Genomic DNA, 52,822 nt, shown 5'->3' on the forward strand with positions numbered 1-52,822 from the left:
GCTGCGAAAAGGGCGCACCCTCGCGTATTGAGATACGCGTCGGCCGCGCCCTTTTCTTGCGCCTTGCGCTTGCCCACGCCTACTGCTTCAGGGTCTCGCGCGGGCGCGCGGCGGGGAGGAAGAGAAGAAAAAGAGGGGCGCACCCTCGCGTATTGAGATACGCGTCGGCCGCGCCCTTTTCTTGCGCCTTGCGCTTGCCCACGCCTACAGCTTCAGGGTCTCGCGCGGGCGCGCGGCGGGGAGGAAGAGAAGAAAAAGAGGGGCGCACCCTCGCGTATTGAGATACGCGTCGGCCGCGCCCTTTTCTCGGGCCTTGCGCTTGCCCACGCCTACTGCTTCAGGGTCTCGCGCGGGCGCGCGGCGGGGAGGAAGAGAAGAAAAAGAGGGGCGCACCCTCGCCTATCGGGATACGCGTCGGCCGCGCCCTTTTCTTGCGCCTTGCGCTTGCCCGCGCCTACTGCTTCAGGGGCTCGCGCGGGCGCGCGGCGGGGAGGAAGAGAAGAAAAAGAGGGGCGCACCCTCGCGTATTGAGATACGCGTCGGCCGCGCCCTTTTCTTGCGCCTTGCGCTTGCCCACGCCTACTGCTTCAGGGTCTCGCGCGGGCGCGCGGCGGGGAGGAAGAGAAGAAAAAGAGGGGCGCACCCTCGCGTATTGAGATACGCGTCGGCCGCGCCCTTTTCTTGCGCCTTGCGCTTGCCCGCGCCTACTGCTTCAGGGTCTCGCGCGGGCGCGCGGCGGGGAGGAAGAGAAGGAAAAGAGGGGCGCACCCTCGCCTATCGGGATACGCGTCGGCCGCGCCCTTTTCTCGCGCCTTGCGCTTGCCTTTGCCGGGCCACGGCCCTTTCGCAGCCACCAGGAAATCGGCTCCGCCCGCCCGAATGGGCGCAACGGGAATGTGCAGGGACTCGCCCCGGCGCTGGGAAGGCCCTGACCGCCCTTATCCGTCGCCTAGCTGACGATGTAGCAGGTGGGGAACGCCCGCTTGAGGCGCTGCTGGACGCGCTCGGCCTTGTCGCGGCTCGGGAAGCTGCCCGCCACCACGATGTGCAGGGTCAGGCCGTCCCGGTTCTCGATGAGGATGGTCGCGCCGGTGTAGCCGTCCGAGACCAGGCGGCGCTGGGTGCGCTCCGCGTTGGCGCGCACGGAGAAGGCCCCCACGCGCACGGAATAGAGCTTGCCCGAGGGCTCCGCCCTGGGCACGGACCGGGAGGCCGAGGCCGTCATGGTGTCGGGCGCGACCGTGGCGCCGATGGCCGAGATGCGCACCTTGGCCACGCCCTCGTCGAGCATGCCGAGCTGCCGGGCCGCGCCATAGGAAAGGTCGAGAATCCGGCCGGACACGAACGGGCCGCGATCATTGACCACCAGGACCACGCTGCGGTTGCTGCCCAGATGGGTCACCCGGACGCGGGTGCCCAGGGGCAGGGTCTTGTGCGCGGCCGAGACGCCGTACATGTCGTAGGTCTGGCCGTTGGCCGTTGGCTTGCCGTGAAAGTCGCTGCCGTACCAGGAGGCCATGCCCACCTCGTCGTAGCCCGCGGCGGTCTGGAGGGGATAGTAGGTCCGGCCGAGCACGGTGTAGGGCCTGGTCTTGGCGTCCGCGCTGCCGGTGTAGCGCGACGGGGCGTCGCGGGTGGAGGAGCCGCTCGGCGGCGTGGAATAGACATGGCTGCGGAGCGGGTTCATGGACCCGCATCCGGCAAGCATCAGGATGGCCAGCCCGGCCAGCAGCGCGATCAGTCGGCGCATGACGCTCCTCGGGGTTGCGGCGAAGCCTTGTCGACTATCTCAAGAAAACCTAGTGAAAGTCACGACAAATGGCAAGGGGCAACCCGCGATTCCGACAAATATCGCGCGGCCGGACTGTGCGGGCGAGCTCGGCGGGCCCCTTTCCCGGCCCATTCCCTTCCGGGGACGGCCGTGTTATGTTCTCCCGTGAGGAGAACCGCCGTGCACACCATCCGCAATATCTCGATTTCGTTTCTGATCCCGCTGCTGGCCGCCGTGGCCTGCCTGCTCCCCGCAACGCCCGTCCGGGCCGGGAACGGGACCGTGGTCCTGACCGTCCCGCCCGAGGGGTGGGCCCCCTTCGTCATCCCCGCGCCGAAGCAGGCCGGGCGAGACGGCATCCTGCTGGAGGTCTTCCGCACCGCGGCCAAGGCGGCCGGGTACGACTGCCGGGTGGAGCCCCGCGCCGAGCGCGAGGGGCTGATGCTCGTGCGCCAGGGCCGGGCCGACGCCGCGCCCAAGGCGAAGGAATGGGTCTCCGGCCCGGAGCGCTACCTCTGGACCGACCCGGTCTTCCTGTCCACGGACGTCGTGGCCTCGCCCAAGGGCGCGCCCGTGGCCTATCGCGCCCCTGCGGACCTGAAGGGCCGGACCGTCGGGCTGGTGCGGGGCTTCAAGTATCCGAAGCTCGCCGAACTCGTGGACGCCGGAGCGTTCACCGCGGTCCGGGCGGCGAGTGTGGAGGAGCTGCTCCTCCTGCTCATGCGCGGCACGATAGAATGCGCCGTGGTCAACCCCACGGTGGCCAAGTGGGTCCTGCGCAACCGGGACGACATCGCGCCCGGGGACGTGGTCCTGGACCGCAACCCCGTGGACGGCGCGCCCTGCCGCTTCGCCTTCACCGGCGGCGACAAGTGGGCGTCCTTCGTGGCCCGGTTCAACGAGGAGCTGGCCGCAATGAAAAAGGATGGCAGACTGGCCGCCATCCTCAATCATTACCAATAAGCCGGATTTTCCGGATCACTTGCGGCAGATGTACCTCGGCCGGACCATGTTCTCCGGCTTGAGGATGTCGTCGAGCTCCTCGCGGGTCAGGTAGCCCTTCTCCAGCACGATGGCGTAGACGGACCCTCCGGTCCTCAGCGCCTCCTTGGCGATCTCGGCGGCCCGGTCGTAGCCGATGTGCGGATTGAGCGCCGTGACCAGGCCGATGGAGTGCTCCACCAGCTCGCGGCAGCGCTCGCGGTTGGCCGTGATGCCGGACACGCACTTGTCAGCCAGGGTCAGGCACCCCCGGCGCAGCATGTTGATGGACTGGAACAGGGAATATCCCACCACCGGCTCCATGACGTTGAGCTCCAACTGCCCGGCCTCGCAGGCCATGGACACCGTGACGTCGTGGCCGATGACGGCGAAGGCCACCTGGTTGACCACCTCGGGAATGACCGGGTTGACCTTGCCCGGCATGATGGACGAGCCCGGTTGCATGGGCGGCAGGTTGATCTCGTTCAATCCGCAGCGAGGACCGCTGGAGAGCAGCCGCAGATCGTTGCAGATCTTGGAGAGCTTCACGGCCACGCGCTTGAGCACGCCCGAGAGCTGGACGTAGGCCCCGGTGTCCTGTGTGGCCTCCACCAGGTCCGGCGAGGTCTTGAGGTTCAGGGTGGTCAGGGCCACCAGCTTTTCGGTGACCGTGCGGGTGTAGTCAGGATGGCAGTTGAGCCCGGTGCCGATGGCCGTGGCGCCCATGTTGATCTCGTAGACCAGGTCCTCGGCCTCGTCCACGCGCTGGACGTCCTCGCCGATGGTCACGGACCAGGCCGTGAACTCCTGCCCCAGCGTCATGGGCACGGCGTCCTGGAGCTGGGTCCGGCCCATCTTGAGCACGTCCGCGAACTCCTCTCCCTTCCTGGCGAAGGACTTCTGCAGGTGGCGCATGGCGTCCATCAGCTCCCTCAGCTCCAGGATCAGGGCGATGCGCAGGGAGGACGGGTACACGTCGTTGGTGGACTGGGACATGTTGACGTCGTTCAGGGGATGCAGGTGCCGGTATTCCCCCCGTCCGTGGCCCATGAGCTCCAAGGCGCGGTTGCAGATGACCTCGTTGGCGTTCATGTTGGCCGAAGTTCCCGCCCCGCCCTGGATGACGTCCACCACGAACTGGTCGTGCAGCCGCCCGGCCAGCAGGTCCTCGCAGGCCCGGCAGATGGCCCGGCACTTGCCCTCCTCCAGCAGCCCCAGGGAAGCGTTGGCCTCGGCCGCGGCCTGCTTGACGTAGGCCAAGGCCTCGATGAGCCTCGGGTAGTGGGCCATGGGGATGCCGGTGATGTGGAAGTTGTCCCGGGCGCGCTGGGTCTGGACGCCGTAATAGGCGTCCGCCGGGACCTGCACGTCGCCCAGGCTGTCGTGTTCGATGCGATATTCCATGAATTACTCCACGAAGTTGTAGGAATGATGGGACCAGTACTCCACGTCCGGGCTGATCTTCAGCATGCCCAGCTCCTGTCCGCACTCCACCAGCAGGACCACCGTGAAGAAGGCCACGATGAGCCAGCCCAGGAAACGCCTGCGCGACCCCGGCGCGCCCTGCTTGATGAGCAGGACTCCCGGCAGGATGCCGAACAGGGTGCCGATGCCAAGGCCGCCCACCACGTTCAGGGCGCCAAGGAAGCCGTTGGGATAGAGCACGCCCACGAGGAGCGGCGGCATGAAGGAGAGCAGCCAGACGGCGCAGCGGCTGCGCAGCCGCTCGCCGGACACGTCGCGGATGAAGCTCATCAGCCCCGCGCCCGTGCCCATGTAGGATGTGGACATGGCCACCACCGAAAAGGCGATGGACACGTTGACGAAGACCCTGGAGTGGATGAGCCGGTTGAGCGGCACGGTTGCGGGCAACCCGGCGTTGAAGGCGTGGATGATGTCCACGCCCGAGGAAGACTCCACGGGCAGGGTCAGAAGAACGGCGATGGTCCAGCTCACGGTCATGAGGAACCCGATGCCCGAGCCGAGCCAGATGGCCTTGTTGATGGCCGCCCGGTCGTTGTTCAGGCTGTGGCAGAGCGTGGGCACCACGTTGTGGAAGTTGAAGGCGACCACCAGGATGGGCAGGCCGGAGGTGAAGAAAGACATATCCATCCCCCCCGGGTCCACGCCCTCGAAATGGGGCACGACAAGCACCAGCAGGAGGGCGAAGAGCACCCACATGGCGACCATGAGGATGGCGTTGCCCCGCCTGAGAACCGCGTCACCCAGGCTGGTCAGCAGCGTGATGACGCAGAAATAGATTATCAACACGCCCCACTCGGGCAGCGGGACGTGGAAGGACTGCACGGCCACGGTGGAGACTCCGGCCAGGTAGGCCGTGAGCAGGCCGTAGAGGATGAGCAGGTTGGCCGCCACGCTGAACCATTTCCCGGCCTTGCCCAGCACGGATTCGAAGAGCGAGGGCATGTCCGCGTTCTCGTTCTGGACAAGAAAGGGCTGGCGGGAGATGATAAGCCCCGTGCAGGTCATGACGAACCAGACGGCCACGGCCCCGCACAGGGCCGGGATGAAGCCGGACGGTCCGAGATTGACGGGCAGGGCCAGGATGCCCGCCCCAACCATGTAGCCGGTGAGAACCAGGGCGGTGGACACGATCTTTGAGGCGGGAGGCGTATCGGCGGACATGAGGTGACTCCATTGTTGCAGCGGTCGCGCGTCGGTGAGAACGTCCTAGCCCAAAAATCGACGAATTTGAATCGGGATTTGCGACGTCACGCATTCTCCGCTTGCGTCCCGGCACACTTTCGGTTACCCCCACTCCCTGCGCAACCGCGCCCATTACATTATCTACGGGGAAAACCATGAGCAACAAAGTCATCAACGAGAAGCTCCGCAATATAGCCATTATAGCCCACGTTGACCACGGCAAGACCACCCTGGTGGACGGCATGTTCAGGCAGTCCGGCACCTTCCGCGAAGGCCAGGAAGTGAACGACCGGGTCATGGACTCCATGGACCTGGAGCGCGAGCGCGGCATCACCATCGCCGCCAAGAACTGCTCGGTCACCTGGAAGGGCGTCAAGATCAACATCATCGACACCCCCGGCCACGCCGACTTCGGCGGCGAGGTCGAGCGGTCCCTGTCCATGGCCGACGGAGCCATCCTGCTGGTGGACGCGTCCGAAGGCCCCCTGCCCCAGACCCGTTTCGTCCTCAAGAAGGCCCTGGAGCGCGGCCTGGCCCTGATGGTGGTCATCAACAAGGTCGACCGCCAGGACGCCCGCCCGGCCGAGGTCCTCAACGAAATCTACGACCTGTTCATCGACCTGGACGCCAGCGAGGAGCAGCTCGACTTCCCCCTGCTCTACGCCATCGGCCGCGACGGCATCGCCATGAAGACCGCCGAGGAGCGCGGCGAGAACCTGCACATCCTCCTCGACATGATCCTCGACAAGGTGCCCGGCCCGGCCCACGACACCGATGAGCCCTTCCAGATGCTCGTCTCCGACCTCTCCTACTCCGACTACCTGGGCCGCCTGGCCATCGGCAAGGTGCACCACGGCACGGCCCAGTCCAACGACCAGCTCGTCTGCCTGGCCGCCGAAGGCCGCGACGTGCCGCTCAAGGTCACCAAGCTCCAGACCTACGACGGCCTCAAGGTGGTGCCCACCGAGACCTGCGAGCCCGGCGACATCATCGTCATCGCGGGCATCGAGGACGTGCACATCGGCGACACCATCTGCACCAAGGACGCCCCGAGCCGCCTGCCGCGCATCACCGTGGACGAGCCCACCGTGTCCATGCGCTTCGGCATCAACACCTCCCCGCTGGCGGGCCAGGAGGGCAAGCTGGTCCAGTCCAACAAGATCCGCGAGCGCCTCCAGAAGGAAATCCTGCTCAACGTGTCCATCCAGGTGGAACAGACCGAGAGCCGCGACGCCTTCCTGGTCAAGGGACGCGGCGAGTTCCAGATGGCCATCCTGGTGGAGCAGATGCGCCGCGAGGGCTTCGAGCTTTCCGTTGGCCGCCCGGAGGTCATCATGAAGGTGCAGGACGGCCAGAAGATGGAGCCCATCGAGCACCTCTTCATCGACTGCGACGAGGCCTACATGGGCGTCGTCACCGAGAAGATCCAGATCCGCAAGGGCCGCATGACCAACATGGTCAACCACGGCACCGGCCGCGTCCGCCTGGAGTTCTCCGTGCCGTCCCGCTCGCTCATCGGCTACCGCGACGAGTTCCTGACCGACACCAAGGGCACCGGCATCATGAACTCCTACCTGGAGGGCTACGGCGAATACCGGGGCGACTTCGTCTCCCGCCACACCGGCTCCCTGGTGGCCGACCGCTCGGGCAAGGGCGTGGCCTACGGCATCTTCAACCTGGAGCCGCGCGGCCGCATGTTCATCGTGCCCGGCGACCCCATCTATGAAGGCATGATCGTCGGCGAGCACAACCGGGAGAACGACATCAACATCAACCCGGCCAAGGAAAAGAAGCTGACCAACATGCGCGCCTCGGGCAAGGACGAGGCCGTGACCCTGACCCCGGTCAAGCCCATGACCCTGGAATACGCCATCAACTTCATCAAGGACGACGAGGAGGTGGAAGTCACCCCCCTGTCCATCCGCCTGCGCAAGTCCGAGCTCTCCTCGCTGGTCCGCCACCGGCTGGAAGGCAAGAAGAAAAAGGTCGACTAGCCGGCCCTGTCATCAATATCCCCGGGGGATGCGCTGCGGCGCATCCCTTTTTTTTCGTCCCCCCCCCGCCCCGGCCTCGGGCTCTGCCCCGCGCAGGAGGACCGGACCCGTTGAATTAGTTCACTATTCATATGTACACTCGTTCACATTGGCGTTTTCAATGTAAAATCAGTGAGCTATTGACGAAACGTGCTCCGTTGAACATAATTCCACACTGCAACCTTTCGCATGTCCATGCCATGAAGGAGGAATCAAATGGCACACATCCGCACCCTTCTCCGCGTCCTTGCGCTGACGCTGACCCTGACCCTGGCGGCGTCCGTCGCCCTGGCCGAACCGTCCGGGAAACTGATCGTCTTCCACGCCGGAAGCCTGTCCGTTCCCTTTGCCCAGATCGAAAAGGATTTTGAAAAAATGTACCCCAAGGTGGACGTCCTGCGCGAAGCGGGCGGCTCCACCAAGATGGCCCGGCTGATCTCGGAGGTGGGGAAGCCCGCCGACATCATGGCCTCGGCCGACTACGTGGTCATCGACAAGAATCTCATCCCGCAATTCGCATCCTTCAACGTCCGCTTCGCCTCCAACCAGATGGTCCTGTGCTACACGGAAAAGTCCAGGTACGCCGACAAGATCAACGCGGACAACTGGTATGAGATCCTTCAGAAGAAGGACGTGGTCTGGGGCCATTCCGATCCCAACCTCGACCCCTGCGGCTACCGCTCGCTCATGGTCCTGCAACTGGCCGAGAAGTTCTACGGCAAGCCCGGCCTGAACGCCGCCCTGCTGGCCAACCGGCCCGAGAAGAACGTCCGGCCCAAGTCCGTGGAGCTCATCTCCCTGCTCCAGGCCGGGCACATGGACTACGCCTGGGAATACCTGTCCGTGGCCGTGCAGCACGGCCTCAAGTACGTGGTCCTCGACAAGCACATCAACCTGAGCGACCTCTCCCTGGAGCCCTACTACGCGTCCGCCAAGGTGCAGGTCACCGGCAAGGAGCCCGGCAGCTTCATCGAGCGCGTGGGCAAGTCCATCACCTACGGCGTGACCATGATCGACAAGGCCCCGAACCCCGAGGCGGCCAAGGCGTTCCTGCAGTATCTCTTCAACCCCGAGGGCGGCCTCAAGACCCTGAAGGACATGGGCCAGCCCCCCTTCGTGCCGGTGGAGACCACCGCGGCGGGCATGGAGAAGCTGCCCCCCTGCCTGAAGCCCCTGGCGACCGTGAAGTAGGCGCGTGAACCGTTCGACGACAAAACCGGGAGGCCCCGCCCTGCCGCGGGGCCTCCCCGGCCGCATCTTTCACGCCTGGATGGCCCTGTCCGCGCTGCTGGTCCTGGTGTTCATCGCCCTGCCGCTGGCCACCATGCTCACGGCCCCCACCTGGGAGGTCCTGCGGAAAACCCTGGCGGACAAGGAAGTCCTCGACTCGGTATGGCTCTCCATGACCACGGCGGCCACGGCGGCGGGCATCGCCTTCCTCTTCGGAACCCCGCTGGCCTACATCCTGGCGCGCAACGCCTTTCCCGGCAAGAAGCTGGTGGAGAGCCTGGTGGACCTGCCGATCATGATTCCCCACCCGGTGGTGGGCATCGCCCTGCTCAGCCTGACCAGCCCGCGAATCTGGTTCGGCCAGGCGCTCCAGTCCATGGGCATCGAGTTCATGGGCACCCGGACCGGCATCGTCACCGTGCTCGTCTTCGTGGGCATGCCCTTCTACATCAACGCGGCCAAGTCCGGCATCGAGTCCATCCCGACGAGACTGGAGAAGGTCTCCCGCTCCCTGGGGGCCGGGGCCGGGGCCACCTTTTTCCGCATCACCCTGCCGCTGTGCTGGCGCTACATGCTGGTGGGGATGATAATGTGCATGGCGAGGGCCATCAGCGAATTCGGGGCCATCATCATCGTGGCCTACCACCCCATGATCGCGCCGGTGCTGATGTACGAGCGGTTCACCGCCTACGGCCTCAAGTTCTCCCAGCCCGTGGCCGTGATCCTGATCCTGGTCTCCATGCTCTTCTTCCTGCTCCTGCGCACCCTCTCGCTGCCCAAGGAGAAGGAATGATCCGCCTGACCGACCTGTACATGGACCTGCCCGGCTTCACCCTGGACCATGTCAGCCTGCACGTCCGCCCCGGCGAGTTCTTCGCGCTCATGGGGGCCACCGGCTCGGGCAAGACCCTGGTCCTGGAGACCGTGGCGGGGCTGACCCGCCTGGACGGCGGCCGGGTGGATATCGGCGGCCGGGACGTCACCGGGCTCCCGCCCGAGCAGCGCAACGTCAGCCTGGTCTACCAGGACCACGCCCTGTTCCCGCACCTGACCGTGTTGCAAAACGTCATGTACGGCCAACGCTACCACGGCATCCCGGCCGACGAGGGGAAACGGGAGGCACTCGCCCTGCTCGACCTGCTGGGCCTCGGCTCCCAGGAGAAGCGCCGCCCCGCCCGGCTGAGCGGCGGCGAGAAGCAGCGCGTGGCCCTGGCCCGCGCCCTGGCCTGCCGTCCGGACGTCATCCTCCTGGACGAGCCCCTCTCCTCCCTGGACCCGCAGTTCCGGGGCGAGCTCCGGCGCACCTTGAAGGAAGCGCACGCCAACACCGGGGCCACCTTCCTCATGGTCACCCACGACTTCGTGGACGCCCTGACCCTGGCCGAGCGGGCCGCTGTCATCAAGGGCGGCGTCCTCCAGCAGGAGGACTCCGTGACCAACATCTTCCGCCGCCCGGCCACGCCCTTCGTGGCAGCCTTCACCGGCATGACCAACATCCTCCCGGCCACCTACGAGGGCGCGGGCTGCGCCTTTGCCGGATGCCGGTTCGACGGCCTGCCGGACCTGCCGCACTGGGCCAGGGGCTATGCCGCCGTGCGGCCCGAGGACGTCATCGTGGGCGCGGAATCGGATTTCCCGGCCGACTGGTGCGTGCTGCGAGGGCGCGTGGAGCGGCTGGAGCGCGAGGGGTTCACCTGGACCGCGTCGGTGCTGTGCGCAGGGGAACCGATCACCGCCACGGTGGACCACCACCTGGTCCTGGGCGGCCGGCTTGCGCCGGGCACGGAGGTCACCCTCGGCTTCGCCAGGGCCCACCTCCACCACATGCCCGAGACGGCGTAGCCGCCCCGGGCCTCCCGCCGCCACGCGACGGGCCCGGCCCCGATTCCGGACCGCTGGGACCGCATATTTTCCCTTGCCAAGCCGCGCGAATGGCGGCAAAAGCCACGGCGGAAACCACCATGCGACAGATCGACTTCAATTCCACAAAATCCCACATCCGGCACGGCGTCAAGACCGGCCTGGCCTCCGTGCTGGCCTACGTCATCGCCGAATGGCTGCATTTTCCCTTCGCCTACTGGGCCTCCCTGTCGGCGGTCATCGTCATGCAGATGTCCGTGGCCGACTCCATCCGGATGTGCTGGTACCGGTTCTCGGGAACGGCCGTGGGCGCGGCCATCGCGGCCATCGCCATCCTGGTCTTCCCGGACAACCAGCCCATGACCCTGGTGGCCCAGTTCCTGTCCATCGCCTTTTGCGCCTACATGACCCGGTACAACGCCCGCTACAAGATGGCGGCCATCACCACCACCATCGTGTTCCTGGCCAGCCTGGGCGAGCCCGGCAGGCTTATGTACGGGATGGAGCGGGTCCAGGAGATCGCCCTGGGCGTGACCTGCGCCTTCCTGGTCAGCGTCACCCTGTGGCCCCAGCGCGCGGGCCAGGCCCTGCGCCTGAGCCTGCAACGCCAGTTCTCGGCCATGGCCGTCATCTACGGGGAACTGATCGAGGGCTTCCTCAATCTCCAGTCGTCCGTGCCGCCGGACCTGCTCGACCAGGTCGAAAAGGACATGGCCGCCAACCGGGACCTCTACCGGGGCGTCCTCCACCACGAGCGGCTGATCTACCGCGACGACACCAGCTCCCTCGATTTCCAGATGCACATCCTGGAGAGCTGCATGCCGCACCTGCGCTCCATGCTCCACTCCCTGAACGATCCCCAGGAAGAACACTACGAGATCATCATGGGGGCGGAGCTGCGCGCGCTGACCTCGGCCCTCCAAAACGCGCTGGAGGCCATCGGCAAGGGCGAGGTCCCGGACGGAAGCCGGCTCTCCCTGGCCCTGGACGAGGCCAACGGGAAGCTGGAGGCGCTGCGGCGGCAGGGCGTGATGCGGCGGTTCACCCTGCAGATGATGATGAAGTTCTTTTCGTTCTACTACTCGCAGCGGTTCATGGCCCAGGTACTGCTGGACCACATGCCGCAGGAGCCCGCCGCCGGGGAGTGAAGGCGGCCCGCCTGGCCCTTTTCCGACGCCCCCTTTGACCACCGCGCCCGTCAGCCGCGCGTCTGCATCCGCACGTAGAGCATCAGCCCGAGCATGGTCAGGGCCATGCCGGTCCAGCCCAGCGGGCCGGGCAGGACGTGGCCGAGCAGGATCGCCTCCCCGGCCAGGGAGAAGACCACCTCCATGGACTGGGTGCAGTCCGCGGCGGCCAGCTCGGCCGAGGTCCGCGCCCGGTGACGGGCGTGGAGGAAGAGCGAGGTGGCGATGACGCCGGAGCAGGCGGCCACGATGGCGGTCTGCGCCAGTTGCCCGGCCGGGGGCGGCGGCGGTTGGACGGCGAGGATGAGCACGATCCAGAGCGGCAGCGACCCCAGGGTCAGAAGCAGGACCCGGCAGAAGGCGTCGTCCATGGCAGGATGGTCGATGCGCGGGATGAGCCGGTGCTCGCCCTGGCGCGCCTCCCAGACCATCTGGTTGCCCAGGGGATAGGCGAAGGCCGCCACCAGCACGGGCAGCGCGCCCCGGAGCGTGGTCGCCAGATCGCCCGCCGACGCCTGCTCCACGTTGACCAGCACCACTCCGACGAAGATGACCAGGGTCAGGGCTATGGCCCTGAGCGGCACCCGCCGCCCGAACCCGAGAAGGACCAGCGGCGCGGCCAGGATGGTCAACTGCCAGGTGGCCGCCACCACCCAGCCGGGCGTGTAGTCCGAGGCGAAGGTCAGCAGGGCGTAGAACACGCCGAACCCGATGCTCCCGGCCACGGTCCAAAACCAGATGTGGCGGCGGAACAGGCGCAGCGTGTCGGCCAGGAGCCGTCCCTTGCCCGTGGCCGCCAGCCACAGGAGCAGGAAGGCGAGCATCCAGAAATAGCGCAGACTGGCCGACCACACCCAGTGGCCGCCCGTCAGGCTCATGGCCCGGTTGAGGACGAAAGTGGAGCTGAAAAACAGGCTGGCGAGAGCGCCGTAGAGGATGATCTTGAACATGGCCTTCCCTTGATCGACCCTCGCGAAATGCCACGGGGTGAATCGAAAGTCCATTGACTTTCCGCCGCCGCCCGGTACATTTTTATGCAGGAGACGAACCGAAACCCGCCACCGCCATGAAGCTTCCCTTCGTCAAGCAATCCACCGCCGACTATTACCGGGTCTGCCGCGCGCGCGGCATGTCGCTCCTCCAGTTCCTCCACGGCTACGTCTACGGCCGCTGGTGCTACCACTACATCGGCCTGGCCGGGGACAAGGACCCATGGTGGCGCTGGCTTTTCGCCCCGCTGGTGGTCCTGGTCAACCATGTGACCCCGTTCAAGTCCACGCCCGAAAACCGGCTGGGCGACCCGGATCAGAAGAAGCCGGTCTGGGGCGACACCTACCACGGCAAACCCCTGCCGCTGTCCGAGGCCGCCAAGCTGGTCAAGATCGGCCGGGCGGTGAACACCGAGGTCTCCGAGCAGGTCCTGCCCTTCACCCGCGCCCGGGAGATCGTGCTGGCCAACCCGGCCCGCATCGTGGTCATCGACTGTCCCTGCCGCTCGGGCATGAAGAACCCGTGCCGGCCGCTGGACGTCTGCCTGATCATCGGCGACCCCATCGCCTCGTTCATGCTGGAGCACCACCCGGACAAGTCGCGCGAGATCGGCCCGGACGAGGCCGTGCGCATCCTGAAGGCGGAGAACGCGCGCGGCCATGTGGCCCACGCCTTCTTCAAGGACGTCATGCTCGGCCGGTTCTACGCCATCTGCAACTGCTGCTCCTGCTGCTGCGGGGCCATGCGGGCCCAGCGCATGGGCGCGACCATGCTCTGCTCCTCCGGCTACCTGGCCGTGGTGGACGAGGAAAAGTGCACCTCCTGCGGCGTCTGCGCCCAGAAGTGCCAGTTCAAGGCCATCGGTTTCCGCGACCGGCACGCCGTGATCCGCGAGAAGCGGTGCATGGGCTGCGGCGTCTGCGTCGAGGCCTGCTCCAAGGACGCCCTCTCCCTGCGCCTGGCCCCGGAGAAGGGCGCCCCCCTGCGCGTGGACGCGCTCTGATCCCGCCCCCGTTCCCGCTCCCTTTCGGCCCCCGGCGGTGGACGGAATCCGCCGCCTCGGGTACCGTGCGCCCATGACGCAGACCCAGAACACCCGCTCCGTGGCCATCTTCCTCGGCCTGACCTTCGCCGCCACCTTCGGCCTGGAGGCCGTACTCATCGCGGGCGGCCTGCGCTTCGACGACCCCGTGCTGCGCACCGGCCCGACACTGTGGCTGCTGGCCGAGATGTGGATTCCCGGCCTGGCCGCCCTGGTCGCGGTCAAATTCGTGGAAAAGCGGTCCTGGCGCGAGCTGCGCGAGGACCTGTTGCTGCGCTTCGGCTCGGCCGGCCCCTGGGTGCTGATGCTCCCGCTCGCCCCGCTGCTCTTCGCGGCCATGTACGGCCTGACCTGGCTCCTGGGCCTGGGCGCGCCGGACCCGACCCTCGCCACCCTGACCACGGCCACCGGCGCGCAGGGCCTGACCTCGGACGACGTCTTCAAGGTCATGCTGCCCATGTCCGCCCTGGTGGGGCCGCTGGTCAACTTCGGCTTCGGCCTGGGCGAGGAGCTGGGCTGGCGCGGCTTCCTGCTGCCCCGTCTGCTCCACCTGGGCAAGGGCAGGGCCTACCTGCTCCTGGGCGTGCTCTGGGGGCTGTGGCACGCCCCGCTCATCCTGGCCGGGTTCGACTATCCCGGCCATCCAGTGGCGGGCGTGGCCATGATGTGCGTGCTGTGCACGGCCTTCGGCGTCTTCCTGGGGGAAATGACGCTCCACTTCCGCTCCGTGCTGCTGGCCGGGTTCATCCACGGCGCGGTCAACGCCCAGGGCTACGGCATCTGGCCCTGGCTCTTTCCGAGCGTGAACCCGGTCCTGGGCGGCGGCTCGGGCCTGACCGGCGCGGCCGTCTGGCTGGCGGCCGGACTGACGGCCTGGTGGTGGTGCGAACGCCGGCGCGAGCGGGACCGGGAGACCGCATACTCCGGCCTGTAACGCCGCGCCCGCCTCCCCTGCATGAGAAAAGCCCCCGTCGCCGGGGGCTTTCCGTTTCGGCCGGTCCGGCCTAGATTTTCTCGAAGTATTCCTTTTCCGCGCCGCACTTGGGGCAGACCCAGTCGTCGGGCAGGTCCTCGAAGGGCGTTCCCACCGGAATGTTGTTGTCCGGGTCGCCTTCCGCCGGGTCGTACACGTAGCCGCAGGGGCATTCCCACTTGTCCATGGAGTTCCTCCGTATTGCGAATTTCCGCCAGCCTAGCAAGCCATCGGAAAAAGGAAAAGGGCATACTGTTCAAAAAAACGGCGGATGCAAGACGCCCCAAAAAGTTCAACCCCGAAGCGTACTCCCGTGCGTGCGGGCTCGAACTATTCGCAGCAACGCCGCAGATCGCCGCTTCCCGGGAGCCTGCTAAAACCCGCAAGCGGCCGCCCCTTCCCCTGGCCGGGCAAACAAGGTAGGCTCGGGCCAACCCATCCCGCCGGAGGATACCATGCCCAAGAAAATCTCCCTGGCCCTGCTCCCGGTCCTGCTCCTGGCCCTGCTCCTCGCCGCCGACGCCGTGGCCCGCGAGGGCACCCACCTCCTCTTCGGCACCGTCAGTTGCGACGGCCAGCCCGTGGTCGGCGCGCAGGTCACGGTCACCGGGCTGTCCAGCTACGCCTCCCGCTCCGTGCTCACGGACAGCCGGGGCATCTACATGGCGGGAAAACTGCCCACGGACGAATACCTGATCCAGGTCGTGGGCCCGGAACTGGGAGTGTTTCTCCCGGCCAGGAGCAACATTTTCGTGCGCAAGGACCGCAACGAACTGAATTTCAAGCTGAAACGGCGCTAGAGCAGCGGAAGCCGGTCGTCTTCCATCCGAAGCTTGAGGTGCTGGTACGCCTTGGCCGTGGCCACGCGGCCGCGCGGCGTGCGCTTCAGGAACCCGCACTGGATGAGGTACGGCTCGTAGATGTCCTCGATGGTCCGGACCTCCTCGGCGCAGGCCGCGGCGATGGTCTTGAGCCCCACCGGCCCGCCGCCGAAGGTCTCCACCACCAGGGAGAGAATCTTGCGGTCCATGTTGTCCAGCCCGTGGCGATCCACGTCGAGCCGCTCCAGGGAGGACTCGGCGATCTCGCGGGTCACGGTGCCGTCGCCGTGGACCAGGGCGTAGTCGCGCACGCGCCGCAGCAGCCGGTTGGCGATGCGCGGAGTGCCGCGCGCCCTGCGGCCGATGACCAGGGCCCCCTCGGGCTCCACCCTGACGCCCAGGATGGCCGCCGAGCGCTCCACGATCAGGCCCAGTTCCTCGGGCGAATAGAATTCGATGCGGAAGATGCAGCCGAACCGGTCGCGCAGGGGCGAGGTCAGCAGCCCGAGCCGCGTGGTGGCCCCCACCAGGGTGAAGGGCTCCAGGTCGAGCTTCACCGTCCGCGCGCCGGGGCCGGAGCCGATGACCAGGTCTATCTGGAAGTCCTCCATGGCCGGGTACAGGACCTCCTCGACGGTGGCGGGCATCCGGTGGATCTCGTCGATGAACAGGATGTCGCCGCGCTCCAGGTTGGTCAGGATGGCGGCCAGGTCGCCGGACCGCTCCATGACCGGGCCGGAGGTGGATACCATGTTCACCCCGAGCTCGCTGGCCATGATCCGGGCCAGCGTGGTCTTGCCCAGGCCGGGGTTGCCGTAGAAAAGGGTGTGGTCCAGGGGCCGGGCCCGCTCGTTGGCCGCGCGGATGAAGACGTCCAGGTTGGCGCGCAAATCGTCCTGGCCGATGAAGTCGGCAAGCCGCCGGGGGCGGACGTTTTCCTCGGGAAGTGTGCAGTTGCTCATGAGCGCATCGCGTTGATTTTCTTGAGCACCGCCCGGATGGCTCCGGCGGCGTCGAGGTCGGGCTCCGCGTCGAAAACGTCGAGGATCAGGGGCCGGACCTCTTCCTCAGCGTATCCCAGCCCCTTGAGGCCCGCAAGGGCGTCCAGGTACTCGGAATGCGGGCCCTGGGGCGCGTCGGCCGCCTGGCCCGACGGCATGGCCGCCCCCAGCTTGTTCACCATGTCCTTGAGATGCCAGAGAATCTGCTTGGCCGACTTGGGCCCGATGCCCGGCACGCGGGCGAGCATGTCCGCATCCTCGCGAAAGACGATCTCGCGCAGGTGGCCAGCGTCGTAGAGCGAGAGGATGGCCAGGGCCTTCTTGGGCCCGAGCTTGTCGATGGAGATGAGGGTCCGGAACAGGGCCAAATCGTCGCTATCCAAAAAGCCGAACAGGTCGATGGACTTCTCGGCCACCTGGGTGTGGACGTGAAGCGCCACCTCCCCGCCCTTGCCGGGCAGGCGGGCCAGGACCGAGGTGGGCGCGGACACGGCGTAGCCCACGCCGCCGGGCGTGAGCAGCACGAGCCGCTTGTCGTCGGCCGAAACGAGCGTGCCTCGCAGGTATTCGATCATGAGTGCAACGTCCTTTTGCTGGTTCGCCTGTAAGTAGCCTACTTCGCCCGCAATGACAAAAGTTTGTTTGCGCCCCCGCCCCCCGGTCCGGCCGCCCGGCCTTGCCCCGGCGGGCGCATTGGGCTACACTTTTGCCCGCGCCGCAGCGCGCCGAAATCCCGAACCCGCAGGAGCCGACCCATGGAGCCCACCGCCATCCGCACCCACATATTCTCCGTCATCATGCAAAAGATCGAGGCCCAGGACGAGGCCAAGCGCCGGGAGGCCCTGGCCGAATTCATGTCCGTCACCGGCACGGCGGGCAACGCGGGCGAGCGCGTGGCCGAGCTCATCCCGCCGATCATGGGCGAGCTCTACGAAAAGTGGGTGACCATGTTCGTGGACCGGCTCATGGAGACCGTGGACGCGAAAAACATCGAGCTGCTCTGCGACGGCGCGGACGAGAACAACGCCGCCCTGGTCCTGGCCTACATAATGTTCCTGGAGTCCGCGCGCATGGAAAAACAGATCGACGAGGACCTGCGCGCCCAGGGACTGCGCGCTCCGGGCGACGACATGGGCGACCTGGCCGCCAACTACCTGCGCGCCCAGATGGCCAAGATCGCCCAGAAGACCAACCAGGACAAGCCCAAGGGCAACGCCTAGCTCCCGGCCGGCCGGGCCGCCGATCCCATGACGGAATTCCTCACCCTGGGCATGGTCCTCGGCCTGTCCGCCGGGCTCTCGCCCGGCCCGCTGCTGGCCCTGGTCATCTCCGAGACCCTGCGCCACGGCGTTGGCGGCGGCGTCCGCGTGGCCCTGTCCCCGCTCTTCACCGACCTGCCCATCATCGCGGTCACCCTGTTCCTGCTGACCCGCCTGGCCGACCACCAGCCCGTGCTCGGGGCCGTGGCCCTGCTCGGCGGCGCGTTCATCCTGTCCATGGGGCTCGGCTCGCTCTTTCCCAGGCCGGCGGAGGCGCAGGTCCAGGCCCAGGCCCCCAGGTCCCTGCGCAAGGGCATCCTGGTCAACCTCCTGAGCCCCCACCCCTATCTCTTCTGGATGACCGTGGGCAGTTCGCTCATGAACCGGGCCCTGAGCCAAGGCACCGCCGCCCTGGTCCTGTTCCTGGCCGCCTTCTACGTGGCCCTGGTGGGCGCGAAGATCGCCACCGCCCTGCTGGTCGGCCGCTCGCGCGCCTTCCTGGGCGGCCCGGTCCACCGCACGGTCACCCGGCTCCTCGGCCTGGCCCTGTGCGTCCTGGCCCTGCTCCTGTTCCGCGACGGCCTGCAACTGCTCGGCGTCCTCTAGCCGACGCCCCTTCCGCCCCTCTCCCGCCCTACCGCGCGGGCGCGTATTCGGCCACGGTGATCCGTCGCTCATGGAACGGCATGAGCGACGAACGGTGCCCCACACTGATGACGGCCGTGTCCGGCAGCCGCTCCCGCAACAGGGCGTAGAGCTCGGCCTCGCCCGCCTCGTCCAGGGCGGAGGTGGACTCGTCCATGAACAGCCAGTCCGGCTTTTGCAGAAGCATCCGGGCGAAGGCCAGCCGCTGCTGCTCGCCGGGCGAGAGCCGCTGGGCCCAGTAGCTGGCGTCGTCCAGCCGGTCGGCCAGGCGGGCCAGGCCGCAGTCTGCCAGGGCCGCGCGCAGTTCGTCGTCGGAGAAGCCGCCGGGGGGCGCGGGGTAGCCGAGCACGGTGCGCAGGTCGCCCACCGGCAGGTACGGCTTCTGGGGCAGGAAGAGAGTCCGCCCGCCGGACGGCAGGAGGATCGAGCCGCCGCCGTAGGGCCAGAGCCCGGCGATGGCCCGGAAGAGCGTGCTCTTGCCCGCGCCCGAGGGGCCGCTGACCAGCAGCCGCTCGCCCGGCCGCAGGTCCAGGTTCACCCCGCGCAGCAGGGGCGCGCCGTCGGGCAGGTCCAGGGAGAGGTTCTCGACGCGCAGGGCGTTGTCGCCGTTCTCGCCGCGCGCGGGCCCCTCGCCCGCCCGGACGCGGTGGGCGGCCTCGATGTCGCGGGTGAAGCCGGTCAGCCGTTCCACGGTGGCCCGCCAGGAGGCGAGTTCGGTGTAGGCGTCCACGAACCAGCTCAGCGCGCCCTGGACCTGGCCGAAGGCCGAGGCGGTCTGCATCAGCCCGCCCAGTTGCATGGCCCCGGAGAAATAGCGCGGCGCGGCGGCCAGGATGGGGAAGATGATGGCCACCTGGGCATAGCCGTTGGTCAGCCAGGCCAGCCGCTTCCGGCGCTTCATGATGGCCCACCAGTTGTCCACCACGTGGGCGAAGCGGCTGCCGAATATCTTGGCCTCGTCCTTCTCGCCGCCGTACAGGGCCACGCCCTCCACGTTCTCGCGGAAGCGGACCAGGCTGAAGCGGAAGTCCGCCTCGTAGCGCTGCTGGGCGAAGTTCAGGCCGATGAGCGGGCGGCCCACCCGCATGGTCAGCCAACTGCCCACGGCGGCGTAGACGAGGGCGATCCAGACCATGTAGCCGGGCACGGTCACTCCCACCCCGGCCAGGGAGAAGGAGATGGCGCCGGACAGCCCCCAGAGGATGCCGACAAAGGAGACCAGGGTGACGGCGGACTCCAGGAAGCCCAGTGTCAACGACAGGGTCTGGCTCACGAAGCCGTCGATGTCGTCGGCGATGCGCTGGTCCGGGTTGTCGGTCTCGCCGCCGTGCATCTGGAGCATGTAATAGGCCCGGCCGCCCAGCCAGCGCTCCAGGTAGCGCTCGGTCAGCCAGCGCCGCCAGCGGATTTGGAGCATCTGCTGGAGGTAGAGCTGGTACACGGCCACGGCGATGTAGACGAAGGCCAGGATGCAGAACACGCCCAGTTGGTGGACGAAACCCGGCCAGTCGCGATTCTGCAGGGTGTCGTAGAAGGCGTTGTTCCACTTGTTGAGCAGGACGTTGATGTAGACCAGTCCCAGGCTCATGGAGACGATGACGAAAAGGAGGCCCCGGCCGCGCCAGCGGTCCTCGGAGAACCAGTAGGGCTTGGCCAGGCGCCAGGTGTCGCGGAGAAAGTGTTTGGTGCTGTTCATGGATGGCGCGCCCCGGGCCGGGGTGGCCGACCGGGCGGCCGACGGCGGGGCGGTACGGATGGAGTTGCGGGTCGGGGCGGCCGGCCCGGACGAATCGCCCGGACCGCCGCCGCGGGTCTAGTTTTCTTGCCGTTCAAAGGCCAGGGGCTTGCTCAGGATGCCGTGGACGGGGCAGCCCTTCAGCGCGGCCAGCAATCGCTTTTCCACCTGGGAGTCCAGCCCCTCGGGCAGCTTGACCCGGTATTGAAAGAGGTGGCCCTCCCCGTCCGGGACCAGGGTCACGGAGGTCTCCACGTCGCCAAGGGCGATGCCGTGGTTCTTGGCGTAGACGCGCAGGGTCATGTTAAGGCAGGCGGCCAGGGAGGCCTCCAGCAGGGAATAGGGGGTGAACCCGGCGTCCCCGCCGCCCAGTCGGGACGGGGCGTCGCACACGCCCGTGTGCGAGCCGTCGGTGAATTCTGTCAGGTAGTCGGCCGGGTTGCTCTTGGCGGTAATCATGATGCGCACCTCGATGTCGGTTGCGGTTGAACGTCCGGCCGCATTGCCGGAAGAAAGAAGATAGGACCGGAAGGCGCGAAAGGCAACGCGCCGGGCCCGTCGTCAGCGTGACAGGTCGGCGACGCGCTCGAAGTACAGCTCGCGGCAGCGGTTCTCGAAGCCGAGCAGGCGGGAAAACGGCTCGTTGAAGTCCCGGCGGCCCGAGGCGAAGACGCCGTGCCCGTGGACCACGGCGACGCCCGAGGCGGCCACGGCGGGCGGCAGGGTGTTGCACAATCCGGTGGGGCCGGTGCCCACCTCGCCCGGCACCACGGGCACGCCCTCCACGGTCCGGCACTCGGCGCAGGCCACGTGGCAGCGCCCCCGGTTCGGGCAGTCCGCCCGCGCGCAGTCCATGGACAGGATCACGGAAAACCTGGGGTGGCCGTGCAGAATGCAGGCGACGTCCGCGCTGCGGTACACGCCCTCGTGGGCCGAGAGCTCGGACGAGGCGGTCAGGCCGTGGGTGGTGGACCCGTCCAGCGGGCAGGGGTCGATGCACCCCTCCAACTCGTCCAGGGAGCTGCCGGTCTGGCTGATGTGGACCACGTCGCCCGCCCGGCAGGAGATGTTGCCGAAAAAGGAGTCCACCAGCCCGTAGCCGACCACGGCCCGCCCGGCCTCGGCCATGGCCGCCACCACCGCGTCCTCGTCCGCGAAGGGCCCGTCGGCCAGGTCGGGCGGCTCGGTGCGCAGGGACGGCAACCCGGCCGCGACCCGTTCGAAGACCCGACGGAATTCGTCGTCCACCGCGCCCCGCCGGAGCGCGGCCAGGTAGTCGGAAAAAAAGAGGACGAAGCAGGAGAAGAGCGTGGACGAAAAAAAGACGAACCCCTGCTCCGGGCTGACCGTGCCGGGCGCGATGACGCCGTGGCCGGGGATGATGACGGACTTGCGCCGGGCCAGGGGACCGGCCAGGGCCTCGGCCGAGAACTCGCGGCAGACCGGGATGTCGTGCAGGAAGGTGCGGGTCTCGGTGTCCTCGGGCCGGATGGCCTCGGGATTGCGGGCGGCCAGGAAGTCGATGATCGAGGTGTAAGGCTCGGCGGGCCGGGCGAAGACCAGGGAGTTGATGGAGAGGCGGTCGAAGAGCCGGGCCAGCTCGGCCGTGCGCGGGTCCTCGCGGTTCCAGACCAGGACGTCGTCCAGCCCGCCCACCAGGGGCTCGCCGGGCGCGCACACTCCCTGCTCCTCCAGCTTGCGGGCGTATTTGGCGCAGAGGTCCTTCACGGTTCCAACTCCAGGTCCAGCCGTCCGGCCGTTTCCGGCGTGGGCCGACCCGATTCGTCCAGGCCGCGCACCCGGTAATAGCGGGCCCGGGCGGCCAGGAAGGCCTCGCGGTCCAGGGGCGGCATCTCGACGCCGCCGCCCGAGGCGCCGGGCTCGGAGAAGAAACGCGGGGGCAGGTCGTCCTCGCAGTCGCCGAACCCGTTGAGGGAATTCATGATCCGCTCCTGGTAGCAGATGCGCTCGCCCAGGGCTTGGAGCTCCCCGCCCGAGGCCTCCAGGCCGGTCACGGCCGTGTAGGCGCGGGCGTACTCCTCCAGCCCGGCGGCCAGGAAAATCAGGCGGCAGACGCCCAGGGAGTCGGCGGCCGCGTTCTGGTCCTCGGCGATCTTGAGGATGCGGGCCTTGCCGCTGAAGGTGAACCGGTCCGTGGCCACGGGCTTGCGCAGAACCTCGTGGCTCAGGGGGTTGGCGTGCTGGTGGCAGCCGCCCCGCGTGTTCACGGCGAAGGCCAGCGCCATGCCGTAGGCCCCGCGCGGGTCGTAGGCGGGCAGGTCCAGTCCCTTGACCGACATGGACAGCTCCGGCCGGTCGCAGGACTCGGCGAAGTCCAGGGAACCGCCGGAGAGCGGGCCGCCGTGCGCCATGTCGTGCAGGGCCAGCGGCACGGTGCGGCCGTCGCACGGCTCGCCGGTCAGCTCGCGGCGGCAGGCCATGGCCGAGGCCGCCGATATCGGGTCCAGCCCGAGGCGGCCGCAGAGCGCCGTGGCGCTCATGACCAGCTCCGGGTCGTCGTTGCCGATGAGCGCGCTGAAATGGGCCATGGCGTCGTAGTCCGGGATGGCCCGGCCGTCCGCCGCGCGCAGCTTGCAGCGGATGTGGCACCCCTCGCAGCCGAAGGGCTCGGGCCGGTACGCCCGGCGGTAGGCCTCGGCGTTGAGCCGGGGCGCGGCCGAAAATCTGGTGGCGCGAAAATTGTCCGTAGGCATCATGCGCCGCGAATCCATCAGGTCGTAGAGCGCGCCCGTGCCCCGGCTGGCGAAGCCGTGCCGCCCCATGAGCACGGGCGAGGCGGCCGCGAGCCGCCGGATGGCCTCGCAGGCGGCCGCGAGCGCCCCCTCGTCGCGCACGCGGACCGCGCCGGTCCCGCGCACCGAAACATACTTGAGCCGCCGGGCCGCCCAGGCCAGGCCGGGGCCGCCGCGCAGGGCGGCGTGAAAGCGGTCCACCACCACGCTGGCCAGGGGGGAGCCGTTCTCCGCCGCCGGACCCACGGCCGCCACCGAGGTCCCGGGCCCGGACAGCCGGTCGAAGACCGCGTCCGTGGTCTCGCCCCACAGACCGGTCTCCACCACCCGGACGTCGTCGTCCGCTATCTCGATGCCGCAGGGAACGTCGCTCTTGCCGGTGACGATCAGGCCGTCCCAGCCCGCACGCTTGAGCCGGACGGCCAGGCCGCCGCCCACGGAGCAGTCGCTGACCGCCGAGGTCAGCGGCGAACGGGTCAGCAGGACGCCCCGGCTGGACGCGGGAGCGGCCGTGCCGGTCAGCGGCCCGGTGAAGAAGCAGAGGGGCAGGTCGGGATCGTCCCAGTCCAGGGTGCAGTGGGCGCGCAGGTAGTGCCCCGCCACCCCCCGGCCGCCGAGGAGACGGGCGTAGACCCTTGGAGAGGGATGGAACACGGCAGCTTCGCCCGTGGAAAGGTCGACATGCAGGACCCTGCCGGTCCAGCCGCAAAGGGGACTCGCCATGGGGGCACAGTCCCATGAACTCCCTGAAAAGGCAATAAGTTGACCCGGACGGGAAAACAGGTATCCTTGCGCCCCGGAGGATCGCATGGCCAAGAAGGAAATCGACAAGTCCCGCCGCAACTTCCTGTTCGGCGCGGTGCGCCGCATTCGGAACGAAAACCCGGACGGCCCGGTGGCAGCCACGGCCTCCACCGTGGACGCCATGAAGGCGGCCAACGCCCTGTACGTCGACGAGGAGTGGGACGCGGCCCGCGGAAAATACATGGAGTGCATGGAGGCGGACAAGAACGACGCCGACCTGCGCTACCGGCTCGGCGTCTGCCTCTACCGGCTCGGCAAGCACCTCCAGGCCAAGCTCGAATTCGAACGCGCCCTGCGCATCCGGCGCGACTACCGCGACGCCCTGCTCTACCTCGGCCTGACCCTGGTCCGCCTGGACCGGGCGGAAAAAGCCGTGGCCCTGTGGAAGCAGTACTTCAACCCCCTGGCCGTGCCCGTCCAGCGCGAGCTGAACCTCCAGATCGGGATGCTGGAGGAAGGCATGGCCGACCCGCCCGACGCCATCGCCGAGGCCGTGGAAAAGGCCATCGCCGCCTCGACGGGACAGGTGGGCTGAGCCTCTCGCTCCCCCGTCCGGGGAAGCGGTTTCCATGTTTTTTGGAAGCGTTACCAACCCATTGGCAAAATCCAAAACACAGACTGCCTAAAAATGGCGAGATGCTAGGCGCAAAAAAAGTTCAAGGCCGAAGCGTACTTCCTGCACGCGAGGGTTTGAACTTTTTTGCAGCATAACCGGGTCATAAGATCTTGTACGGCTCGAAGACTCGCCTACAATTCACTTAACGACGCAGATCGCCGTTTTTAAACAGTCTGTTACGCCAGTTCGATGACGAGCGGAATGGCGTGGGTGGTGCGGTTCACCTCATGCGTGGCCCCGACGGACCAGGAACCGGCCGCGCGGCCGACCACGGCCGCTAGCCTCTCGGCCAGACCGGCCAGGTCGATGATCGGATGGCGGGAAAACACCGTGGGCAGCCCGTAGGTCAGGTTGCAGGCCAGACACCGGCCCGGCCGCTGGATCAGCTCCAGCTCGAAGTCGATGGCCTCGCCGTCGTCGTCGCGGTAGCGCAGGGCGATGTCGTAGCTGCCCTCCTCGGCGTCGCCGAAGAGCGCCTCGAAGAACTGGTCCGTGCGCTCGGCCGGGAACAGGGCGGCCAGGGTTTCCTCGGTGAATTTCTCTGCGTACTTGGCCATTCGCGTCTCCTCGGGGTGCAAATACCTACCGTTCCGGAAGGAATTAATTCCCATACAAAAAACCGCGCCGGGCCGCAAGCGGTCCGTCACGGCTGCGCGCAAAATCCGCGCCCTTAGCGCAGGAAGAGAAAGATTCCCACGCCGGCGGCCAGGCAGATCAGGCAGGGGGCGACCACCTTGCGCCAGGTCGGGGCCAGGTCGCACCCGAAATACTGGCAGGTCAGGATGAAACAGATGTGGATGGGCGAAATCATGACCCCGATGAAGCCGCAGAACTGGGCCAGCACCAGGTAGGGAACGACCTGGTCCTGCATGCCCAGGTTGTGCAGCACGCCGAGCATGAGCGGGAAGGTCGCACCCACGAAGGCCACGTTGATGCCCGCCACCATGCCCACCAGGAACGGCAGGAAGGTGGCCGACGCGATGAGCGCCGCGTCGCCGCCCGCCGCGCGGGACATCGCCTCCACCACGTTCGCTGCCTGCATGACGTCCTTGAAGACGAAGATGGCCACGATGACGAAGACCATGGCCCACAGGCTCCTCTTGGAGAGCACGGCCCGCAGGAACGGCAGCCCGAGCGAGGTGTTCTGGGCCATGACGCAGACCACGCTGAGCAGCAGGGCCGCGATAACGCCCCACTCGAAATCCAGGCCGGGCAGGAAGGCGGCGATGGTCGTCTCCAGGCCGATGGCCCCGGCGATGGCGATGAGCAGCGGCAGCCCCTCGCGCAGGACCACCCTCGGGTTGCGCGGCGCGGGCGGGATGTCGAGGGCCAGGTCGCCCGCGCTCAGCACGCCGGGGCGCAGGAAGAAGAACCAGCCCGTGAGCAGCATGATCGGCGTGGCGGGCCAGGTGCGCGAGATCAGGTCGATGATCTGGATGTCGGCCAGGGCCACGGTCAGGATGATGCCGGGATAGAGCGGCCAGCACAGCTCCCAGACATGGCGGAACCAGTAGTTGAGCACGGCCCGGTCCGCATTGGTGATGCGCATGTCCGCGGACACGGACTTGACCATGGGCGCGGAGAAAACGGCCCCGCCCGGCATGGGCAGGAGCCCGATCAGGGCCGGGAAGAAGACCAGGCGCAGCCGGGGGCTGGTCAGGTAGCCGGACAGCCCGTCCATGAGCCGACGCGACTGGCCGGACCGCTCCATGGCGTCGGACAGGATCAGGATGAGCCCCACGATGGCCACGAGGTAGAGAAACTTCTCCTGGGTCACGGCCAGAGCCCCGGTCCTGACGAATTCCATGGGGCCGAGGCCGAAGAGCAGGGCCATGAGCAGGCCGCCAGCCAGGATGGACAGGCCAAGCCCGGCGCGCAGCCGCATCCCGACCAGCATGAGCCCGAAGGAGAGCAGGACCTTGGCGAAGGGGAGGGACTTGAGGAACAGGGATTCCACGGGGAGGGCCTCGTGCCTAGGAGGCGCCGGTGAGCTTGCGCATACGCCGCTCGTTCAGGTGGCAGATGGCCACGGCCAGGGCGTCTGAGGCGTCCTCGGCCCAGGAGGGTTTCTTGATGCCCAGGCAGTGGGCGACCATGAAGGCGACCTGGTCCTTGGGCGCGCTGCCCACGCCGACCAGGTTCTTCTTCACCTTGGATGGTTCGTATTCGGCCACGGGCAGTCCGCGCACGGCGCAGGCGGCCATGGCCGCCCCCCTCGCCTGCCCCAGCTTGAGGGCGGACGAGGGGTTGCGCGAGACGAAGACGTTCTCGATGGCGGCCTCCACCGGTCCATGGGCCTCGATGAGCTCGGTGAGCCGCTCGAAGATGACGCCCATGCGGGCGGCCATGGACCGGTTGAGAGGAGTGCGGATGGTGCCCGTGTCCACCAGCTCGGCGCGGCCCGAAAGCTCGCGAACAACGCCGTAGCCCGTGACCCGCGAGCCGGGGTCCAGCCCCAGGACCACCAGGCAGCCGTCCGCCACGGCCCTACTCGTCCTCGAAGGCTTCGTCCGGGAAGTCGGCGTTCAGGTAGACCTTCTGCACGTCGTCGTTGTCTTCCAGGGCGTCGAAAAGATTCATGACCTTTTTCGCCGTGGCCACGTCGACCGGGACCAGGGTCGCCGCCACCTGGCCGAACTCGGCGGACTCGAACTCCATGCCCGCGTCGGTAAAGGCCTGCTGCACGGTCATGAAGTCGCCGGGCTCGGTGTGCACGGTGAAGGTGTCGTCGTCGTCCACGATGTCTTCGGCGCCCGCCTCCAGGCCCACTTCCATGAGCTGGTCCTCGGTGTACTTCGTCTTGTCGAAGGTGATGACGCCCTTCTTGGCGAAGAGGTAGGACACGGAGCCGTTCTCGGCCAGGTTGCCGCCATGCTTGGAGAAGGCGTGGCGGATTTCGGCCACAACGCGGTTCTTGTTGTCGGTGGCCACGTCAACGAGCATGGCCACGCCGCCCGGACCGTATCCTTCGTAGAGGATCTCCAGGATGTCGCCGCCCGCCAACTCGCCGGTGCCCTTCTTGATGGCGTTGTCGATCCTGTCCTTGGGCAGGTTGACGGCCTTGGCCTTCTGGATGGCCAGGCGCAGGCCCGCGTTGTCCTCGGGGTTGCCGCCGCCCGCCTTGGCGGCCAGGATGATGTCCTTGGCGGCCTTGGTGAAGAACTTCGCCTTCTTGGCGTCCTGGCGCCCCTTGCGGTGCTGGATGTTGGCCCATTTGCTATGTCCGGACATATTGCCTCCTCAAATACGCTCTTTTGTTCCGTTAAATAATGGGTTGAGTAGTCTACCCGTCAATCCCCGCAAAGCCAAGCGCGACGATGAAGATCTCCTTGCTTTCGGATCGGGAACTGTAGGGTTTGAAATTCTTCACTTTGTCGAAACAAGGGCGCAGACTTTCGCGATACTCTTTTGTCTCGCCGCCCTCGAAAATCTTGACCACGAAGTGGCCGCCCTTCTTGAGGCGCTTGCGCGCCACCTCGAAGGCGCGTTCGCACAGCTCAAGGGAGTTGGCCTGGTCCGCGAACTTGATCCCGGTTGTCTTGGGGGCCATGTCGCTGATAACCAGGTCGAAGGGCGCGAGCGGCTCCATGGCAGCCAGCAGCTCCGGCGAATCGGAGAAGACATCGGCCTGCAAAAAGGTTATGTTTTCCGCGAAGGTATGCCGGGTCTCCTGGATGTCCACCCCGAGCACGCGGCCCGACGGGCCCACGCGCTCCCCCGCGAACTGGGTCCAGGAGCCGGGGGCCGCGCCCAGGTCGAGCACGGTCTGGCCGGGCGCAAACAGGGAAAACCGCTGGTCCATCTCCTTGAGCTTGTAGACGGAGCGCGCGGCGTAGTTTTCCTTTTTGGCCCTTTTGAAGTATTTGTCCTGATATTGTTTCATCTGGCGAACGCTCCCTGATCGGCGTGGAGCGATTCCTAGCCGAATCCGCCGAAAAAGCCAAGCACAGCCGTGAACCGACCGCGCCACGCCACCATAACCGACGAACTGGGCCTGTCAAAGTCCATGCCCGCCGATCCCGCCCGGTTCGAGTGGGTCGGCCGCCCGCGCGCGGCCGGGACGCCAACGGTCTTCCTGGGTCTCGGCCCGGAGCCGGAGAACCTGCCGGAATGGTTTGACCTTTCGCCGACGGACGAAGTCCGATTCGTCGAGTGCCCGGCCTTCGCCGCCCAGGTGGACGGCTGGGCGGACCGGGTGCCTTCCCGCTTCTCCCGGCTCGACCCGGAGGCGGTCTCGGGCTCCCTCGCGGCCTCGGCCAGCGTGGCCCGCTACCTCCCGGCCCAGCGGGCCTTCCCCTCCTTTTTCGCGCCCCTCACGGCCCGACTGGCGGTCGGCGGCCGACGCAAGCCGCTTGGCCGCACCGTCTGGCTGCCCTCGGGAAAGGCGGACCTCCTTGGCCGCGAGCTGGCACTGGCCTTCCGGGCCGAGGGCTGGACCGTCCGCTTCCAGGACCACGAATCCCTGGGCAAACACCCCGGCGAGGCCCTGCCCCGGCTGCTCCGGGACGGCGCGCCGGACCTCTTCCTCTCCGTGAACCTCAAGGGGCTCGACCCCTTCGGCCTGGGCTTCGCCCTGCTGCGCGAGGCCGGGACCAGGGTGGCGGCCTGGCTGGTGGACAACCCGTTCAACCTGCTGCCCTCGGTCAAGTCCGCCTACTGGCGCGAGCTGCCGCTGTTCGTCACGGACCACACCTTCCTCGGCCCGCTCCGGGAAAACGGCGCGGCCCACGCCCATCACCTGCCCCTGGCCGCCTGCCCGGAACTCTTCGCGGACGGCACTTTGCCCGAACACGGTCACGGCCTGGAGGACCGGCTGGTCTTCGTTGGCCGCTCAGCCTTCCCGGACCGCGAGAAATTCTTCGCTGGCCTGGCCCTGGCCGATGACGCCGCCCCGGCCGGGACCACCGTCCGGCGCGATTATTTCTGGTGGCGCGACCGGCTGGGCATCGCCCCGCTCTGGCCCGGCAACGAGGTGCGGCGGATCGCGGCGGGCGCGGAGTCCAGCGGGTTGGCCTGGAAGCGCGCCTGCCTCGCTGCGGCCGGGCCGCTGACCATCTTCGGCGACGACGGCTGGCGGGACATCGAAAACGCGGACCTGCGCCCGGTGGTGGACTACTACGCCCACCTGCCCGCCATCTACCGCCGAGCCTCGGCCGTGCTCAACGTCACGGGCATGCAGCTCCCCGGCGGCCTGACCCAGCGCCACTTCGACGTCTGGTGCGCGGGCGGCTTCCTGCTCACGGACGCCCACGCGGGCCTCGACATTTTTCCGCGGGAGCTGACCGACCCCATCGCCTTCGCCCGGCCGGACGACATCCGCCCGCTCTTCGAACGCTATCGCGCGGAATCGCCCGAAAAACGCGAGCTGCGCAGCCTCTGGCGCGAGCTGATCCTGCGCGAGCACACCTACGCCACCCGAGTGGCGGCGCTGCTGACCGCCCTGGCTCTGCCCTGATCGCACGGATTGCACCCGAGGGTGCTGAAAACACTTGTCGAAGGAAGCAAAAAGGGCTATCTCCCTCTTCACCCACGGGGACGTAGCTCAGCTGGGAGAGCACTGCCTTCGCAAGGCAGGGGTCGAGAGTTCAAATCTCTTCGTCTCCACCAGGAAAAAACAGGGACTTCGGCATTATGCCCGAGTCCCTTTTTCTTGACCGCCGGGGGCTGGGAACTCGCCGGGAGCCACCGCCCCCTCCGCCATCATCCGAAAAGCAGAAGGCCCCGGACGCCGTGTCCGGGGGCACTCCCGGCGAAACCGGCGCGCCGCCAGCCTAGCGCATACCCCGGCCCCGCAAGTAATCCCCCAGCAGTCGGTCCTCGCCCAGGATATGGGCCGCCAGCCAGTCGGAAAGGAACCGGAAAAGGTCCTCCCGCCAGGGGGCTCCGGCGTCAGCGGACAACGCCGCGCGCTTGGTCCTGACCTTTATCAGGAAAAATTCATGCTGACGGCGATGGACTTCCCTGCCGGGATGCTCGAACGCCTCCATGAGCCTCTCCTCGGTGGCGAAGTGCGTGGCGGCATAGGCCGCCATGCCGTCGAGCAGGGACAGGCCCGCTTCCGTCGAAGCGCCCCGCTCGATGACCGCGTACGCCTCGTTGAGCAGGTCCACCAGACGCTCGTGCTCTCGGTCCAGCTCCTCGATCCCTATGGATAGCGCTTCGCTCCATTGCATGTAGGCCATTGCTGTTCTCCCGGTGTCACAGGATGGGGGAATGACTGGGTGGAGTCAATGAGAACCGACCGGCCGGAACCAAAAAACAAGGCGGCCGCCGGAAGATCCGGCGGCCGCCCATTTTTACGATAATGCTCCGGGGAGCTACTTGGCGTGGCACTGGCCGCAGGCCACCGGGCCCGCGCCCTTGGCCTCGTGGCAGGTGATGCACTGACGGTGGTAGGCCCGCATCAGCGGGGTGGCCCCGTCGGTGGGCTTCACCGCGTGGCAGGAGGAGCAGGGATCGCCCTCGGAGGAGTTTTCCTTGTCCATCTTGCCGTCCTCGGTCTTGCCATGGTGGCAGACCACGCATTCCTCGATGCCGGCCTTCTCGTTGTGCGCGTCGTGGGCGAATGCCACCCGGGGGCGCTCAAGGGTGCCGAAGGCGTCGGCGGGGACCTGGGTCATGTCGTCCTGCGACATGGCGACCGGAACCATGTAAAAGGCGACCAACGCGAGGATGGTCAGCATGGAGGCCGCGAGCTTGACGATGTTCTTCCTGTGCATGGCGTCCTCCTCCTAGAGTTCCGGTTTTTCCATCAGCTCGTAAATGATGTCGCCGATGAACTTTCCGTGCATCCCGAGATCATAGTAGCCGATGATGTCTTCCAGGCCGCCGTGGCAGTTGTGACACGGGATGACCACGTCGTGCACGCCGGTGGCCTTGAGCTGTTCGGCCTTGATCCGGTTGCCTTCCATGCGGGTGTTCTTGAACGGCGGCCCGCAGTTGATGACGCCGCCGCCCGCGCAGCAGCAGTAGTTGTGTTCGCGGTTGGGGATCATTTCCACCACTTCCTCGCACAGGAAGTGGACGACCTCGCGCAGCTTGTCCATGAGACCGCGCCCGCGCATGACGTTGCACGGGTCCTGGATGGTGACCGGCTTCTCGTACTTGTGCGTGATCTTGATCTTGCCCTGCTGGATCAGCTCCCAGTAGAACTCGATGGCGTGGACGATGGGCACCGGGCTGTTCTTGTAGCCGAGCCAGCGGTTGCCCATGTCGTAGACCGAACGGAAGGCGTGGCCGCACTCGCCCATGACGATGCGCTTGACCCTGAGCTTCTGCGCGGACTCGAAGTGGGCGCGCTTGAGGCGGCCCATGTTTTCGTAGTCACCCACGAACATGCACATGTCCGAGTTGTCCCAGCCGGGCTCGGAGGGCATGGTGTAGTCCACGCCCGCCGCGTGCATGATGGCCGCGGCCTGGTAGATGAGCTGGGTCCGGAACTTGGGTTCCGGGGCGATGACCGAGTAGTAGACGTCGGCCCCTTCCTTGTCGAGGGGGATGCGCAGGTCGGGGAACTCGTCCCGGGCCTCGTCCTCCTGCCACTGGAGGGAGTCGATCCACTCGTCGTCCTTGACCCACATCTGGTTCATGGTCGAGGCGTGGGAGTGGGAGGTGTCGCGAATGTACTGCGGGACGACGTCCAGCATGTAGCAGATGCGGCGCACCATGGACATGATGTACCCGGTGTCGATGCCGATGGGACAGTAGTGGGCGCACCGCTTGCAGAGGTTGCATTCGGTGAAGGCCATCTGCGCCATCAGATAAATCTGATCGGGAGTGACCTTTCCCTTCTTGTTCATCAGCTCGTACATGGTCTCCGTGGCCTTGTTGACCGGAGAGTAACTGGGGTCGAAATCATGGGACATGTAGAAGTGACAGCCCTGCGAACAGAGGCCGCAACGCATGCACGTCTCCTGATATACTTTGAGCTTGGCCCCGGTCTCACCCTTGAGAACCTGGTTGACCACCTTCTCGATCTTCTCGGGAGTAAGGCTGGCCACCCCGTTCGCAAGGCCGGGATCAGCAACTTTTCTGTCAGCTATCCGACTCATTATTCTTATCCTCGCTTTCTGTTTTAGATGGGGCTACCAGTCCTTGGCGTGACGCACCGCGCCGAATTCCGAACCCATGTAGGACCTGGTGAGCAGGGCGAACAGCGCGTGGCTGAGCCGGGTGAACGGAATCAGGGCGAGCAGGAGTTCTCCCGCCAGTACGTGCAGCGTGGTCATCAGCAGGACAGGGCCCACCTGATGGTAGGCGAGCACGCCGGTGACGAACGGCAGGGCCACCAGGATCAGGGAGAACCAGTCCTTGGGACGGGTGACGCCCTTGACGTGGGGCAGCGCAAGGCGGCGGTAGGCGAAGACCGCGCAGGCGGCGATGACCACGAAGCTCACGGCGTCGCCGAACCCGCCGGGCAGGCTCGGGATGGAAATCCCGAACGCGGTGTCCCAAAGCACCGCGTGGGCGCCGAGGAACACGGCCACCAGCAGGAAGCCGATGTGGAAGAGGAAGGTCGCGACCGTCATCAGCGGGTCGGACTTCCACCCCATGGTGTTGAAGGGAATGAGCCAGTTGAGGATGGAGCGCAGGCTGTAGGGCAGGCTCATGTACGCGAGCGACGAACCGTCCTTGGCCTTGGCCAGGGCGTACATGGACACCAGCCGGTAGATGGAGCCGATGATGAAGAAACCCCAGGCGATCCAGGCCAGGGGGCCGCTGACGAAAACGTAGAATTCAGTCATGGCGCGACCTCCTAGAACCGGGCCACGTCGGCGACGATGCGGACGTAGCTGTTGTTTTCGATGGCCCGGATGAGCACCTTGGCGCCGTCCTCGCTGAAGATCGGGGGCCAGGCCATGTCGAAGGAACGCTCGAAGGGCTTGCCGTTGACCAGGATGATCCGCTTGCCGTCCTTCTCGACCATGGCGGCGACGTTCTTGCCGCCGGGACAGAAGGTGGCGGGCCAGGCCATGTCGTAGACGCCGTCCCAGGCCTTGCCGTCGACCACGATCCGGAAGTTGGTGTTGTCCTCGTTGCCGATGGCGGCGGCCCGGGTGCCGTCGGGGCTGACCACCAGGTCGGTGACGACCGGGAAGGTCACGTCCCAGGCCGCGTTGTCGCAGGCCACGGTGAACTCGCCGTAGGAGGGAGCGACCACGGCCCAAAGCTTGTTGCCCGGCTTGCCGTACTGCAGGTAGAGGCACTGGGCGTAGCGCGGTTCCCAGAGGATGTTGCCGTCCTTGGCCACGCCCCACTTGCCCGCCACGCGGACCGGGGCGACCACGGAGCCGTCCTTGGGATGGAAGATGGGCTCCCAGACCTGGCCGTAGGTGGCGGCCCAGGGCTTGTCGTCCACGGCGATGGTGTAGGCGTGCACGGAGGGGCGCACCTGGGCTGCCACGTGCTCGCCGGTGGCGTCGAAGGCCGGCCCCCAGACGTTGAGGTATTTGTTCGGCCACCGCACGCCGTCAACGACCACGGTGTAGATGCCCTTCTTGAATCCTTCGATGTCCGCCTGGCCCAGGCTCTGCACCTGCGCCACGCCCGCGGCGTGCGCGCCGTCGGCGGAGAGGGTGTACTGGTTGACGTTCTCGAAGAGTTCTTCCCACGGTTCGCCGTCGACGCAGACGCCGTATCGCTCCATGCCCTTGTACATGGTGGCGATGACGGAGCCGTCCTCGCTGAACTTGGTTTCCCAGATGTAGTCGGTGGTCTCGCCCATCGGCTCGCCGTCCACGACCAGCACCCACTCCATGTCCTGCTGACAGATAGCGGTCAGCCGGCCGTCAGGCGAAAATTTGAGTCCCCAGATCTTGTCGAAGGTGTTTTCCCAGACCGTGTCGTTGGTCCGTACGGAAAACACGCCTTCATCAACCTGGACGATAGCGGCCACGGTTTCGCCGTCGGGCGAAACGTACGGCTCCTCCTGCCATCCATGTCCTTCGATCGGGGAGAGGGATTCAACGACCGTTTTCTGGCCGGTCTCCCAATCCCATTTCGATATTCCCATAGCACCCCCTGTTGTTTTGACGCCGCGAAGACCGCGGTCCATGCACCCGCTGGCGCGGGCCGTCTGCCGAACGGCTTCCGTTCCATGAACAACGGCTTCCGTTCCCGTTTTCTGAATCATCTGGGAGCGAACACGCACCCCCCTGGTCGTCATCCGACAGGGAGGCGCTCCTTTCCTACCAGCGTTCGTGGCCTCAATTCCGCATTGTTTTCAGCCAGTTGCCCGTCGGTTTCCCGGGCCGTGGTCGAGATCTCTCACGCGTTCTCCACCCCGAAGCCCGGACAGGCTCGCAGCCAAACAATACGATCTGTTGTGCACAGTCCACACAAATAAAGTCAAGCCCAATCATCAACTATACCAACAAAAAATGCCTGCCGAAGCCGGTCAGGCACCCCCGGAACGGACGTATACCGTCCGAAAAAGTGCTCCAGAACACGGTTTTACTATTTCATACCATACTGGTATGGAATCTATCATGCATTGAAGCTGTTTTCACAGGCAATTTTAACATGACGCTGCGAACGTTATTTCCCAATGCATCATCTCGCCATTTGTCAAGGAGGGTCTATTTCTAAATTGCGACAGATGATCGTTTCACCAATTTGCAGAAGGTTCAGACATGTCTGGCGCCACACTGAGGATGCAGATTGGCGGCGGCATCTCCCATTCGGGCTCCGTCCGGGCCGTTAACGGTGCATCTCAACGACAACTACCGAAGGCGCGCCGGTCTACAAGGACGAGGGAATCGTCACCGAGGTCGGCAGCAACGTCGGGAGCAGGCTCATCGGCGACGCCGAGCCGGCCCAGGGGGCCGACCCGGCCGTTCGACTGAACACTACGTCTTTTCCGGCGAGGCGCCTTGCCTGCGTCGGAGGTCCGGGACGCGAAGGCCACGACGCCCTATCGCCGACGACGCGGCTCGGTCGTCCATGAGGCGTGCCGCGGACGGCATGACCATCGGGGACGCCTCCGATGACCGGAGGCGTCCCGCGCCGCTTGTCGTGAAAATCGGTCGGGATGGGCCGGAATCACTTCCGGTCGAGGGCGTCGCGGATGAAGTCCTCCAAGGTCTCGCGGTCGGACTCGCCGATGAGGCGGTCCACCTCGCGGCCGTCCGAGAAAAGCAGAAAGGTGGGCGTTCCCTTGACCTGGAACCGGTTGAGCTCCATGTCCAGGTAGTCGGTATCGTAGAGAAAACAACGCAGCCGAGCCCCAAAGCGGACCGACGCCTCGTCCAGGGCGCTGTACTGGCCCCGGAATCGCTCGTTGCGTTTGAGGAAGGCCACGAGCAACGGGACATCGTCGCTTTGCAGCTCCACCTCGAACGCCTGCGGCTCCAGCACCTTCAGCATGCCTTCTCCCCCGAAGCCAGGGACCGTGCCCCGGCCAGCGTGCCATGATTCATCGCGCATGGGTCACCCTAGCAACTGCGGACGGCCGATGCATCATTTTGCTGCATTAGAACGATTATAATTTTCCGCAATGGCGGAGGGTTCCGCGTCAGGTCAGTCCATGCCCCAGGCGGCCAGCTTGCGGTAGAGGGTCGCCCGGTGGATGCCGAGCATTCGGGCCGCGCGGGCCTTGTTGCCCGCGCAACGCTCCAGGACCTCGACCACGGCCTCCCGGTCCGTCCGCCGCGCCTGGGCTGGGCCCGGAGCCGCGGGCGGGGCCGCGGGACGGGGCTCGGCCCGGCAGGTGCGCATCTGCTCCACGAGATCGGCCCGGACGTGGCGCAGGACGATTTCCCCGCCCGGCGAAAGGATGCAGGCGTGCTCCAGGATGTGGCGCAGCTCGCGGATGTTGCCCGGCCAGGGGTAGGCCATGAACAGGTCCATGACCTCATCCGACAGACGGGAGAGCCGCTTGTTGAACTGGTTCGAGAACAGTTCCAGAAAGTGCTCCGCCAGCAGGGGGATGTCGGCCTGGCGGTCGCGCAGGGGCGGCAGTCGGACCGGCATGACGTTGAGCCGGTAGTAGAGGTCCTCGCGGAAGGTGCCCGCCCGGACGGCTTCCAACAGATTCACGTTGGTGGCCGCGATGATCCGCACGTCGGCCGTGCGGGTCTGGGACTCGCCCACCCGCTCGTACTCCTTCTGCTCCAGGAAGCGCAGGAGCTTGAGCTGGAGGAGCGGGGAAATGTCGCCGATCTCGTCCAGGAACAGGGTGCCGCCCTGGGCCGCCTGGATGCGCCCGACCTTGTCGCGCACAGCGCCGGTGAACGCGCCGCGCACGTGGCCGAAGAGTTCGCTCTCCAGCAGGCTCTCGGACAGGGCCGAGCAGTTGACCTTGACCAGGGGGTTGCCCCCCCTTGATCCGCCGTAATGAAGGGCGTCGGCCACCAGCTCCTTGCCGGTGCCGGACTCGCCGAGGATGAGCACGATGGAATCCAGGGAGGAAAGCTGCTCCAGCAGCTTGTATATCTCCTGCATGGCCGTGCTGCGGCCGATGATGCCACGGAAGCCGTGGCGTTCGTGCAGCCGCTTCTCCAGGTCCACGATGCGGGAGACGTCGCGCACCACCAGGACCGCGCCGGTGTGCCGCTGCTCCTGGTCGATGAGCGGCGTGCAGTTCAGCTCCACCATGCGCACGCCCACGGCGGGCACGTCCAGTTCGGTCTCGTAGCCGTGCACGGACTTGTGCGTCCGCAGGACCTGCTTGACCACGCTGACGCAGGGGTTGTTGCCCCTGGCGGAGAGCAGGTCCTCCAGGGGCTTGCGGTCGTCCTCCCCCTGGTCCACGCCGAGCAGGCTCCCGGCCGCGCTGTTGGTGGCGATGATCCGGCACTTGCTGTCCACGGTGAGGATGGCGTCCGGGATGGAGCGGAAGGTGGCTTCGAGGTTGAGCCGGTAGCGCTCCTTTTCCGCCGTGGCGCGCAGCAGGGCCTGCTCGGCATCGCGCCGCTCGGTGATGTCGCGGCCCACGGCCTGGATTTCCAGCAAGTCGCCGCGCGGGTCCAGGATGGCCCGGTGGGTCCAGAGAATCCAGCGTTCCCGGCCGTCGCCCCGGCGGACGCGCTGCTCCCGGTCGAAGACCGGCCGGTCCGCCCCGGCTATCTTGAGCCAGGCCCGCACGTCCCTCCGCTCGTCCTCGGCCAGCTTGGGAAAGGACTTTCGACCCAGGACCTCGTCCTCGTCCACGCCGAAAAACCGCGCGTAGGCGCTGTTGACGAAGGTCAGCTCCCCCTCCGGGGTATAGCGGCAGATCAGCTCGGTCTGGTCCTCGACCACGGCCCGGTAGAGCCGCGCGCCCTCGCGCAGGGCCTCCTCCACCGCCTTGCGATGGGAGAGGTCCTGGATGATGGCGGTGCACACCTCCCGGCCCTCGTGCCGGTAGTGGCCCATGGAAACCTCGACGGGGAAAACCTGGCCGTTCCTGCGCCGGTGATGGGCCAGAGGACGCCGCTCCAGCCCGGCGCGCAGGGCCGCCATGGCCCGGTCCGGCTCGTCGGAAAGGTCGGCCACGTTAAGCCGCAGCATCTCCTCGGGCGAATAGCCGTAGAGCCGCCGGGCAGAGTCGTTGCAGTCCAGGATGGAGCCGTCGTTGCGGTCGATCATGAGGATGGCCGCGCTGGCCGCCTGGTGGATGCTGCGGTAGCGCTTCTCGCTCTCGGCCAGGTCCGTCTCGATCCGCCGCCGGGCCGAGACGTCGCGCAGGGACGCGACCAGGCCGGACAGCCGCCCTTCGGCGGTGACCGGGCTGACCGCCGCCTCGCAGGGGACGCCGCCCGGCGAGAGCTCCATGCGCCGGGCCTTCCCCTCCGCGCGCACGGCCTCCACCTGGGCGCGGACCTCGCCCGACGACTCCGGGAAGAGCTCGGCGTAAAGACGGCCAGCCAGGGTCTCCTGAGCGAGGCCGAACAGGCGGGCGGCGGCGCGGTTGGCTCGGATGACCACGCCCTGCGCGTCGAGCAGGAGCAGGACGTCCTCCCCGGCCTCCAGCACGGCGTCCAGGCGGCCGTCGTCCGCGCCGGCCGGGTTGTCCGCCCGGTCGGCGCACGCCGGGCCGCCCGGCCCGATCAGCCGGGGCCGCAGGGCCAGCCCCTGGGTGACGAGAAATTCCAGCCGGCGGCGGTCCACCGGCACGGTAAGGTAGGAGAAGGCGTCCATGGCGCGCACGGCCCGGCCGGGGTCGTCCAGCCCGGCCGCCACGACGAGCAGCAGGAGCGCCCGGGCCCCGCCCCGGTCCAGGCGGCGCATCAGGTCCGAGGCCGTTCCGTCCGCCAGCTCCGGAGCGGCGAAGACCAGTTCAGGCGACGCCTCCCGCGCGCGGGCCACGCCCTCGGCCACGCTGGACGCGGTCAGGGTCAGGTAGCCACGGTTGGCCAGGATGTCGCCCACCAGGGCGCGTATGGCGTCGTCGTTCTCGACGATGAGGATGGTCCCGTTCATCGGCGCGTCTCCTCGGATTTCCATACACGACTTGGGCCCGCTCCACCACCCCGGCAAAGCGGGTTTGTCCCCTGATTTGGCTATCATTTTTTTTCTCGAAGGTGTAAGGGAGGACGCATGGGGGATTCTTGTCACACGATTAGCAGGAGGAAAAAACATGTCCCAGTTCACTGAAGCCGATCTTCCGGTAGACGTTCATCACGGCGAAATGGTCACCCTGGCCGACGGCACCACCGTCCGGTTCGAGTCCAACGGCGAAGCCAAGAACATCATGGTCAACGACGGGTTCGAGCCCGCCTGCACCCTGTTCCCCGGCAACGAGTTCGTGGTCGAGACCGCGCAGGGCAACTACAGGCTGACCTGTGATTTCGGCGACGCCATGCGCGTTGAAAAAATGTAACGCCTCACGATTCCTAATTTTCGTGCCCGCCCTTCCGGGCGGGCACGCCCCTCCCCCCTTCCGCAAATTATAAGTGCCAGTCCTCCCGTCTCCATGGTAGGAGTATAGGCATCCGTCGATGCCCCCGCCGCTCCGCCGCCGCCGGGACGTCACCGCACAGAACTCCACCCGCAACGGAAGGGAACGCCGATGGCCAAGATACTCATTGCCGAAGATGACCGGATATCGCAGAAACTGGCCTCCAAGATCGTGGAGGAACTGGGTCACACGGCATTTGTCAGCCCGCACGGCAAGCACGCCTACGAGGCCCTGACCGCCTGCAACGACTTCGACCTGCTCATCACGGACATCATGATGCCCGAGATGGACGGCCAGCAGCTCATCCAGACCCTGCGGGGCGACCAGCAGTTCACGAATTTCCCGATCATCATCATGTCGGCGGTGGTGGGCCTCGGCGAGATATCCGAACTGCTCAAGCTGGGCGCCACCCTCTTCATGGCCAAGCCCCTGGACCGGGCGGAACTCCAGGACTACATCAAGCGCTGCCTGCACAAGAAGGCGGGCAAGCCTGCCCCGGACCGGGCTTCGTCCTCGTAACGGTTGCGCAATCCGTCGGCGGCGGTTATCAAATCCGGGTATCGAACAACTCCGGCGGGCCAGTGAGCCGCCGGTCAGCCCGCTGCACGGAACCGCCATGCGACTGCTCGTCACCCACAACAACTTCCCCGCCCAGTTTCGCCACGTCTGCGAATATCTCGGCCGCTCGCCCGGCAACAAGGTGGTCTTCGCCACCAAGAACCCGCGCAAGGAATGGGTCATTCCCGGCGTGGACAAGCTGATCTTCACCCCGGACGGCCAGCGGAGCGAGAACGACTACGGCCCCGGCCGCACCTTCGACGAGGCCACCCGCCACGGCGTCGGTCTGCTCCGGGCCCTCGTCGCCCTCAAGAAGAAGGGGTTCGTGCCCGACGTCATCCTCGGCCACTCCGGCTGGGGCCAGACCCTGTTTCTGCAGGAGGTCTACCCGGACACGCCGTTCATCGGCTACTTCGAGTGGTACTACAACGCCAGGGGACGCGAGGCGACCTTCGACAAACGGGAGAAGAGCGAATTCGACAACTCCCTGCTCCGCCTGCGCAACACCGCCATCCTGCACGACCTGGTCTCCTGCCGGGCGGGCCTCTCGCCCACCAACTGGCAGCGCTCCCAGTTCCCGGTGGAGTTCCAGTCCAAGATCGTCCAGGCCCACGACGGCATCAACACCCGCTATTTCGCCCCGTACGGCGAGGGGCTCCCGCCCCTGGACAAGCTCGACATCCCGGGCGTGGACCTGACCGGGGCCAAGGAGCTGGTCACCTACTGCTCACGCGGGCTGGAGCCCTACCGGGGCTTCCCCCAGTTCTACGACGCCCTGCCCGCCATCCTGGCCGAGCGGCCGGACTGCCACGTCCTCATCGTGGGCGACGACCGCGTCTGCTACAGCCAGAAGCTGCCGGACGGGCAGAGCTACAAGCAGCAGGCCGTCGAACGGACCAAGGTGGACGAGAAGCGCGTCCATTTCTGCGGCGCGCTGCCCTACGGCAAATACAAGGAGGTGCTCCTCGCCTCCTCTGTCCACGTCTACCTGACCTGGCCCTTCGTCCTCTCCTGGTCCTTCCTGGAGGCCATGTCCTGCGGCTGCCTGCTGGTCGGCTCCAACACCGACCCCGTCCGCGAGGTTCTGGTCCACAAGGAGAACGGCCTGCTGACCGACTTCCACGACCCGCGGAAGATCGCCGGGAGCGTCATCTACGCCCTCAAGCACCAGGACAGGCTGGCCGGGCTGCGGCAAAACGCGCGCCGGACCGTGCTGGACCGATACTGCCTGAGCAAATGCCTGCCGCTGCACCTGCGGCTCCTCAACGACGTGGCCCAGGACGGGCCGCGCAAACTCCTCAAACAACCATAGGACACCCCATGAAATCGCTGCTCAAGACCCTGCTCGCCACCCTGGCCGTGCTCGTGCTCACCGCCCTGCCGAGCCGGGCGGCCGACCTGGACAACATTCTGCTCATGGACCTCAAGGACGGGCAGGTCGCCATCATGCTGCTGCCCGAAGTCGCGCCGAAGCATGTGGCCCGCATCAAGGAACTGGTGCGGACGGGCTTCTACGACGGCCTCTACTTCCACCGCGTCATCCCCGGCTTCATGGCCCAGGGCGGCGACCCCGAGGGCACCGGACGCGGCGGCTCGGGCAAGAACATCCCGGCCGAGTTCAGCAACGTGCCCTTCAAGCGCGGCACCTGCGGCATGGCCCGCGCCCAGGACCCGGACAGCGCGGACAGCCAGTTCTTCATCTGCTTCGACGCCGCCCCGTTCCTGGACGGCAAGTACACGGTCTGGGGCCGCGTCGTCAGCGGCATGCAGTTCGTGGACAAGATCAAGAAGGGCGCGGGCCAGTCGGGCCAGGTGCCCTACCCGCCGGACAAGATCCTGCGCATGCGCATAGCGGCCGACGTGAAGAAGTAACGAAAAAGGCGCGCTCCCCGGAGCGCGCCTCTGTTTTTTCCTCTGTCCGCCGGACTAATTGTCCAGATAGACGAATCGCTTGATCTTGTGGGTGGGCGTCTTGTCGAAGGGCTCAACCTGCTCGCGCACGCGGGCCACCCTGGCGAAGGAGGAGACCTTGGCGTTGACTTCCTTGCGCACCTCCTCCAGCACGGCCTCGACCTTCTTGCGCACGTCGGACTCGATCATTCCGTTGACCCCGAAGGCCTCGTCCAGGGCGTCGTAGTTGAGATGGATGCGGGCGCAGACCTGGCCCTCGGCCTCGTAGACCAGGGATTCTCCCACGTAGGCGTGCTCGTTGATGATGGACTCGATCTCCTCGGGATAGATGTTCTCCCCGCTGGGACCGATGATGACGTTCTTGAGCCTCCCCTTGATGTAGAGGAAGCCGTCGTCGTCGAACACGCCGAGATCGCCGGTGCGAAGCCAGCCGTCCTCGGTGAAGGTCGCCTCCGTGTCCTTGGGCGCCTTGTAGTATTCGCGCATGATGTTCGGCCCCTTGGCCAGAATCTCGCCTTCGCCCGTCGCCGGGTCGGGGTCGGCGATCATCAGCTCCACGCCGGGCACGGGCGGGCCGATGGCCCGGAACCGCTGGCGGTCCTGGCTGACCCCGGCGAGCAGCGGCGCCGCTTCGGTCATGCCGTAGCCGATGGCGTAGGGCACGCCGGAATCGGCCAGGAAGGACTCCACCTCGGGCGAGATGGCCGCCCCGCCGATGCACAGGCAGCGTATCTCGCCGCCAAAGGCCTCCATGAGCTTCCTGCCGGCGATGCGCGACGCCTTGCGCCGGGCCGGGCCCAGCTTGAGCACCGCGCCGACGATGCCTTTGGCGTCCAGCTTGGGCTTGATGCGCTTCTTGTAAATTTTCTCGATGATGAGCGGCACCACGTTCATGACCGTGGGCCTGACCCGCTCCATGGCGGGCAGCAGGCTCTTGGGCGTGGGCGGCTTTTGCAGGAAAGAGACGGACGAGCCGCACATGATCGGAATGATGAGCCCCACGGTGCACTCGTAGGTGTGGGACATGGGGAGCACGGACAGGAAGCGGTCGGTGGCTAAGACCGGGATGGTGCGCACGCCCGATACCGCGTTGGAGACCAGGTTGCCGTGGGTCAGGACCACGCCCTTGGAATGGCCCGTGGTGCCCGAGGTGTAGAGGATCACGGCGACGCTGTCCGAAGTGAGCTGAAATTCCTTTTCCTTCTTCCCGTCCGGCTTGGCGAAGCGGCTGCTCAGCCTGTCGAACCGTTCGCCCATGGACTCGCTCAGCTTGTCGAGCCGCTCGCCCATGGACCCGCTCAGCTTGTCGATCCGCTCGCCCATGGACTCGCCCAGCTTGTCCAGCTTGCCGCTGATGGTCTGGCCGAAGCGGTCGTTCAGTTCGTCCAGGGCCCGCCCCACCTTGCTGTCGATGAGCTTCTTGGCCGACTCGCTGAAGTGCTCGAACCGCTCGCGAGCGGCCTCAAGGGCTTCGTCGAAGCTGGTCTTGGGCGCGTCCTCGTTGACGATGGAGAAGTCGTCCATGACCATGACGGTCTTCAGGTGGGGCAGCCCCTCGCCCTCGACCTTCTCCATGTAGCGGTTGGAGGCCACGGCCAGCTTGGCCTCGGAGTGGCGCAGGATGTGGAGCACGGCGCTGGCGTGGAATTCCTGCAGGATGGGCACTGCGATGGCCCCCATGGAGGTGACGGCGAAATAGGTCACCGCCCAGTGGGGCATGTTCTCGCCGATGATGGCCACCTTGTCGCCCGGCCGGACGCCGTGCCCGCACATGAGGGTGGCCACGTCGCGGACCATTTCCAGAAAACGGGCGTAGGTGATGGGCTGGCCGCCCACGAAGCTCAGGGCCACGCGGTCGGCATGGGCGGCCACCGAGCCTTCCAGCAGTTGCTTCAGGGTTGATGGTTGGTCGGTCACGGGTTCCTCCGAAACGAAATTCGCGCCGGGCGCGCCCCTCCATACCATTTCCCGCCCAGGGGTCAAGCCCGTGAGAGGAAGGTGCGGCGGCTGGCAAGGGAAACGCCCCTCCCGGCCCGGGCCGGACGGGGCGTGGTGTCGCTTCCCGCCGCTACGCGTCCTGCGGCAGGAAGGGGGTCAGTTCGGACACGGCCTCGAACAGGAAATGGTCCACCAGGTGGCAGAGCATGTGCCCGGCCGCGATGTGGATTTCCTGGATGACCGGGGTGTCGGACGAGGGCACGGTGACCAGGAAGTCGGACACGGTGGCCATCTCGCCGCCGGTCTGGCCGGAGAAGCCCACGGTGACGATGTCGGCCCGGCGCGCCTCGCGCATGGCCCGGATGACGTTGGCGCTGGCGCCCGAGGTGGACAGCCCGAGCAGGATGTCGCCTGGACGACCCAGGGCCTGAAGCTGCTTGGAGAACACTTCCTCGAAGCTGTAGTCGTTGCCGATGGCGGTCAGGGCCGAGGTGTCGGTGGTCAGGGCCAGGCCGGGCAGCGGCGGCCGCTCAAGCTTGAACCGGTTGGTGAACTCCGCGGCCAGGTGCTGGCTGTCCGCCGCGCTGCCGCCATTGCCGCAGAACATGACCTTGCCGCCGCTGGCCAGGCACACGGCCATGGTCCGGGCTATCTCCACGATCAGCGGCCCCTTGGCGTCGAAAAACGCCTTGCGCGCGGCCAGCCCGGCGCTGGCGTGGTCCATTACTTTTTTCAGAGCGGCTTCCGACATTCGTTCTCCTTATCGACACCCGTTCGGTGTGGCAAAAGACCCTATAGGAAACCGTGCCCGTGCGCAACGGGCTTGCGCGGCGGGGCGGGAGGAAAAAGGCTTTTGTTCGGCCGCGATTTGCGGTACAGCCCTTGGCTGCGCCGGACGGGCAACTCCCCGCCCGGCGAACCTTTTTCCCTTCAGACAGGCAAGACAAATCATGACCAATTCCAAGGAAAGCACCGTCCGGCTGCTCATCACCTGCCCGGACCAGCCCGGCATCGTGGCCGCCGTCTCCGGCTTCCTGCACCGCAAGAACGCCAACATCATCCACTCCGACCAGCACTCCACCGATCCCGAGGGCGGCCGCTTCTTCATGCGCAACGAGTTCTACCTGCCCGGCCTGGACATGGCGGGCCTGGAGGGGCTGCGCCGGGAGTTCACCGACGAGGTGACCAACGGCTTCGTCATGGACTGGAGCCTCAACCCGGTCTGGGTGCCCAAGAAGATGGTCGTCCTCTGCTCCAAGGTGGACCACGCCCTGATGGAGCTGCTCTGGCGCTCGAAGCGCGGCGACCTGGAGACCGAGGTGTCCATGGTCATCTCCAACCACCCTGACCTGCGCGCCGACGTGGAGCACTTCGGCGTACCCTTCCACCATGTGCCCGTGGGGCCGTCCCTGCGCGACAAGGTCCACGCCGAGGACCGCATGTTCGAGCTCATGGAGGGCAATTCCGACCTCATCGTCCTCGCCCGCTACATGCAGATCCTGACCTCGGATTTCGTCTCCCGCTTCCCCAACCGGATCATCAACATCCATCACTCCTTCCTGCCCGCCTTCGTCGGGGCCGATCCCTACCGCCGGGCCTACGAGCGCGGCGTCAAGCTCATCGGCGCCACTGCCCACTACGTCACCGCGCAACTGGACGAGGGCCCGATCATCGAGCAGGACGTCATCCGCGTCACCCACAGCCACACCGTGGATGATCTGAAGCGGCTGGGCGGCGACATAGAACGCCACGTCCTGGCCCGGGCCGTGAAGTGGCACCTGGAGGACCGGGTCATCGTGGACGGCAACAAGACCATCGTCTTCCGCCGCTGACCGGCCGACCGAAAGGAAACCAAGAAGCCCCGCGTCCAACCGGACGCGGGGCTTCTTTTCGGCGAAATTCCGACGCGTCAGGACTCTGCCGGGGCGTCCTTCGCCCGGGACGGGGCGGACGCGGGTTCCGGAGCGGGCTGGGCGGACGCGGCCGACGGGGGCCCGGCTTCGGCCTTCCGGCCCTTGGCCACGCCGTACTTGGCCAGAATCTCGGCAATGCGCGCGGTCAGGTTGGTGGTGGACCGGGCCACCAGCTCCAGGTTGATGAGGACCATGATGTCCACCCGGAAGATGGCCTCCTTCCACAGCGCGGTGACCCCCTTCTGCAGCTCCGGCTCCAGGCTGAGCATGTTCAGAGTCCCGGCCAACTGCTTGGCGGTCTTGGGCTTGAAGAGCAGCGTGCCTTCGCGGGTGGTGTCGTTGCCGAAGAGCTGCTTCTTGCGGATGCGGGTCATGTGCGGCAGGGCGTCCACGGCCGCCTCGGCTACGCGCCGGGCCCGGCCGCTGCGCACCTGAATCTTGCCGCCCTCCTCGCGCCCGGCCTCCTTGAGGATCTGGATGGTCTGGTTCTCCATGAGGAAGAAGAGCAGCATCTCCAGGGTGGGGAGGCTGAAATCCCTGGCCAGGGGCGCGATGTTGGCGATCTGGTCGGGCACGAACTCCTCCAGCGCCCGATAGAGATGGTCGCTGGTCATGCCGATGGCGATGGCCGCGCCCACGCCCAGGGCCACCACCTGGTCCATGAGGAACTTGAACCGGGCGTTCTCCTTCTCCGCCTCCTCGGGGTCACGCCGATCCATGGCGGCGGGGTCCGCCTTGTGGGCCCGCGCCTCAAGCATCCGCTCCTGGTACCGGCTCTCGAAGGTCTCGGCCACCGGGTCGATGCAGGTGATGCGCGCCGCCTGCTGGAACTCCTTGGGCGCGATGGCGTCCGCCCCGGCCAGGGAGCCGAGCCCCTTCTGGAGCAGGGTCTGGACGAACTTGGCCCGGCGGCGGTTGTCGAACTCCGTGCGGCTGGCCACGTAGGCCTTCTGGATGCGCGTCTTCTCGATGTTCTGGGTGGTCGGGTTGAGCTTGGCCAGGATGTCGTCGAACAGGAAGCGGATGACCAGGAAGTTCCGCTCCTTGGAGATGTCGAACTTGCCGCCGTCCAGGATTTCCCGGTGCGCCTCCTTGACCCGGTTGGTGAAGAACTGCTCCACCATGGCCTTCCAGAAGCGTTGGTCCAGCGGCAGCTTCTCGATAAGGGCGCTGTACTCCTTGAGGGCGTTCTGGCCCAGGTAGCGCAGGACGATCTCCTCGAAGTTGTCCGTGATGAGCGCCATGGCGAAGACGATGCCCTGCACGCACTTGAGCAGCAGGGTCTCGACGTTGGTCAGGCCGGACAGGAGCTCCTCGGTCCGCGCCTTGTCGCCCACCCGGGCCGCCTTTTCGTAGTGGGCCAGCAGGACGATGAAGCCGCCGATCTGCTTGTGGATGTATTCGTAGCCGGGATGGCCGGTGCGGCCGCAGAGCAGGTCGACCACGGTCTTCTGCTGCGCCTTGAGCAGGGGGAATTCGTTGATGTTGCCGTGGTTGACGTTGATGAACTCCAGCAGCAGCTCGCGTTCCATGACCTCTCGCAGGGAGGACCGCTCCTTGAGGGAGCGCAGCTTCCGCTGGTAGGCGGCGAATCGCTGCTCCCGGTCGAGTTTAGGCCCGCTGGGAGCCGGTACGGACTGGGTCATCGGGTCGTGGTCCTTGTCTGTGGTGGAAGGTCGGCCCACACCTTACGCCAAGTTCCGACGCATTGCAAAACCCTGTTTTGCGGCGGGAGGTTGCCCTCTCCCGCCCGGGGAGAGGACCGGCTAGGCCGCGAGGACGATGGGGTGGCCCTGGCGGTCGAGCCTGCGCCGCAGCCCCGTGGCGTACTGTTCGCCATACTCTTGCAGCAGATCGGCCAGGTATTCCATGTTCCGGTCCACGGCCTCGGCGTATAAATCCCGGCCCACGCCGTGGCGCTCGCGGAAGTGGACGGCCATGGAGGCCGCCACGTTGGAGAGCCGGTTGCGCATCTTGGAGCGCATGAAGGAGTAGAAGCCCAGAGTCTTCATGAACAGGTCGTACTCGCTGGAGAACTCCGTGATGCCCGCCTCGGAGAACTCCAGGAAGAGCAGCGGCAGCTTCTCCAGGTAGATGTCGTCCGACATCTGGGCCAGGATGTCCGCCGTGCCGAGCACATGGCCCGCCAGCATGGTCTCCAGGTTGGAAAAGACGATGGTGTCCGGCGACAGTGCCGGGTCCGTGCACAGGATCATGCATTCCAGGTCCATGAAGTCGCCCATGCTGAAATCGCCGGTCCGCGCATAGTCTTCGAACAGGTCGATGCCGCGCTGGACGTGGCTGGCGGTGAACCGGGCGCCCGGCCCCGGCTCGTCGCTGCGGCGGATGTAGCCCGCGTCGTGGAACAGGGCGGCGCACAAGCACAGGGAGACGGTGCGCTCCGAAAGGGGCTGCCGCCCCATGTGCACCCCGTGCAGCAACCGGGCCGTGGCCAACAGGACGCCCAAGGTGTGCGACCAGTCGTGATAGGGCGTGTCGCACGCCTCGAATCCCGGCTTTTTCCCGGAAAAAAGGAGCTCGATCTCACGGAGCACCTTTGCATACATGGAAAAATCGAAGTCCGGGAACATGCAGCCGATGGTGGTGCGGACCTCCTGGTCAACGGCCTCCGTCTGCTTGATGTACAGGTGGATGGTCTTTTGCATCTGGGGGTGGACCTCATCTGAGTAATGATTATCAGGGCGTGTTTTCCATAGAATCGCCACCCCGTCAACCCCATCGGAAGGACTTCCTTGACCGGGCAAAAGGAAAAGGCAATAAAAACGACGTGATCACCTGTACGCGATGCGGGAAAAAAAATGACGATGCGAGCCGGTTCTGCGAGCGGTGCGGACGGAAACTCCAGTCGTCGCTCATGGCGGGGAGCCAGGCGGGACTCGACCGTCCATCCGACCCCCTTCTCCGCCGCGACGACGCGGGCAACCCGAGGCTCCCCCTCGGCCGCATGGTCGAGGCCTGGGCCTACGTGATCGTGCTCGCGGCGGTGGCCTCGGCTTGCGCCTGGAAGGAGGTCTGGTGGCCCCTCTACCCCGCCGTGGGAATCATCGGGCTGGTGGCCTGGCTCAGGAAAATCTGACCGGGACTACTGCTTCGGCCCGGCGGGCGCGGTGGCGTTGCCCGCCTCCAGCGCGTTGCGCAGGTCTTCTTCCAGCAACTCGGGAATGGGACGATCCCAGAACTTCTCGTCCATCTTCTCGTCCACGGTCTTCTCCGAACAGCAGACGATGCGCTCCGAGCTCGGGCAGTCGGGCACGGAATAATCCACCACCGCGCACTTGGACACGCTGTCGAAATGATACGGAATGCTGCGGGTTGCGGTCTGGTAGTCCTTGCCCTGCACCCGGATCATGTCCTTGTACACGCCCACGAAGAAGCGGGCCTTGCGGTTGGCGTAGAACACCGTGAACAGATAGACGTTGTCCCGGACCCTTGCCACGTAGTCCACGTTTTCGGGCCGCTTGCACAGCACGCGGGCCACGATCTGCCTGCCCAGGCAGATGTCCATGTCCATGTAGTCCGAGGCCGGGGCCGGCTGCGCCAGGAGGACCAGGGCCGCCAGGCCGAGAATGAGACTCGCTATGCTTCGCATGTCGCCACCGTCTAGTTCAGGTCGAGGAATAGCTGGAACCCGTCGGGCTCCCGCGTCTCACACTTCTCCTTGCACCCGCAGCACCGGTAGTGCCCGTCCTTCAGGTACCACTCGGCCTTCCAGGAGCAGTCGCAATTGAAATATTCGTACACCGAGGCGTCCACCGCGCCGCGATAGCGCGCGTAGCCTTCGCTTTTCAGTCTCTGCTTGTATGTCATCGTCACTTTTGTTCCGAATGTATAGGGCTGGTCTACACCGGGCCGGGAATTTTTGCAAAACGCAAGTGGGCCTCGCCGGTTTCCACCCCGCGATTACCTCTTGACCACTGGGGGTGATTGGTCTAACAGGTCAATTGGTCCAACCAATCGCAGCGAGGCAGACAATGGAAATAAAACCGGTCAACCGAAAATCCGTCTACGAGGACATCGTGGCCCAGATTCGCGACATGATCGACCGCGGCGAACTGGCCGTGGGCGACAAGCTGCCGCCCGAGCGGCGGCTGGCGGAGTTGTTCTCGGTCTCGCGCAACACGGTGCGCGAAGCCATCCGCTCCCTGGCCGAACAGGGGCTGGTGGAAAGCCGACAGGGGGCCGGGACCTTCATCAGCCAGGCGGACTCCAGGGATTTCGCCGCCACCTTCGCCGGAGCCATCCTGCGCGGGCAACCGGAGTTACGGGAAATCTTCGAGATCCGCAAGATCGTGGAGCCGGAAATCGCGGGCATGGCGGCGCGCAACGCCTCGCCCGGCGACATCACCCGGATGGAGGCCATCCTGGCCGACCAGGAACGAAGCGTGGCCAAAGGCGAGAGCACCAGCCGACACGACCTGGAGCTGCACGCCACCCTGGCCGAGGCTTCGGGCAACTCCGTCATGCGGGCCATGGTCCGGGTCCTGCACGACGAACTCTACGAGAGCCGTTCGGCCGGGCTCCAGTCGCCCACCCGGCAGCAGGCGTCGCTGGCCGCCCACAGGGCCATCGTCCAGGCCGTGAAGCACGGGCATGTGCTCCAGGCGGAAAAGGCCATGCGCGAACATTTGGAAGAAGTTTCAACCATCGTCTTCAACAAGAAGGGATAAGGAGATCACAGTGAAGGACATTCGCGACAACGCTCGGAAACTGATGCAGGGATTCTGCCGCGTGTGCAAGGTTTGCGACGGCAGGGCATGCGCGGGCGAGGTGCCCGGCATGGGCGGCCTGGGCACGGCCGCCTCGTTCCAGAACAACGTCACCGCCCTGGCGGCCGTGAAGCTGAACATGCGCCTGCTGCACGGCAATTCCGAACCCGACACCTCCACCAACGTCCTGGGCCTCGACCTGGACATGCCGGTCATGGCCGCGCCCATCGGCGGCGTGTCCTTCAACATGGGCGGCAAGATCAGCGAGGAGGAATACACCGACGCCGTGGTCGGCGGCTGCAAGGACAGCGGCGTCATCGGCTGCACCGGCGACGGCGTGCCCCCGTTCATCCACGAGGCGGGCTTCAAGGCCATCGCCGACGCGGACGGACGCGGCATCCCCTTCATCAAGCCCTGGGAAGGGGCCGAGCTTGATGAAAAGCTCGAAAAGGCCCGGGCCACCGGCTGCACATGCTTCGGCATGGACGTGGACGCCGCCGGGCTCATCACCCTCAAGCAGATGGGCCGTCCCGTCGCGCCCAAGCCGGTCGCCGAACTCAAGGCCCTCATCGCCAAGGTTCATTCCTGGAACGCCAGGTTCATCCTCAAGGGCGTCATGACCCCGGACGAGGCGCGCCTGGCCGTGGAGGCCGGAGCCGACGGCATCGTGGTCTCCAACCACGGCGGCCGAGTTCTCGACCACACCCCCGGCACAGCCGAGGTCCTGCCCGCCGTGGCCGCCGAGGCCAAGGGCGAGACCGCCATCCTGGTGGACGGCGGCGTGCGCACCGGCACCGACGTGCTCAAGCTCATCGCCCTGGGCGCGGACGCAGTGCTCATCGGCCGCCCCATCTCCGTGGCCGCCGTGGGAGGGCTGCGCACGGGCGTCTCCACCTACCTCGGGACCATCAAGGGCCAGCTCAAGGGCGCCATGGTCCTGACCGGCTGCGGCTCCATCGCCGACATCACCGGACGCGTCGTCTTCTAACAAAAAAACCGCCCGCCTTTCGCGGCGGGCAGGAAACGAACATGATCACCACCTATCTCCTCTACATGTGCCTCGGCGCCTTCGCAGGCGTGCTGGCCGGGCTGCTCGGCATCGGCGGCGGCCTGGTCATCGTCCCCATGCTCAACATCGCCTTCGAGATGCAGCACTTCCCGGACGTGCACATCCAGCACATAGCGCTCGGCACGTCCATGGCCACCATCATCTTCACGTCCATCTCGTCCATGCGCGCCCACCACAAACGCGGCGCCATCAACTACAAGGCCTTCTGGAGGCTCGCTCCCGGCATCATCCTCGGCACCTACCTCGGCGCCTGGCTCGCCTCGATCCTGTCCACCATGGTCCTCAAAATCGTCTTCGGCCTCTTCCTCTACTACGTGGCCACCAAAATGCTGACCGGCAAGAAGACCGAAGGGTCCCGCGACCTGCCCGGCTCGCCCGGCATGATCGGCGCGGGCACCGGCATCGGCGTCTTCTCCGCCCTGGTCGGCATCGGCGGCGGCACCCTGACCGTGCCCTTCCTCTCCTGGTGCAACCAGACCATGCACACCGCCATCGGCACCGCCGCGGCCGTGGGCCTGCCCATCGCCCTGGCGGGCACCGCGGGCTACATCGTCCACGGCATCGGCGTGGAGGGCATCCCCGGCCCGCACATCGGCTATGTCTACCTCCCGGCCTTCCTGGGCATCATCGTCATGAGCGTGCTCACCGCCCCCTACGGGGCCAAGCTCGCCCACTCCCTGCCCGTGGCCAAGCTCAAGCGCATCTTCGCCATCCTGCTCTTCCTGGTGGCCACCCGGATGCTCTGGAGCGCCCTCTTCTAACACCATTGCAACGCGGACTTGGGCCGCCCCCCCTCAACGGGAGGGGGACGGCCCGTCCGTATTGCCTCCGCCCCCGCGACGTGATAACCCCCGCCCCCATGAGCTACCTCAAGGAATTCCAGGCGGCCCTGAGCCGCACCCGGCAATGGGACATCGGCGACGTCACCCAGCCCGACACCCTCTTTCCCATCGACCGCGCCGTCCTCAACGCCCTGGAGGAAACCGGGCACATCCCCTTCCCCCTGCGCGCAGCCCAGGTCCTCTCGGTCAACTTCGGCATGTTCCACATGCTCGCCAAGAAATTCCACATCCCCAACGCCGTCATCACCATGGGCAACGTCTCCGTGGACGGCCGCATGCTCCTGCCCGCCACCATCGACGACTTCCGGCACATGCTCAAACACCGGAACGGCGAAGATACCCTCGGCAGCTACCACATCTGGACCACCCTGCCCGGAGGCGTCATCCTCGACCACGCCATCCTCTCCACCCTGCACGGCGAAGGACTGGCCCAAATCGACCACGCCGTCCCCGCCGAACGCTACCTCTACGCACCCGGCGATGACCTGCCCCACCACCTCGCCTACCACCCCATGGTCGCAGGCCTCGAATTCTTCGTCGCCTCGGGCACCATCGACCCCGAAGCCATGGAATACCTCATGGGCGCACGCTTCCCGAAAAGATCGGAAGAGCACACGT

Annotated in this window: 52 protein-coding genes, 1 tRNA gene and 1 pseudogene; 25 read left to right on the top strand and 29 right to left on the bottom strand. The window is 66.6% G+C overall.

Annotation, left to right across the window (positions count from 1 at the left end; all coding sequences use genetic code 11):
• Positions 1–949: 949 nt before the first annotated feature.
• The gene (locus tag PHP91_RS06910; RefSeq protein WP_300138866.1) at positions 950–1,750 is read right to left on the bottom strand and encodes a septal ring lytic transglycosylase RlpA family protein; all 801 of its coding nucleotides are present in this window, start codon (positions 1,748–1,750) and stop codon (positions 950–952) included.
• A 201-nt stretch (positions 1,751–1,951) separates the two neighbouring features.
• Here PHP91_RS06910 and PHP91_RS06915 point away from each other — a divergent pair, with 201 nt between their 5' ends.
• Positions 1,952–2,734 carry a transporter substrate-binding domain-containing protein gene (locus PHP91_RS06915; protein ID WP_300138869.1) on the top strand — a complete coding sequence of 261 codons (783 nt, stop codon included), beginning with the start codon at positions 1,952–1,954 and terminating at the stop codon, positions 2,732–2,734.
• A 15-nt stretch (positions 2,735–2,749) separates the two neighbouring features.
• On the opposite strand, the gene aspA is transcribed toward PHP91_RS06915, so the two are convergent.
• Positions 2,750–4,156, bottom strand: coding sequence for an aspartate ammonia-lyase (aspA, locus tag PHP91_RS06920; RefSeq protein ID WP_300138872.1), 1,407 nt, complete (start codon positions 4,154–4,156; stop codon positions 2,750–2,752).
• Between the two features lie 3 nt (positions 4,157–4,159).
• Positions 4,160–5,398 carry an aromatic amino acid transport family protein gene (locus PHP91_RS06925; RefSeq protein WP_300138875.1) on the bottom strand — a complete coding sequence of 413 codons (1,239 nt, stop codon included), beginning with the start codon at positions 5,396–5,398 and terminating at the stop codon, positions 4,160–4,162.
• A 176-nt stretch (positions 5,399–5,574) separates the two neighbouring features.
• Between PHP91_RS06925 and typA the strand changes: the two genes are divergently transcribed.
• The 5 genes from typA to PHP91_RS06950 all read left to right on the top strand — a co-directional run bounded on the left by typA (position 5,575) and on the right by PHP91_RS06950 (position 11,690).
• Positions 5,575–7,413 (top strand): translational GTPase TypA, encoded by a 1,839-nt coding sequence (gene typA, locus PHP91_RS06930; protein ID WP_300138878.1) that lies wholly within the window; start codon positions 5,575–5,577, stop codon positions 7,411–7,413.
• Positions 7,414–7,668: 255 nt separating this feature from the next.
• A complete protein-coding gene (wtpA, locus tag PHP91_RS06935) occupies positions 7,669–8,643 on the top strand; it encodes a tungstate ABC transporter substrate-binding protein WtpA (RefSeq protein ID WP_300138880.1) in 975 nt (324 codons plus the stop codon).
• Between the two features lie 4 nt (positions 8,644–8,647).
• Entirely contained in the window at positions 8,648–9,475 is an 828-nt protein-coding gene (locus PHP91_RS06940; RefSeq protein WP_300138882.1) for an ABC transporter permease, read from the top strand.
• Complete coding sequence (locus tag PHP91_RS06945; RefSeq protein ID WP_300138884.1) at positions 9,472–10,524, top strand: ABC transporter ATP-binding protein; 1,053 nt, start codon at positions 9,472–9,474, stop codon at positions 10,522–10,524. The genes PHP91_RS06940 and PHP91_RS06945 overlap by 4 nt, the downstream gene beginning before the upstream one ends.
• A gap of 119 nt (positions 10,525–10,643) precedes the next feature.
• Complete coding sequence (locus tag PHP91_RS06950; RefSeq protein WP_300138886.1) at positions 10,644–11,690, top strand: FUSC family protein; 1,047 nt, start codon at positions 10,644–10,646, stop codon at positions 11,688–11,690.
• A gap of 50 nt (positions 11,691–11,740) precedes the next feature.
• Here PHP91_RS06950 and PHP91_RS06955 read toward each other — a convergent pair whose 3' ends face one another.
• Entirely contained in the window at positions 11,741–12,679 is a 939-nt protein-coding gene (locus PHP91_RS06955) for a multidrug resistance efflux transporter family protein (RefSeq protein ID WP_300138889.1), read from the bottom strand.
• Positions 12,680–12,795: 116 nt separating this feature from the next.
• On the opposite strand from PHP91_RS06955, the gene PHP91_RS06960 reads away from it, so the two are divergent.
• Complete coding sequence (locus PHP91_RS06960; protein WP_300138891.1) at positions 12,796–13,722, top strand: 4Fe-4S binding protein; 927 nt, start codon at positions 12,796–12,798, stop codon at positions 13,720–13,722.
• Between the two features lie 73 nt (positions 13,723–13,795).
• Positions 13,796–14,695: a CPBP family glutamic-type intramembrane protease gene (locus tag PHP91_RS06965; RefSeq protein WP_300138894.1), complete on the top strand. Its 900-nt coding sequence runs from the start codon at positions 13,796–13,798 to the stop codon at positions 14,693–14,695.
• Between the two features lie 70 nt (positions 14,696–14,765).
• On the opposite strand, the gene PHP91_RS06970 is transcribed toward PHP91_RS06965, so the two are convergent.
• Positions 14,766–14,921 carry a rubredoxin gene (locus PHP91_RS06970; RefSeq protein ID WP_300138897.1) on the bottom strand — a complete coding sequence of 52 codons (156 nt, stop codon included), beginning with the start codon at positions 14,919–14,921 and terminating at the stop codon, positions 14,766–14,768.
• A gap of 268 nt (positions 14,922–15,189) precedes the next feature.
• Between PHP91_RS06970 and PHP91_RS06975 the strand changes: the two genes are divergently transcribed.
• Positions 15,190–15,534 carry a carboxypeptidase-like regulatory domain-containing protein gene (locus PHP91_RS06975; RefSeq protein ID WP_300138900.1) on the top strand — a complete coding sequence of 115 codons (345 nt, stop codon included), beginning with the start codon at positions 15,190–15,192 and terminating at the stop codon, positions 15,532–15,534.
• Here the strand turns inward: PHP91_RS06975 and ruvB are convergent.
• Positions 15,531–16,517: a Holliday junction branch migration DNA helicase RuvB gene (ruvB, locus tag PHP91_RS06980; protein WP_300138903.1), complete on the bottom strand. Its 987-nt coding sequence runs from the start codon at positions 16,515–16,517 to the stop codon at positions 15,531–15,533. The genes PHP91_RS06975 and ruvB overlap by 4 nt on opposite strands.
• Positions 16,514–17,131, bottom strand: coding sequence for a Holliday junction branch migration protein RuvA (gene ruvA, locus PHP91_RS06985; protein WP_300138906.1), 618 nt, complete (start codon positions 17,129–17,131; stop codon positions 16,514–16,516). Before ruvA ends, ruvB begins: the two co-directional genes overlap by 4 nt.
• A 180-nt stretch (positions 17,132–17,311) precedes the next feature.
• Between ruvA and PHP91_RS06990 the strand changes: the two genes are divergently transcribed.
• Entirely contained in the window at positions 17,312–17,776 is a 465-nt protein-coding gene (locus PHP91_RS06990) for a hypothetical protein (protein ID WP_300138909.1), read from the top strand.
• A 27-nt stretch (positions 17,777–17,803) separates the two neighbouring features.
• A complete protein-coding gene (locus tag PHP91_RS06995; RefSeq protein ID WP_300138911.1) occupies positions 17,804–18,421 on the top strand; it encodes a LysE family transporter in 618 nt (205 codons plus the stop codon).
• Positions 18,422–18,449: 28 nt separating this feature from the next.
• Here the strand turns inward: PHP91_RS06995 and PHP91_RS07000 are convergent, their stop codons facing one another.
• The 4 genes from PHP91_RS07000 to PHP91_RS07015 all read right to left on the bottom strand — a co-directional run bounded on the left by PHP91_RS07000 (position 18,450) and on the right by PHP91_RS07015 (position 23,671).
• Entirely contained in the window at positions 18,450–20,156 is a 1,707-nt protein-coding gene (locus tag PHP91_RS07000) for an ABC transporter ATP-binding protein/permease (RefSeq protein WP_300138914.1), read from the bottom strand.
• A gap of 117 nt (positions 20,157–20,273) precedes the next feature.
• On the bottom strand, positions 20,274–20,654 hold the full coding sequence (locus PHP91_RS07005; protein ID WP_300138917.1) for an OsmC family protein: 381 nt from the start codon (positions 20,652–20,654) through the stop codon (positions 20,274–20,276).
• Between the two features lie 102 nt (positions 20,655–20,756).
• The gene (locus tag PHP91_RS07010; protein ID WP_300138919.1) at positions 20,757–21,923 is read right to left on the bottom strand and encodes a class II aldolase/adducin family protein; all 1,167 of its coding nucleotides are present in this window, start codon (positions 21,921–21,923) and stop codon (positions 20,757–20,759) included.
• Positions 21,920–23,671 (bottom strand): aldehyde ferredoxin oxidoreductase C-terminal domain-containing protein, encoded by a 1,752-nt coding sequence (locus PHP91_RS07015; RefSeq protein ID WP_300138922.1) that lies wholly within the window; start codon positions 23,669–23,671, stop codon positions 21,920–21,922. The genes PHP91_RS07010 and PHP91_RS07015 overlap by 4 nt, the downstream gene beginning before the upstream one ends.
• A gap of 85 nt (positions 23,672–23,756) precedes the next feature.
• Here PHP91_RS07015 and PHP91_RS07020 point away from each other — a divergent pair, with 85 nt between their 5' ends.
• Entirely contained in the window at positions 23,757–24,287 is a 531-nt protein-coding gene (locus PHP91_RS07020; protein WP_300138925.1) for a tetratricopeptide repeat protein, read from the top strand.
• A gap of 257 nt (positions 24,288–24,544) precedes the next feature.
• Here the strand turns inward: PHP91_RS07020 and PHP91_RS07025 are convergent, their stop codons facing one another.
• From PHP91_RS07025 to PHP91_RS07045, 5 genes are all read right to left on the bottom strand, one after another.
• Positions 24,545–24,925, bottom strand: coding sequence for a pancreas/duodenum homeobox protein 1 (locus tag PHP91_RS07025; RefSeq protein ID WP_300138928.1), 381 nt, complete (start codon positions 24,923–24,925; stop codon positions 24,545–24,547).
• A gap of 113 nt (positions 24,926–25,038) precedes the next feature.
• Complete coding sequence (locus PHP91_RS07030; protein WP_300138931.1) at positions 25,039–26,325, bottom strand: DUF401 family protein; 1,287 nt, start codon at positions 26,323–26,325, stop codon at positions 25,039–25,041.
• 16 nt (positions 26,326–26,341) lie between these two features.
• Positions 26,342–26,851, bottom strand: coding sequence for a crossover junction endodeoxyribonuclease RuvC (gene ruvC / locus PHP91_RS07035; RefSeq protein WP_300138934.1), 510 nt, complete (start codon positions 26,849–26,851; stop codon positions 26,342–26,344).
• A gap of 4 nt (positions 26,852–26,855) precedes the next feature.
• A complete protein-coding gene (locus tag PHP91_RS07040) occupies positions 26,856–27,599 on the bottom strand; it encodes a YebC/PmpR family DNA-binding transcriptional regulator (protein WP_300138937.1) in 744 nt (247 codons plus the stop codon).
• A gap of 52 nt (positions 27,600–27,651) precedes the next feature.
• Positions 27,652–28,251: an RlmE family RNA methyltransferase gene (locus PHP91_RS07045; protein WP_300138940.1), complete on the bottom strand. Its 600-nt coding sequence runs from the start codon at positions 28,249–28,251 to the stop codon at positions 27,652–27,654.
• Positions 28,252–28,320: 69 nt separating this feature from the next.
• On the opposite strand from PHP91_RS07045, the gene PHP91_RS07050 reads away from it, so the two are divergent.
• The gene (locus PHP91_RS07050; protein WP_300138943.1) at positions 28,321–29,823 is read left to right on the top strand and encodes a DUF3880 domain-containing protein; all 1,503 of its coding nucleotides are present in this window, start codon (positions 28,321–28,323) and stop codon (positions 29,821–29,823) included.
• A gap of 76 nt (positions 29,824–29,899) precedes the next feature.
• A tRNA-Ala gene (locus PHP91_RS07055) sits at positions 29,900–29,975 on the top strand.
• Between the two features lie 164 nt (positions 29,976–30,139).
• On the opposite strand, the gene PHP91_RS07060 is transcribed toward PHP91_RS07055, so the two are convergent.
• From PHP91_RS07060 to PHP91_RS07090, 7 genes are all read right to left on the bottom strand, one after another.
• Positions 30,140–30,550 carry a bacteriohemerythrin gene (locus tag PHP91_RS07060; protein ID WP_300138945.1) on the bottom strand — a complete coding sequence of 137 codons (411 nt, stop codon included), beginning with the start codon at positions 30,548–30,550 and terminating at the stop codon, positions 30,140–30,142.
• A 135-nt stretch (positions 30,551–30,685) separates the two neighbouring features.
• Positions 30,686–31,087 (bottom strand): acidic tetraheme cytochrome c3 TmcA, encoded by a 402-nt coding sequence (gene tmcA / locus PHP91_RS07065; RefSeq protein WP_300138947.1) that lies wholly within the window; start codon positions 31,085–31,087, stop codon positions 30,686–30,688.
• A gap of 12 nt (positions 31,088–31,099) precedes the next feature.
• On the bottom strand, positions 31,100–32,419 hold the full coding sequence (gene tmcB, locus PHP91_RS07070) for an electron transfer complex ferredoxin TmcB (RefSeq protein WP_300138949.1): 1,320 nt from the start codon (positions 32,417–32,419) through the stop codon (positions 31,100–31,102).
• 33 nt (positions 32,420–32,452) lie between these two features.
• On the bottom strand, positions 32,453–33,112 hold the full coding sequence (gene tmcC / locus PHP91_RS07075) for a TmcC family electron transfer complex membrane anchor subunit (protein ID WP_300138952.1): 660 nt from the start codon (positions 33,110–33,112) through the stop codon (positions 32,453–32,455).
• Positions 33,113–33,123: 11 nt separating this feature from the next.
• Positions 33,124–34,380 (bottom strand): electron transfer complex subunit TmcD, encoded by a 1,257-nt coding sequence (gene tmcD / locus PHP91_RS07080; RefSeq protein WP_300138953.1) that lies wholly within the window; start codon positions 34,378–34,380, stop codon positions 33,124–33,126.
• 1,028 nt (positions 34,381–35,408) lie between these two features.
• Positions 35,409–35,732, bottom strand: coding sequence for a thioredoxin family protein (locus PHP91_RS07085; RefSeq protein WP_300138955.1), 324 nt, complete (start codon positions 35,730–35,732; stop codon positions 35,409–35,411).
• Between the two features lie 153 nt (positions 35,733–35,885).
• Positions 35,886–38,768: a PAS domain S-box protein gene (locus PHP91_RS07090; RefSeq protein WP_300138958.1), complete on the bottom strand. Its 2,883-nt coding sequence runs from the start codon at positions 38,766–38,768 to the stop codon at positions 35,886–35,888.
• A 157-nt stretch (positions 38,769–38,925) separates the two neighbouring features.
• Between PHP91_RS07090 and PHP91_RS07095 the strand changes: the two genes are divergently transcribed.
• The 4 genes from PHP91_RS07095 (at position 38,926) to PHP91_RS07110 (ending at position 41,676) form a co-directional block, all read left to right on the top strand.
• Positions 38,926–39,168 (top strand): hypothetical protein, encoded by a 243-nt coding sequence (locus tag PHP91_RS07095; RefSeq protein WP_300138961.1) that lies wholly within the window; start codon positions 38,926–38,928, stop codon positions 39,166–39,168.
• 189 nt (positions 39,169–39,357) lie between these two features.
• A complete protein-coding gene (locus PHP91_RS07100; RefSeq protein ID WP_300138964.1) occupies positions 39,358–39,765 on the top strand; it encodes a response regulator in 408 nt (135 codons plus the stop codon).
• 97 nt (positions 39,766–39,862) lie between these two features.
• Positions 39,863–41,116, top strand: a complete 1,254-nt coding sequence (locus tag PHP91_RS07105; protein WP_300138967.1) for a glycosyltransferase — start codon at positions 39,863–39,865, stop codon at positions 41,114–41,116.
• 8 nt (positions 41,117–41,124) lie between these two features.
• Positions 41,125–41,676, top strand: a complete 552-nt coding sequence (locus PHP91_RS07110) for a peptidylprolyl isomerase (protein WP_300138970.1) — start codon at positions 41,125–41,127, stop codon at positions 41,674–41,676.
• Positions 41,677–41,730: 54 nt separating this feature from the next.
• Here the strand turns inward: PHP91_RS07110 and PHP91_RS07115 are convergent, their stop codons facing one another.
• Together PHP91_RS07115 and PHP91_RS07120 are read right to left on the bottom strand one after the other, a co-directional pair.
• Positions 41,731–43,632, bottom strand: a complete 1,902-nt coding sequence (locus PHP91_RS07115) for an AMP-binding protein (protein WP_300138972.1) — start codon at positions 43,630–43,632, stop codon at positions 41,731–41,733.
• A gap of 151 nt (positions 43,633–43,783) precedes the next feature.
• A complete protein-coding gene (locus PHP91_RS07120) occupies positions 43,784–44,404 on the bottom strand; it encodes a D-sedoheptulose 7-phosphate isomerase (protein WP_300138974.1) in 621 nt (206 codons plus the stop codon).
• Positions 44,405–44,603: 199 nt separating this feature from the next.
• On the opposite strand from PHP91_RS07120, the gene purU reads away from it, so the two are divergent.
• Positions 44,604–45,485, top strand: coding sequence for a formyltetrahydrofolate deformylase (gene purU / locus PHP91_RS07125; protein WP_300138977.1), 882 nt, complete (start codon positions 44,604–44,606; stop codon positions 45,483–45,485).
• 77 nt (positions 45,486–45,562) lie between these two features.
• Here the strand turns inward: purU and PHP91_RS07130 are convergent, their stop codons facing one another.
• Together PHP91_RS07130 and PHP91_RS07135 are read right to left on the bottom strand one after the other, a co-directional pair.
• Complete coding sequence (locus PHP91_RS07130; protein ID WP_300138980.1) at positions 45,563–47,251, bottom strand: hypothetical protein; 1,689 nt, start codon at positions 47,249–47,251, stop codon at positions 45,563–45,565.
• Positions 47,252–47,332: 81 nt separating this feature from the next.
• Positions 47,333–48,232: an HD domain-containing protein gene (locus PHP91_RS07135; RefSeq protein WP_300138983.1), complete on the bottom strand. Its 900-nt coding sequence runs from the start codon at positions 48,230–48,232 to the stop codon at positions 47,333–47,335.
• A gap of 122 nt (positions 48,233–48,354) precedes the next feature.
• On the opposite strand from PHP91_RS07135, the pseudogene PHP91_RS07140 reads away from it, so the two are divergent.
• Positions 48,355–48,423, top strand: a pseudogene (locus tag PHP91_RS07140) (zinc-ribbon domain-containing protein); the annotation flags it as partial.
• 18 nt (positions 48,424–48,441) lie between these two features.
• Positions 48,442–48,663, top strand: coding sequence for a hypothetical protein (locus PHP91_RS07145; protein WP_300139004.1), 222 nt, complete (start codon positions 48,442–48,444; stop codon positions 48,661–48,663).
• A 6-nt stretch (positions 48,664–48,669) separates the two neighbouring features.
• On the opposite strand, the gene PHP91_RS07150 is transcribed toward PHP91_RS07145, so the two are convergent.
• Complete coding sequence (locus PHP91_RS07150; RefSeq protein ID WP_300138986.1) at positions 48,670–49,176, bottom strand: hypothetical protein; 507 nt, start codon at positions 49,174–49,176, stop codon at positions 48,670–48,672.
• A gap of 11 nt (positions 49,177–49,187) precedes the next feature.
• Entirely contained in the window at positions 49,188–49,394 is a 207-nt protein-coding gene (locus tag PHP91_RS07155) for a DNA-binding protein (RefSeq protein ID WP_300138989.1), read from the bottom strand.
• A gap of 164 nt (positions 49,395–49,558) precedes the next feature.
• On the opposite strand from PHP91_RS07155, the gene PHP91_RS07160 reads away from it, so the two are divergent.
• The 4 genes from PHP91_RS07160 to PHP91_RS07175 all read left to right on the top strand — a co-directional run.
• Positions 49,559–50,254 (top strand): FadR/GntR family transcriptional regulator, encoded by a 696-nt coding sequence (locus PHP91_RS07160; protein ID WP_300138992.1) that lies wholly within the window; start codon positions 49,559–49,561, stop codon positions 50,252–50,254.
• 10 nt (positions 50,255–50,264) lie between these two features.
• Entirely contained in the window at positions 50,265–51,281 is a 1,017-nt protein-coding gene (locus tag PHP91_RS07165) for an alpha-hydroxy-acid oxidizing protein (RefSeq protein WP_300138995.1), read from the top strand.
• 41 nt (positions 51,282–51,322) lie between these two features.
• On the top strand, positions 51,323–52,123 hold the full coding sequence (locus PHP91_RS07170) for a sulfite exporter TauE/SafE family protein (protein WP_300138998.1): 801 nt from the start codon (positions 51,323–51,325) through the stop codon (positions 52,121–52,123).
• Positions 52,124–52,221: 98 nt separating this feature from the next.
• Positions 52,222–52,822, top strand: a 601-nt coding sequence (locus PHP91_RS07175; protein WP_300139001.1) for a hypothetical protein, incomplete at its 3' end; no start/stop codon positions are given.

It is taken from the genome of Pseudodesulfovibrio sp. (assembly GCF_028692895.1).
Taxonomy (GTDB): Bacteria; Desulfobacterota; Desulfovibrionia; order Desulfovibrionales; family Desulfovibrionaceae; genus Pseudodesulfovibrio.

Bases quoted from the DNA above. Each gene is read 5' to 3' on its own strand.
- PHP91_RS07120 (WP_300138974.1), bottom strand. From the start codon at position 44,404: ATGTCGGAAGCCGCTCTGAAAAAAGTAATGGACCACGCCAGCGCCGGG.
- PHP91_RS06965 (WP_300138894.1), top strand. From the start codon at position 13,796: ATGACGCAGACCCAGAACACCCGCTCCGTGGCCATCTTCCTCGGCCTG.
- PHP91_RS07000 (WP_300138914.1), bottom strand. From the start codon at position 20,156: ATGAACAGCACCAAACACTTTCTCCGCGACACCTGGCGCCTGGCCAAG.
- typA (WP_300138878.1), top strand. From the start codon at position 5,575: ATGAGCAACAAAGTCATCAACGAGAAGCTCCGCAATATAGCCATTATA.
- PHP91_RS07060 (WP_300138945.1), bottom strand. From the start codon at position 30,550: ATGGCCTACATGCAATGGAGCGAAGCGCTATCCATAGGGATCGAGGAG.
- PHP91_RS07090 (WP_300138958.1), bottom strand. From the start codon at position 38,768: ATGAACGGGACCATCCTCATCGTCGAGAACGACGACGCCATACGCGCC.
- wtpA (WP_300138880.1), top strand. From the start codon at position 7,669: ATGGCACACATCCGCACCCTTCTCCGCGTCCTTGCGCTGACGCTGACC.
- PHP91_RS07100 (WP_300138964.1), top strand. From the start codon at position 39,358: ATGGCCAAGATACTCATTGCCGAAGATGACCGGATATCGCAGAAACTG.
- PHP91_RS06960 (WP_300138891.1), top strand. From the start codon at position 12,796: ATGAAGCTTCCCTTCGTCAAGCAATCCACCGCCGACTATTACCGGGTC.
- ruvB (WP_300138903.1), bottom strand. From the start codon at position 16,517: ATGAGCAACTGCACACTTCCCGAGGAAAACGTCCGCCCCCGGCGGCTT.
- tmcB (WP_300138949.1), bottom strand. From the start codon at position 32,419: ATGAGTCGGATAGCTGACAGAAAAGTTGCTGATCCCGGCCTTGCGAAC.
- tmcC (WP_300138952.1), bottom strand. From the start codon at position 33,112: ATGACTGAATTCTACGTTTTCGTCAGCGGCCCCCTGGCCTGGATCGCC.
- PHP91_RS07025 (WP_300138928.1), bottom strand. From the start codon at position 24,925: ATGGCCAAGTACGCAGAGAAATTCACCGAGGAAACCCTGGCCGCCCTG.
- purU (WP_300138977.1), top strand. From the start codon at position 44,604: ATGACCAATTCCAAGGAAAGCACCGTCCGGCTGCTCATCACCTGCCCG.
- PHP91_RS07020 (WP_300138925.1), top strand. From the start codon at position 23,757: ATGGCCAAGAAGGAAATCGACAAGTCCCGCCGCAACTTCCTGTTCGGC.
- PHP91_RS07110 (WP_300138970.1), top strand. From the start codon at position 41,125: ATGAAATCGCTGCTCAAGACCCTGCTCGCCACCCTGGCCGTGCTCGTG.
- aspA (WP_300138872.1), bottom strand. From the start codon at position 4,156: ATGGAATATCGCATCGAACACGACAGCCTGGGCGACGTGCAGGTCCCG.
- PHP91_RS07095 (WP_300138961.1), top strand. From the start codon at position 38,926: ATGTCCCAGTTCACTGAAGCCGATCTTCCGGTAGACGTTCATCACGGC.
- PHP91_RS06955 (WP_300138889.1), bottom strand. From the start codon at position 12,679: ATGTTCAAGATCATCCTCTACGGCGCTCTCGCCAGCCTGTTTTTCAGC.
- PHP91_RS07105 (WP_300138967.1), top strand. From the start codon at position 39,863: ATGCGACTGCTCGTCACCCACAACAACTTCCCCGCCCAGTTTCGCCAC.
- PHP91_RS06910 (WP_300138866.1), bottom strand. From the start codon at position 1,750: ATGCGCCGACTGATCGCGCTGCTGGCCGGGCTGGCCATCCTGATGCTT.
- PHP91_RS06995 (WP_300138911.1), top strand. From the start codon at position 17,804: ATGACGGAATTCCTCACCCTGGGCATGGTCCTCGGCCTGTCCGCCGGG.
- PHP91_RS07005 (WP_300138917.1), bottom strand. From the start codon at position 20,654: ATGATTACCGCCAAGAGCAACCCGGCCGACTACCTGACAGAATTCACC.
- PHP91_RS07155 (WP_300138989.1), bottom strand. From the start codon at position 49,394: ATGACATACAAGCAGAGACTGAAAAGCGAAGGCTACGCGCGCTATCGC.
- PHP91_RS07015 (WP_300138922.1), bottom strand. From the start codon at position 23,671: ATGGCGAGTCCCCTTTGCGGCTGGACCGGCAGGGTCCTGCATGTCGAC.
- PHP91_RS07135 (WP_300138983.1), bottom strand. From the start codon at position 48,232: ATGCAAAAGACCATCCACCTGTACATCAAGCAGACGGAGGCCGTTGAC.
- PHP91_RS06970 (WP_300138897.1), bottom strand. From the start codon at position 14,921: ATGGACAAGTGGGAATGCCCCTGCGGCTACGTGTACGACCCGGCGGAA.
- PHP91_RS07085 (WP_300138955.1), bottom strand. From the start codon at position 35,732: ATGCTGAAGGTGCTGGAGCCGCAGGCGTTCGAGGTGGAGCTGCAAAGC.
- PHP91_RS06975 (WP_300138900.1), top strand. From the start codon at position 15,190: ATGCCCAAGAAAATCTCCCTGGCCCTGCTCCCGGTCCTGCTCCTGGCC.
- PHP91_RS07040 (WP_300138937.1), bottom strand. From the start codon at position 27,599: ATGTCCGGACATAGCAAATGGGCCAACATCCAGCACCGCAAGGGGCGC.
- PHP91_RS06945 (WP_300138884.1), top strand. From the start codon at position 9,472: ATGATCCGCCTGACCGACCTGTACATGGACCTGCCCGGCTTCACCCTG.
- PHP91_RS07150 (WP_300138986.1), bottom strand. From the start codon at position 49,176: ATGCGAAGCATAGCGAGTCTCATTCTCGGCCTGGCGGCCCTGGTCCTC.
- PHP91_RS07145 (WP_300139004.1), top strand. From the start codon at position 48,442: ATGGCGGGGAGCCAGGCGGGACTCGACCGTCCATCCGACCCCCTTCTC.
- PHP91_RS07170 (WP_300138998.1), top strand. From the start codon at position 51,323: ATGATCACCACCTATCTCCTCTACATGTGCCTCGGCGCCTTCGCAGGC.
- PHP91_RS06925 (WP_300138875.1), bottom strand. From the start codon at position 5,398: ATGTCCGCCGATACGCCTCCCGCCTCAAAGATCGTGTCCACCGCCCTG.
- PHP91_RS07045 (WP_300138940.1), bottom strand. From the start codon at position 28,251: ATGAAACAATATCAGGACAAATACTTCAAAAGGGCCAAAAAGGAAAAC.
- PHP91_RS07160 (WP_300138992.1), top strand. From the start codon at position 49,559: ATGGAAATAAAACCGGTCAACCGAAAATCCGTCTACGAGGACATCGTG.
- PHP91_RS06950 (WP_300138886.1), top strand. From the start codon at position 10,644: ATGCGACAGATCGACTTCAATTCCACAAAATCCCACATCCGGCACGGC.
- tmcD (WP_300138953.1), bottom strand. From the start codon at position 34,380: ATGGGAATATCGAAATGGGATTGGGAGACCGGCCAGAAAACGGTCGTT.
- tmcA (WP_300138947.1), bottom strand. From the start codon at position 31,087: ATGCACAGGAAGAACATCGTCAAGCTCGCGGCCTCCATGCTGACCATC.
- PHP91_RS06990 (WP_300138909.1), top strand. From the start codon at position 17,312: ATGGAGCCCACCGCCATCCGCACCCACATATTCTCCGTCATCATGCAA.
- ruvA (WP_300138906.1), bottom strand. From the start codon at position 17,131: ATGATCGAATACCTGCGAGGCACGCTCGTTTCGGCCGACGACAAGCGG.